Raw genomic sequence first — 57,671 nt, forward strand, 5'->3', positions numbered from 1 at the left:
TATAATGAACCCAAGAAACTAGACGACAAAATCCTCAAAATAAGTTAGAATAAAGCTATGAAAAAGAGAAGAAACTTTACCCCAGAACAGAAAACCAAGATTGTCCTCGAAGTATTGAGAGAGGAACAGACGCTTGTGGAGATTGCCGCTAAGTATGAAGTTCAACCAAATCAGTTAACTCGTTGGAAAACCGAATTTCTTAAGAATGCATCAAGAGCCTTCAGCAAGGATAAAGATGAGTCTGAAAAACTGCAGAAGGAGCATGAAAAAGAAGTTGATGAACTTCATAGACAACTTGGTCAATTGACGTGTGAGGTCAATTGGCTCAAAAAAAAATCTAAACAATTCGGTCTCCCGACAGAATCGCCAAAAAATGATAAGTAAACATCCTAAATTGACGATAACCAGGCAGTGTCAACTGCTTGATATCAATAGAAGCACACTCTACTACATACCTGCTGAAATAGACAGGTCTGAGGAGTATGCCATAAAATGGCTCATAGATGAGATCTATACCAGCCATCCTGAATACGGTTACAGAAGAATGACAGTTATACTCAATAGGGACTATGATGTTAAGATCAACCGTAAGCGCACTCGTAAGTATATGCGTGAGATGAACATCCACGGGCTATGTCCAGGACCAAACCTAAGCAAGAGAGGTCGTGCTAAATATCTGTACCCTTACCTGCTTCGAAAAATGAATATCACAAAGCCTAATCAGGTTTGGAGTATTGATATTACCTATTGCAGAATGCCAAAGGGCTTCATGTACCTTGCTGCTATCATTGATTGGCATTCAAAATATATTGTTGCTTATGAGCTGTCCAACACAATGGACAAGGGACTCATCACAAGAGTTGTAAACAAGGCCATAGCCACTCATGGCAAGCCTGACATTATTAATTCAGATCAAGGATCGCAGTTTACTTGTGATGCCTATATCAGCCTCCTGAAATCCAATGGTATCAAGATTTCAATGGATGGCAAGGGTAGAGCCCTTGACAACATCTGTATCGAGCGTTTCTGGCGAAGTTTGAAATGGGAAAAGCTCTACCTTGAAGAATATTCAAATGGCAGACAACTCAAAAGATTAATAGATGAATACATTCTACATTACAATACCAATAGACCACACCAGACATTTGATTACACAACACCGGCTAAAATTTACCACGGGATTCCATTCCTGAAAATTTCAGCATGATTAGGGCTTTGCCCTAAAACCCATCCTCGCCGGAAGGCAGGTGCCATGACTGGCACTGACAACAGGATATCTGCTTATGCAGTCAAGGGTATACAAGCTCGTACCTCGCCCTTGACAGCGGCTAGATTACTATAAATATCAATGAAAGGAGCACCTAACTTAAATTGATAAAACTTTTGTCTTGACAGTGGGGGGCGTTATATTACTATTACCTGTGTTAACAACTGCAACGGCGCATTATATTGTGAATCTTACAGGTATTGATACTCTGCCTTCTAATCTGTTTCCGGAGGATTTAGCAGTTCCAGTCATAGTCTTGATTATTCCATATTTTATTCTTATACTTGTTGCGGGCGGCGGACAGGAAGAATTTGGATGGCGTGGTTATGCTCAGGAACCATTACAGAATCGATTCGGAATTCTTCGCGGGAGTATTCTGTTGGGAACGGTTTGGGGTACGTGGCATCTGCCGCTCTGGTTCATGCCGGGTGAGGGTCACGCATATTATTCGTTCTTTGCTTTTTTGATATATACTGTGAGTATGTCTGTAATTATTGGATGGTTATATAATTTGAGTGGTAAAAAGTTGATCATTCCATGGATAACTCATGCAATTAGCAATGTATCAGTACCTTTCTTTCCGATGCTTCACATGGCAGACGTTCCACAACCCGGGTATTGGGTTTGGGTTTGGATTCATGTTTTTGTGGCTATAGGTATTACAATCTGGTTTATGAAAAAGAAGCCATGAACTAAATCCAGCAAAATTTTCTTGTAAATTGAAAAGAATTGAAATCAAAATCACTAAAAAATTCCCCCGGCATACTTGGGGGAATCGGCTTGTTGTTTGAAATTTGTTGTTTCCTAAAAATTAGGCGGCGTACTCACCCACAGTACGGTGGCGGGTTTCTTGCCGGGGTTTGAGATATAGTGGTTGTTCCTTGGCTTGAAGTAGAAACTTTCGCCTTTCTTCACCTTGTGTTTGTCCTCTCCGTAATGGAGATAGATGCTTCCGGACAGTACGTATCCGAATTCCTCTCCTTCGTGAGGATAGTCCGGTTTTGTTTCGGAAAAGCCTTCCAGTTCTACAAGTATAGGTTCCATCATGTTTTTCTGTGCATTTGGTATTATCCAGTTTATATTGTAGTGCTCATCGAATTCCTTCACAAATACATCTTCGTTTTTAAAGACGATTTTTTCTTCCACTGTATCGCTGAAGAAATTATTGATGTTGGTACCAAGTGATTCCAACAGATCCATCAGTGTTGCTATAGAAGGGGAAGTAAGGTCCCTTTCCAGCTGGGATATGTAGCCTTTTGTGAGTTCGCAGCGGTCCGCCAGCTCTTCCTGCGTCAATCCTCTTCTTATTCTGAGTGTTTTCAGTTTTTCTCCAATGTTCAAATGATCACCTCAAATTTTGCCCATGTTTACTAATATTAAACTTAACAGGCACAATCATTATACTTTTATAAGGGCTCCATGTCAATTAAATCATTGCATAGCTAAGTGGTATATTGTAAAATTAACCCATAAGCAATATTGCGGAGGCATAAAATGAAGATTGATATAGACAGAAGCAGCGGGGTTCCCTTTTATATACAGATAAAGAACCAGATAACCGGCAACATAAAAAAGGCATCTTGAAGGTGGGGGACAAGCTTCCTACGGAAAGACAGCTTGCAAATGAGCTGAATATAAGCAGGAACACGATTACCAATGCATACAAGCTCCTTGAACATGAGGGCGTTCTTGTTTCATACCAGGGAAGAGGTACATTTGTTGATGAAGCGGCCCACATATGGAAGAGGCACGCTGTTCAGGACAAGGTCCTGAAAATAATCGACCTTGCAATAGACGAGGCCCTTGGATCGGGACTTTCTGCAGAGGAATTCTTAGAACTTGTGCAGACTCGGATTGAGGAAAAGGAAAGCAAGATGAAGAGTGTCAATGCCATATTCATTGAGTGCAACATTGAACAGGCACAGGTTTTTTCTGACCAGCTCAATGAGGTGACGGACATGAATGTGTCGCCTGTCGTATTGTCCGAGCTTGAGAATCCAGATGATGAAATGAATAGGAAGTTGAGAAATACCCAGTTTGCAATTGTTACATACAAGCATCTCAAGGAAACAAAGGAGCTTTTGGGAAACTATAATATGGAAATAATGGGAGCTGCCATTAATCCGAGCATAGAATCGATAGTCAAGATGGCAAAATATCCGCCGGGAACAAAATATGGTCTGATAAGTCAGTCATATGAATTCATGAAGAAGGTGGAGGATGCACTGGAACTGTCCGGAATTGAAAATATTGAGATAATTCAGACTATTAGCACTGAAGAACAAGCTATAAAGGAAGTGGTGGACAAGGTTGATGTCGTAATCATCTCTCCTGGAAGAGGAAAAAAGGTGTCGGAAATTGTTGGGAAAAGCAAAGAGATAATAAACTTTTTATATTTCCTTGACCAAGAGTCCATCAAAATTATAAAATCGAGGCTCATGGAACTGAAATGATGTGGGCCAATTAGAAAAAGGCCTGAAATAAATGAAAGTTTTCAAAGGTTGCAATCAAAATTGCAGCCTTTTTTAGTGCCAATTTTAGGGAAGTGGACTCTTGGGGTGTTGATTGCAAAGGAACAAAGAAGGTTCTACCGTATATGAAGCAATAATGCAAAAGCTTGTAAATGCAGGAATGCAAGTCGATAAATCAATTTGTGAAATGCTATTGACCTTTGCAAAAAGGTATGCTATATTGACCTAAATGGACTAGTCCATGATACCAATCGGCATTGGATGGTGCCAATTAGATGGAAAGGAGAAAAATTATGGGTAAATCTATCGTTTTAGGAGTAATTGGAGCAGATTGTCACGCGGTGGGAAATAAAATACTGGATCATGCATTTTCAAAGGCTGGATTTGATGTTGTTAATATAGGTGTACTAAGTTCACAGGAGGACTTCATAAATGCAGCTATAGAAACTGATGCAAAGGCAATACTCGTTTCTTCATTGTATGGACACGGTGAGATCGACTGCAAGGGTCTAAAGGAAAAGTGTATAGAAGCAGGACTTGAAGATGTAATCCTGTATGTAGGAGGCAATCTTGTTGTCGGAAAGCAGGATTTTGATATTGTTGAGAAAAGATTCAAGGATATGGGATTTGACAGGGTCTATGCACCTGGAACTTCACCGGCGGAGTCCATTGCGAACCTTAAGAAAGACCTGGGCATCGGCATAGACACAATGGCGGTATAAAAGGACAGATTATTATGAAAGCTGTATTGTTGATTGACTTTGGAAGTACTTATACGAAGATGACGGCTGTAGACATTGATAATGATGAAATTATTGCAGTGGCTTCAAGTGAAACAACAGTGGATACAAATATAATGGAAGGCTACTATAAGGCCTTTGAAAAAATCGAGAAACAGACTGAAGATACGGAGATTGAGTATGTTGAAAAGCTTGCCTGCAGCAGTGCCGCAGGAGGTCTGAAGATGATATCCATTGGCCTTGTTCAGAACCTTACTTCAGAGGCTGCCAAGAGAGCTGCCCTTGGAGCGGGGTCAAAGGTGTACAAGACTTACAGTCACGAGCTTAGCTGCAGAGAAATAAAAGACATAGTAGAAGAAAAACCTGACATCATTCTTCTTGCCGGAGGAACTGACGGTGGAAACAAGAGTTGTATCGTTAAAAATGCAGAATTGCTGTCGGGAGAAATTGGTGACATTCCAATTGTATTATCAGGCAATAAGAATGCTGTAGACCATATAGAAAATGTATTTGATGAAAAGGGGATATACTACAAGATCACTGAGAATGTAATGCCCAGACTGAATGTTCTAAATGTAGAACCTGCAAGGGAAGCCATCAGGGATGTCTTCATGGAGAAAATCATTGACGCAAAGGGTCTTGGAGAAGCAGAGAAAGAGATCGACAATATAATGATGCCTACACCGACTGCCGTTTTGAAGGCAGTCAATTTATTAGCTGATGGAACCAATGAAGAGGAAGGTATAGGAGAGATTCTGGTTGTGGATATTGGAGGGGCCACTACTGATGTCCATTCCATATCAAAGGGATATCCGACGAAGTCCGGAGTTGTGTTCAAGGGACTTCAGGAGCCTTATGCAAAGAGAACCGTGGAAGGCGACCTTGGAATGAGGGAAAGTGCCATATCATTATACGAATCTGCAGGATTTGTGAAAATGAAGAAATTCATGGAAGGTGAATGCATAGACATAAAGAAAAGGTGCGAATATCTTTCGAGGAACAGAGGACTGATTCCACAGACCGAAGAGGATATGATTGTTGATGAAACTATTTGCACCACTGCTGTGGGAATGGCTATTGAAAGACATATAGGAGTCATGACGGCAGAATATACGCCAATGGGAGTCGTATATTCACAAGAAGGAAAAGACCTTACGGAAACGGGATATGTGCTCGGTACAGGAGGGGCAATAGTTAAAAGCAGGAATCCGGGAAAGATACTCAGGTCGGGACTTGAAAGTATAGGGGATCAGAAATATCTTAAGCCTGAGAAACCTGAATATTTGCTGGACAGGGACTATATACTGTCTGCAATGGGACTTCTTTCAGAAAGATATCCCAACAAGGCACTTAAGCTGCTGAAGAAACATATAGTTAATATTGGATAGAAACCAATGAGGAGATTATTAGGTATGAATTTGAAAAATAAGAGATTAAGCGATGATTTGTTTTACAAGATTAGAGAAGATGTCCTGACGCACTGGAGTACAGGCAAGGATGTGGACTTCCGGGAAGCTGTAGATTATATGAGCAGGGTGCCGGAAGAGAAGAACTTTTCTATTCAGCTCAAGAAGGCAAAGGACAACGGAATTACCTTGGTTCAGCCGAGAGCGGGAGTTGCACTTGTGGATGAGCACATTGAACTGCTTAACTATCTGCAGGACGAAGGTGGGGCGGATCTTCTGCCTTCAACTATAGACAGCTATACAAGACAGAACAGATACAATGAATGCCAGACGGGAATTGACGAGAGCATAAAGGAAAACAGATCCCTTCTTAATGGATTTCCTGTAGTTAATCATGGTGTGCACAACTGCAGAAAGGTTCTTGAAAATGTGAACAGACCAGTTCAGGCAAGACACGGTACGCCTGATGCAAGACTGTTGTCGGAGATCATTCACGCCGGTGGTTGGACATCAAACGAAGGTGGAGGAATCTCATACAACATTCCTTATGCAAAGAGTGTTTCGCTGGAAAAGACTATTTACGACTGGCAGTATTGCGACAGACTGGCAGGAATATATGAAGAAAATGGAATAAAGATTAACAGAGAGCCCTTTGGACCGCTTACAGGAACTCTGGTTCCTCCGAGCATATCAAATGCCGTAGCCATAATAGAAGGTCTGTTGGCTGCCGAACAGGGAGTAAAGAATCTAACTCTTGGCTACGGGCAGTGCGGCAGTCTTATACAGGATATAGCGGCAATAAAGGCGTTAACCCAGCAAGCTGAATCATATTTTGAGGAATATGGATATGATGTCGAGCTTTCAACTGTATTCCACCAGTGGATGGGAGGATTCCCGGAAGATGAATCAAAGGCATTTTCCGTAATAAGCTGGGGTTCGGTTGCAGCATCATTCGCAGGAGCTACGAAGGTTATCGTAAAGACTCCTCACGAGGCACTTGGTATACCTACAAAGGAAGCTAATGCCCAGGGTATCAAGGCTACAAAGCAGATAATCAACCTCACCAAATACCAAAGTATTCCAATATTCAGTGAACTGGACCAGGAAATCGAAATGATAAAAAGAGAAACCAAGTGCATAATCGACAAGGTATTCGAGGTTGGAATGGGGGATCTGGCACAGGGGGTTGTTAAAGCCTTTGAAACGGGAATAATGGACATACCTTTTGCACCAAGCAAGTTCAACCAAGGGAAGGTGCTTCCTGAAAGAGACAATTTCGGTGCAGTTAGGTATCTTGATTTTGGAAACATACCGGCAGACAAGGACGTTAAAGATTATCACAAAAAGCTTCTTGAGGAAAGAGGGGCTTATGAAAAGAGAAATGTTAGCTTTGACATGGTAATAGATGATATATTTGCAGTAAGCAAGGGAATATTGATAGGGAGACCGGAATAGACGGTAATTACAGGAGGTTAAAAGATGAAGATTATAGATGTGGTTTATACAAAGGGAAGAACGGGATTTTATTTTGACGATCAGAGGGCTATAAAGAATGGTGCGGGAAAGGACGGATTCTTGTACCAGGGAGAAGCTGTAACCGAAGGATTCTCGAGTGTGAGGCAGGCTGGAGAATGTGTATCCGTAATGATAGTACTTGAAGACGGACAGGTTGCCCACGGAGACTGTGCAGCGGTGCAGTATTCCGGAGCGGGCGGAAGGGACAATCTCTTTCTTGCAGATGAATTCATACCCGTGCTTGAGAAACATGTAACTCCAAAACTTGTTGGAAGGGAGCTTGAAAGCTTCAAGGATCTTGCAGAGGAATTTGACACCATGCAGATAGACGGCAGAAACATGCATACAGCCTTGAGGTATGGAGTTACTCAGGCTATACTCGACGGAGTGTCAAAGGCAAAGAGAAAGACAATGGCTCAGGTGATCAAGGAAGAATATGATACAAATGTTGAGTTCAAGAGAATACCGATATTTACACAATCGGGCGACGACAGATATTCAAACACCGATAAGATGATCATCAAGGGAGCCGATGTAATTCCCCACGGTCTAATAAACAATGTTGAAGAAAAGCTTGGCAACGATGGAGAAAAGCTTGTCGAATATGTCGGATGGCTTAGGGACAGGGTTGAAAAATACAATACAGACAAATCCAAGGAGATTGTGTTCCACATAGATGTTTACGGTACAATAGGTTTAGCTTTCGACAACGACCTTGAAAGGATTTCTGAATATTTCAGGGAGCTGGAGGTTGAAGCCAAGCCTCACAAGCTGAGAATAGAAGGTCCTATAGATATCGAAAACAGGGAAAAGCAGGTTGAGATACTTAAAAACTTGAAGGCGATGCTCGCAGACAAGAATATCAATGTTGAAATAGTGGCGGATGAATGGTGCAATACATTTGAAGACATCAAGCTCTTCGTTGATGAAGATGCGGCAGACATGGTTCAAATCAAGACTCCGGATCTTGGTGGAATAAACAATATAATTGAAGCAATCCTTTACTGCAAGAGGAATGACGTAGGAGCCTACTGTGGAGGAACATGCAATGAGACGGACAGGTCTGCGCAGATATGCACCAATATTGCAGTGGCCTGTGGAGCTGACCAGTGCCTTGCAAAGCCGGGCATGGGCGTTGACGAAGGATTTATGATAGTATACAATGAGATGAACAGGATTATTGCATTATCAAAATTAAACAGGTGATAATATGGAAATATTAAAACCGGCAAAAGCCGGTACTCTTGAATCAAGCGATATATATATTACGATATATCCAAATGAAAGTGAAGGAATAAATATCAAGCTTGAAAGCATAGTCATGAAGCAGTTCGGCAGCCAGATAAAAAGGGTCATAACAAAGACCCTGGAAGAAATGGGCGTGGAAAATGCAGATGTAATTGCCGTAGACAAGGGAGCACTTGATTGTACAATACAGGCAAGGGTTGAAGCTGCAGCCATTCGTTCGTCAAAATAGGCTGTTTTAAATCCGTCCACAGGGACAGGATATCATGATGCAGGAGGCAATGGATTGAATAAATTAAGAAGAACTATGTTGTTCATTCCCGGAGACAATCCGGGAATGATTCAAAATGCCGATGTTTTCGGTGCGGACAGCGTCATCATAGACCTGGAGGATGCGGTTGGAGCTACAGAGAAGGATTCTTCACGGCTTCTCGTGAGGAATGCACTTCTGAATTTGGATTTGGGTGCTGTGGAAACAGTAGTGAGAATAAATGGCATGGATACGGTCGAGGGTGCCCAGGATATTGATGCTTTACTTGTTGCAAAGCCTGATGGCATAATGGTGCCAAAGGCAACGGCGGAATATATAAGAGCTGTAGACGAAATGGTAAAGGATACTGAAATCATTCTCTTCCCAATAATAGAAGGAGCCTATAGCCTGGAAACAGTAGCGGACATAATAAAGGCTTCCGACAGAATAAAGGGAGTTCTTTTTGGAGCAGAGGATTTCACTGCAGACATGGGAATCAAGAGGACAAAGGAAGGGAGCGAGATCTTTTACGCAAGGAACAGGATTGCAGCGGTATGCAAGGCTTTCGGAGTGGATGCCATAGATACGCCCTTTACTGACACCAACGATGAGGAAGGTCTTGAAAAGGACACCCTTGTGGGAAAGTCTCTTGGAATGACCGGAAAGGCAGCCATAAATCCACGTCAGATTGAAATAATAAATGGAGTATATTCACCTACGGTGGAAGAAATAAACGAGGCAATGAGAATCATCAATGCTGCTGAGAAGGCTGCAAGGGAAGGAAAGGGAGTCATATCCCTGGACGGCAAAATGATTGATGCACCTATAATATCAAGAGCTGAGAAGGTTGTAGAGATTGCAAAACAGGCAGATCTTATCTAGGGGTGATAATGTGAAGAACAGTATAGGAAGAGAAATTCCTCAATATATAGAAAACTACGGGACGCCGAAACTTTACGATGGTCCCTTCGGAAATATTGCAGAAGCTACAAGAAGACAGCCTGTATTCACATGCGTGAAGCCCGGTGAAAACAAGGTTGTTGAATCCTTAAGGGATGCCATTGTAAAATGCGGGTTGAAGGATGGGATGACAGTATCCTTCCATCATCATTTGAGAAATGGAGACAAGGTGCTTAATCTCGTCATGGAAGAAATTGCCAATCATGGAATAAAAAACCTGAGAGTTGCAGCGAGCTCAATATTTCCTGTTCACAGTCCGCTCGTGAAGCTGATCGAGGATGGAATTGTTTCAGGAATCTGTGCAAACTACATGTCAGGGCCTGTTGCAGATGCAGTGTCTGAAGGAAAGCTCAAGTATCCTGCGATTATGCACACCCATGGTGGAAGAGCAAGAGCCATAGAATCAGGAGACCTCCATATAGATGTAGCTTTCATAGCATCTCCCGCGGCGGACTGCTATGGGAACATCAACGGAGTTGAAGGGCCTTCTGCCTGCGGTACTTTGGGATATGCAGTTCCCGATGCAATGTATGCAGACAAGACTGTGGCAATTACCGACAATATGGTTGAATATCCGGCCTGTCCCATTGACATCAGCCAGGAGTATGTTGATTATATAGTAAAGGTGGATTCCATAGGTGATCCAAAGGGAATAGTATCCGGAACGACGCAGGTTACGAAGAATCCTATTGATCTAAAAATTGCGAAGATGACTGCGGAGATAATTGAAAATTCAGGTCTCTTGAAGGACGGATTTTCCTTCCAGACAGGAGCGGGAGGCACATCCCTGGCAGTTGCAGCCTTTGTGAAGGAAAAAATGAAAAATCAGAACATCAAGGGAAGCTTTGCAGCAGGCGGTATAACCAGATTTTTGGTTGAAATGCTTGAAGAAGGTTTATTCAAATCACTTTTTGATGTCCAGTGTTTCGACATGTATTCAATAGAATCCTACGGCAGGAACATGAAGCACCAGGCAATGTCTGCATCCATGTACGGCAATCCGCACAACAAGGGTGCAGTGGTCAACAACCTTGATGTAATGATACTTGGTGCAACGGAGGTTGACACCGACTTCAATGTAAATGTAACAACAAGCTCAAACGGCAATATAATGGGCGGTTCCGGCGGTCACAGCGACACTGCTGCAGGATCCAAGCTTGCAATTGTGGTTACGAAGCTCATAAAGGGAAGGTTGCCAATAATCGTGGATAGTGTGACTACTGTTACAACTCCGGGAGAAACTGTAGATATAATAGTTACTGAAAGAGGTGTTGCAGTAAATCCAAGAAGAGCGGATCTTCTTGAAAAGCTCTCGGACACCAAGCTGCCAATATACACAATAGGGGAACTTAAGGAGATGGCCGAAAATATTTCAGGAGTTCCCGATAGGCTTGAATTCGAGGATGAAATAGTAGGTGTCGTTGAATATAGGGACGGCACGGTAATAGATGTAATAAGAAAGGTTATCGACTAGAGGGATGTGATGTCATGTATGATGTTTACATTGAAGAATTTGATTTAAGAAACAGACAGGAGATAGAAGAATTTCTATCTCCCTTTGAGATTGAGCTTGAAAAGGATGTGGAGCATACCCTTGTAGCAAAATCTGAAGGGAAAATCGTAGGAACATGTTCGTCGGCAGGGAACATCATAAAAAGCGTAGCGGTGAGATGTACCTGTGGAAATACGGGTGTGGGATCCAAATTGGTGACACATATGATGAACCATCTTTTTGACAGGGGAATATATGATGTTTTTGTATTTACAAAAAAGGCCAATACGGACATATTCAGGGAGCTGGGCTTCACGGAAATAGTATCTTCTGAAAAGGTTGTTCTCATGGAAAACGGAAGAAGAGGAATAGATGACTATGTGAAGGGTATGCTTGAAAAAAGTGGACTTGGAAATGGCAGGAAAGCTTCTATTGTAATGAACTGCAATCCAATAACCAAGGGACATCTCCATCTTATAAAAACAGCTTCAGAAGAAAACGAGGAAGTCGTAGTATTCATAGTCGAGGAAGACAAGTCCCTTTTTTCCTTTGAAACAAGGCTAGACCTTGTTAGAAAATGTACAAGGGGGTTTGGGAATGTACACGTTATACCCGGAGGGAAGTATATCATATCCTCAAATACCTTCCCGTCATATTTCCTGAGGGAGGATGAAAAATCATCCCAGTATATGGAGATAGACCTTAAGATATTTGGAAAGTACATAGGATCTGTCTTCAACATCCAAAAGAGATATGTAGGTACCGAGCCCTACTGCGATATGACGGGCAGCTACAATGAAGGAATGAAGAAAATTCTCCCTGGATACGGTATTGAAGTTGTAGAGGTTGAAAGGCATGAATTGGATGGCAAGGCAGTCAGTGCATCAATGGTCAGGCAAAAAATCAGGGAAGACAAAATTGAAGATGTAAAAGCCATTGTCTGCAAGGATGTGTATGAATACCTTTTTTCAAAGGAAGGGAAAGCAACCATAGACCGGATAAAGGGAAGTGACTCTCTCCACTAGTTGCAACAGCTCTTGACATATCATGTTTTGCGGGTATAATAGTATATATGAATTAAATGCTTTGAAAGAGATTAGTAATTCCGTGGAATGTTGAAGAGAGTCCTCGTCGGTGGGAGAGGATACTGGAAACTGAATGAATGGACTCTGGAGCTTTCATCCTGAATCAAGTAGGGATGGACGTCGGGTGCGTTAAACCTTTGAGTGGGTTTCAACCAATGAGAGTGGTACCGCGGATTATATTCGTCTCTATGTTTATGCATGGAGGCGTTTTTTATAGCCCTAAAGCTATTATTGCATTTTAAAGAAACATACATAAATGAAAACTATTAAATCAATATACATGGAGGAAAACATGACTGAAAGGAAAAGAATTTTTAGCGGAATACAACCGTCAGGATCACTGACTTTAGGCAACTACCTGGGAGCTATAAAAAACTGGGTTGGTTTGCAGGATGAATATGATTCGGTTTACTGCATAGTGGACATGCATGCCATAACAGTGCCAAAAGAGCCAAAGGACTTGAGAAGGAATACACTGGAGGTGCTGGCAAACTATGTGGCATCGGGGCTTGATCCCGAAAAAAGCACGCTTTTCATCCAGTCCCATGTACCTGCTCATGCCGAACTGGCATGGGTGCTGAATTGCTTCTCATACTTCGGAGAGCTTGGAAGGATGACACAGTTCAAGGACAAGTCAAAAAAGAATGTAGGAAACATTACTGCAGGTCTATTTGATTATCCTGTGCTCATGGCTGCGGACATACTTCTCTATCAGGCGGACCTTGTACCGGTGGGAGAGGACCAGAGGCAGCATCTTGAGCTTAGTCGCGACATAGCTCAGAGATTCAACAACAGATTCAGCCCTACCTTCGTAGTGCCGGAACCTTATATATCAAAGGTTGGAGCAAAGATAATGAGTCTTCAGGATCCCACAAGCAAGATGTCCAAATCGGATGACAATGTCAACTCTTACATACTTCTAAGCGATTCTCCTGATGACATCATGAGGAAATTCAAAAGAGCCGTCACTGATTCTTCAGGAATAGTAAGATATTCAGAAGAACAACCTGGAATCATGAACATGCTTGGAATGTACTCAAAGATAACGGGAGAATCCATGGATGCCATTGTAAGCAAGTATGAAGGAAAGGGCTATGCAGACTTCAAGAAGGACACCGCAGAGGTTGTAATCGAAGAGTTGAGGCCAATAAGGGAAGAAGCTGAAAAACTTCTGGGAGACAAGGCGTATCTCCAGTCGGTATACCAGAAGGGTGCCGAGAAGGCGGAAGCGGTAGCGAAGAAAACACTGAGGAAGGTATATAAGAAGGTTGGATTTATTCCGAGATACTAGAGGATTGGCTGACTGACAAAAGAGAATAATGAAAAGTAATTGCCACCTGTTGGATTGTTGATGTCTGGCAGGTGGTTTTGTATTGGGAAGATTCTTGCGTGAAAATAGAAAGATAAATTTATAACGAAATATGCAGGGAAATAGGCGGGAAAGTCGTTTCCCTGTATTTTATTAAGTCAATATGAAATATGCATAATGATTTCAGGGGGCAAACGATTGACTTTTCAACAAATAAACAGGGTCGCATCGAGTCCCAGATGGACATAAAATAATGTATTGTAAAGAAATTATTAAAAAAACAAAATAAAGCTTGCAATATACTTTTTTTATGTTATCATATAGGCGGAGAACTTAATCGGGACAAAAAATGTCTCAAGACTCGGAGGTAGAAATGAGTATTAGAGTTGTAATAAACGGATTCGGTAGAATTGGAAGAATAACATTGAGAAATTATCTGGAAAAGAATGACTCGAATGTGGAAATAGTGGCAATCAACGGAATAAAGGATATAGAGAATGCAGTTTTGAATATAAAGTATGATACAATATATGGAAAACTGTCTAATGAAATCCATACTGACGGAAAATATATAGTTATAGACGGCAGGAAAATACTTGCACTCAATGAAAGAAATGTGGAAAAGCTTCCATGGAAAGAGCTTGGTGTGGATATAGTAATAGAGTCTACCGGGAAATTCACAACTGGTGAAACTGCAAAGTCCCATATTGATGCAGGTGCCAGAAAAGTAATAATTTCAGCTCCGGGAAAAGATATAGATGGAACTTTTGTTGTAGGAGTAAACCACCACGAATATGACAACGAAAACCAGCATATAATTTCAAACGCTTCATGTACAACAAATTGTCTTGCGCCGGTATGCAAGGTTCTTCTTGATGAATTTGGTATAGAGAAAGGACATATGACTACAGTTCATGCATATACCAACAACCAGGTTCTTCTTGATGCGGTAAACAAATCCGACATGAGAAGATCAAGAGGAACTGCGGAGTCAATCATTCCTACGACTACAGGAGCTGCAAAGGCGATCAGCAAGGTTATACCTGAAATGGAAGGACTGCTCACAGGAATGGCAATGAGGGTTCCAGTATCTTCAGTATCAGTAGTGGATCTTGTAGTACAGCTTAAAAAGGATGTAACCCTTGAAGAAGTGAACGCCGCTCTTGAAAAGGCTTCGGCAGAAAATATGAAGGGTATTCTGGGGTACAGCACTGATCCTTTAGTATCCGTGGACTTCAGGAAGGAAGACTGCTCGAGCGTAGTGGATGCACTTTCCACTCAAATAAACGACGGTCTTGTTAAAATCATTTCCTGGTATGATAACGAGTGGGGATATTCAAGAAGGCTTCTTGAGCTTGCTGAGCATGTGGCTGGAAAGATGCAGGACAGGAGAGACAGGTCACGTAAATCCGCTTAAAGACATTAATATAGATATTCGAGAACCCGTTGAAGGGTTCTCGTTTTAGATTTTCTCAACAATGTTGGAATTTGATTTATTGTTACATTGAATTAAGTGTATATGTAGTGTTTTCAAGTATTGACAGCTATGGATATATTTGATAATATAACTTGTATACAAAAAAGCAGCTGTGCTGCGTTATATGTGTCTCGTTAATGTAATTGACACATATATTACGAGGTTTAAGAAAGTATCCTTATAAATGTAATACCAACGTTTCAAGGGATTACACACTTTTTACTTTCTTAGGCTTTAATTAAAGACAATGAAGAAGAGGAGTAGGCATTTAAACCTCAAGAGAGCAGGATTCACTGGCTGGAAGGTCCTGCAGGTAAATGGATGTTGAAGGTAGCTTTGGAGTCGGCAGTCTGAGCTCAGTAGGATTGCCCGGTGGGAGCCGTTAAATTATTCAAGAGCCATATGGAAAAAAGGTGGTACCGCGGGTTTTCTCGTCCTTTGAGAATACCGGCTTTTTTTATTTTTTGCAGGAAAGCAGCTTTCCTGAGCTAAAATGAGGTGATCTAATGTACAATCTTGGAGTCGGAATGCTGATTTCAGGCACCATAATCGTCTTTGGTTCCGATATCTTCTTTAGAAGAGGAAAGATCAAGGACATGAAGTCGCTGCTGAAGATAAAGTCTGCAGGGCTTGCAATAACAGTAATTGGAATGATAATAATGTTTAAAATGTATTAATAAAGGAGAGTTTTATGAACAATTTGCCAAAGAATTACAATCCAAAGGATTTCGAAGAAAGAATTTATGAAACATGGGAAAAGGAAGGTCATTTCCATGCAGAGGTGAACAAGGACAAGAAGCCCTTCACAATAGTGATACCGCCTCCAAACATCACAGGTCAGCTTCACATGGGTCATGCCCTTGACCATACCCTTCAGGACATACTCATAAGATGGAAGAGGATGCAGGGATTTGAAACCCTGTGGCTTCCGGGATCGGACCATGCCAGCATAGCTACTGAAGTGAAAGTGGTTGAAAAAATCAAGAATGAAGAAGGTATGACAAAGGAAGAAGTTGGAAGAGACGGCTTCCTTGAAAGAGCATGGAAGTGGAAGGACGAATTCGGCGGAAGAATCACAGAGCAGATGAGAAAGCTTGGGGATTCATGCGATTGGGAAAGAGAAAGGTTCACCATGGACCAGGGATGTTCCGATGCAGTTACCCAGGTATTCATAGATCTCTACAACAAGGGACTTATCTACAGGGGAAACAGGATAATCAACTGGTGTCCTGATTGTCTTACTTCAATATCGGATGCAGAGGTTGAACATGAGGACAAACCGGGTAACTACTACTATGTGAAATACTTCTTTGTTGACAATGAAGAAGAGTACTTCACAATAGCCACGACAAGACCCGAAACAATCTTCGGTGATACTGCAATAGCGGTACATCCCGATGATGAAAGATACAAGGACCTTATAGGAAAGAAGGTTATTGTTCCATTGACGGGTAGAGAAATTGAAATAATAGGCGACGAATATCCTGACATGGAAAAGGGAACCGGAGCGCTTAAGGTTACTCCTTCCCATGACCCTAATGACTTCGAAATAGGACAAAGACACAACCTTGAGCAGCTTTCGTGCATGAACGAAGACGGTAGCATGAATGAAGTTGCCGGAAAGTACGAAGGCATGGACAGGTACGAGTGCAGAAAGCTTTTCGTCAAGGAGCTTGAGGAGAAGGGATACATAGTTAAGATTGAAGAAACAGACCATGCAGTTGGAACCTGCTACAGATGCAATACCGTTATAGAGCCAAGGATTTCAGAACAGTGGTTTGTAAACATGGAGCCTCTTGCAGGACCTGCAATAAAGGCTGTTAAGGATGGAGAAACAAAATTTGTTCCTGAAAGATTCGACAAGATATACTATCACTGGCTTGAGAATATAAGAGACTGGTGTATTTCAAGGCAGCTCTGGTGGGGACACAGGATACCTGCATACTACTGCAGCGACTGTGGAGAGACAATGGTTCAGAAGGATGCCCCTGAAAAATGCAGCAAGTGCGGAAGTACAAATGTAAAACAGGATGAAGATGTACTGGATACATGGTTCAGTTCAGCCCTGTGGCCTTTCTCGACTCTTGGATGGCCAAATGATACGGAGGAGCTCAAGTATTTCTATCCTACAGATGTTCTCGTTACTGGATACGATATTATCTTCTTCTGGATAGTAAGGATGATGTTCTCGGGTATAGAGCAGATGGAAGAGATTCCGTTCAAGCATGTATTTGTTCACGGTCTTGTAAGGGATGCAGATGGAAGGAAGATGTCCAAGTCCCTTGGAAATGGAGTGGATCCCCTTGAAGTAATCGACCAGTACGGTGCGGATGCACTTAGATTCATGCTTATGACAGGAATAACGGCAGGTAATGATACGAGGTTCAAGGTTGAAAAGCTTGAATCAAGCAGAAACTTTGCAAACAAGCTGTGGAATGCTTCAAGATTTGTTCTTATGAATGTTGAGTCCGACATCATAGATGAAGAGACAGCAATGAAGAACCTGAAGCCTGAAGACAAGTGGATAATGTCAAGGGTTAACTATGTATCCAAGGATATCACTGCAAACCTTGACAATTTTGATCTTGGAATTGCAGTGCACAAGATATATGAATTCATCTGGAACGAATACTGTGACTGGTACATAGAGCTTGTGAAGCCAAGATTGTATGGAGAAGCCGGTGTTGACAAGGATACGGCAATATTCGTGCTGATAAAGGTTATGAAGGACATGCTCAAGCTTCTTCACCCCTTCATGCCTTTCATAACTGAAGAAATCTGGGGATACCTTCCTGGAAATGATGAGAGACTTATTGTTTCTTCATGGCCGGTATACAGTGATGACAATTGCTTCCAGGATGCTGAAGATCAGATGGAGCTTGCCATGAATATTGTTAGAAGTATAAGGAATATAAAGGCAGAAATGGATGTTATACCTTCAAAGAAGGTTACCGCTCATTTCATACCAGGAAACGATAAAATCAGTGGTATGATTGAAGAAGGAAAAGGATACTTCAGCAATCTTGCAAATGTTGAAGAAATAAAGATCATCGGCAGCAAGGAAGAGGCTGGAGACAACGCTGCATCTTCAGTGATAGACGGAGTTGAAATCTACATTCCCCTTGCAGACCTCATAGACTTTGAGAAGGAAGTTGAAAGGCTTGAAAAGGAGAAGTCCAAGCTTGAAGGAGAAATCAAGAGAGCTGAAGGCAAGCTCAACAACAAAGGCTTCACGGACAAGGCTCCCGAGAAGGTCGTTGCAGCCGAAAGGGAAAAGCTTGAGAAGTACAAGGACATGTTCGCCAAGGTAATCGAGAGGATAGAACAGCTTAAGAAATAATATTGAATTCAGCTCCCTACTCACTCGTTACGACAATCTGAAATTGATAATGATGATTATCGAAACTTGAATTCGAGACCTCGCTGAAATTCAATATTATTGGGGAACAACAGGATAAAAAGGAAAGACTACGGAGACTGACCATATATGAAGTTTCCGTAGTCTTTTAAATTGATTTTCTGATTTCATTTGGCAAGAAGCCTTTTGTCCCTGGTCTTCATGAAATCAAGGAAGAGGTAGGCTATGTAGACCTTAGGTACATATTTCAGCAGGTATTTCTTGCTGGTCTTGTCGCTTGCTCCGAGGGATATGAAATATGCAGCAAGATTTTTCTTGTTGATATCGTTGAATTCCATGGATTTGTACATTTCCATTAAAGTTTTTCGGGACTGGACGTACTCGATGCTTTCCATGGTTTTTTTGTATTCTTCCAGGACTCTGCTGTAGAGTTCATCAGCAGAATAAAGCCTGATGTGTTCCATGTCGAAGAGTTCTGCTGTGATTTCAAGGCAGGCCTGCAGAACTGTTTTTGACGTCAGTTTGTGCTCTGAGTATTCATAAAGCCTTTTGATGAGGGGATATCTCATGCTTCTTGAATCTCCGTTTGAATCTTCTCTGATTCTGTCCAGAATTCCAATCAGTTCAATATCCGTTACGGGCTTGAGATATTTTGTATGCTCATATTCTTCAACGGAGGTGTTCAGGAAGTATTTCTTACCGTGAACCTTTCCGAAAGCCTTCATGGCATCCAGGTAACCCATTTCAATGCCGGTCATTATCTTTTCGTGGTTGAACTCCAGTATGCCGCACAGTTCAGAGGAGTTTTTTATGTTGTACAATGAATCTATGCCAAGACTTTTAGCGGTGTGGTTTTTGGACGGCACAGTTCCCGATAGATGGACGATGATGATATCCCTTATTCCGGAATTGGCAAGGAGTGGGGCTGGTATATTGTCGTAAACACCTCCGTCAATAAACTTCTTGCCGTCAATTTCCGCTGTCTTGAATATGGGCAGGTTGGCGCTTGCCATGATATAGTCGTTTATACGGCCTATGGGAATATCCTTTTTCATTACTGTCACAGGCTTTCTGTCTGACAGGGAATAGGTGACAAGGCCGTAGTCAATATCCGATCCCCGTATCCTGTCTTCGTCGAAATATTTGTCCATCATGGCCCTTAAGGGATCGACATTCAATCCGCTGCTCCTTATTGCTTTTATGAACATGGCTATCATGTTGTCGCTTTCAATTTCTATGAAGTTTGAAATGTTTATATTTGACCAAATCTCATATGCTGTTTCGAAGTCCCTTAGAGCAAAGAATGCTCCGTTTATGGCACCTATGGAAGTGCCTGATACAGCTTTGATTTTTACACCAAGCTCATTGAGAGCTTTCCAGACACCGATCTCGTAGCAACCTTTTGTCCCTCCGCCTGCCAGCACCAGTCCGTATTCCTTGTTTATATCAATGATTTCTCTGTTCATAATTGCACCACCTGTAGTTTTTCCGGTTTAATAAAGTTGAAAGTACATATACAATACAATATTAACAAAATTCCATATAATATACAACGTTGCTGAATAATTATTTATGAATTACGGTGGAGGTGTTATAATATAGTAGTTATTATCATTTACAAGGAGGCAACAATGATTAAATTCAACTATCACAGTCACACTACATACTGTGACGGAATAAATACAATGGAAGAAATGGTGGAATCTGCAATAGAAAAGGGACTGAAATACTACGGGATATCATCCCACGCACCGGTGCCTTTTGAGACTGACTGGACAATGCCGAGCGACAAACTTGAAAGCTATCTTGCAGAAGTGGATAGGATAAAGGGGAAATATGGCGATAGAATCAATATATTTAAAGGACTGGAAATAGATTATATACCGGGAATTGGAGCAATGCATATTGACAGGGGAATTATAGAGGGACTTGATTATATAGTAGGTTCAGTCCATTATCTTGCACATTTCGACAACGGCGTCATGTGGACGGTGGACTATAATAGAGATGAACTTGAGCAGGGAATTAAAGAAAGCTTTGGAGGAAACACAAGAGAAGCCGTCGAATTCTACTACAAGTGTGTAGGGGACATGGCGCTTGAATTGAAGCCCGACATACTGGGTCATCTTGACCTTATCAAGAAAAGCAACAGTGGAAATTACTTCTTCGATGAGAAGGAAAAATGGTATGTGGATGCGATAATGGATTGCCTTGGGAAAATCAAGGAAGGAGGATCCATAGTGGAAGTCAATTCCGGCGGTAAGGCCAGAGGGTATACAACCGAATACTACCCGTCCGACTGGATCATTAGTGAAATGATAAAGGTGGATATTCCAATGACGGTGAGTGGAGACTCACATACCGTCGAGGGGGTTGACTATGAATTTGAGGAAATGCTCGAAAAATTGAGGGAACTTGGATGCGAGAAGGTCAAGCTCCTCACAGAGAATGGATGGGAGGATATGGACATCAGGGAGGTACTATGATTCCTAAAATTAAGATAACCGGATTTGTGATTTTTGCTGCTTCCTTTATAATAGGTTTCTTTCAGGATGAAATGAGTCAGAGTGCCTTTGTGGCAGTTGGAATGGTTGCAGGACTTATGATTACAGCTTTTGGATTTTATATGGAAAGCAAAAAGAAGAAAAGAGATGGGTCTGTTGAAAGACGGATATACTACAACGGGAAGTTTTATACCATGGATGATGATAATAATGTCCATTCGGCCATATATGTGGAAAGCGGCATAATAATGGATCTTGGAGACGATGATTCAATAATGAAAAGCCATGGCGAAAAAACAGATATGAAAATTGATCTTAGTGGCAAGGCTGCAGTGCCTGGGTTCAATGATTCCCATATGCATCTCTATTCCCTTGGTAAAAGCCTCGAATTTGTTGAATTGAGAAATGCAAAGTCCGTAGAGGATATGGTGGAAGCAGGTCTTGCATCCCTGAGTGAAAGGGTAAAAGTAGGCAGCAGTTGTTTTTATGGAAGAGGATGGAACCAGGAAAAATTTGCTGACAAAAGATTTCCGTCAAGGCATGATTTGGACAGGATATCCACTGATATTCCAGTTGTTTTCACAAGAGTGTGCGGCCATGTTGCCTGTGTGAATTCAAAGGCTCTTGAATATTTCAACATAGACATGGATACTGTAGTGGAAGGCGGAGAAGTTGAAAAGGATGAAAGAGGGAGTCTTACTGGAATCTTGAAGGAGAATGCCTTGTCCCTTCTTGAAGGCAAGGAGGAAGGTGCATCTGTTGGAGAAATCATGAAGGTAATTGAAAATGCCCAGAAAAAACTTCTGGCTTTCGGTATAACCAGTGTACAGACTGACGACCTTCAACATCCTGGTGGAGGCTGGGTTAATATTGTTAAAGCTTATGTTAATCTTGTGAAAAATAAGAAATTGAAACTAAGGGTAACAGAACAGTGCCTTTTCTTTAAGCTTGAAAATTTCAGACAGTTCATTGAAAGGGGAGTTCATGGAATGGATTTGGAAAACAGATTCAGGATAGGTCCCCTTAAACTTCTGGCAGACGGCTCCCTTGGGGCAAGGACAGCTCTTCTGGAGGAGGAATATTCGGATGACGAAGGGAATTTTGGAATATCGGCCTATACAGAGGAACAGATTTATGAATTCATAGACCTTGCCCATAAAAACGGTATTCCTGTAGCGGTCCATGCAATAGGAGACAAAATGATGGACATTGTTTTGGATGCCATCCATAAATCAAGGGAAATCAATGAAGGGGTTGTTCTCAGGGATGGAATAGTACATTGTCAGATAATGAATGAAAATCTTTTTGACAAGTTCAGGGAATTCAAAATAGGAGCATATATACAGCCTGTCTTTACGGTAAACGACTGGAAGATTGTTGAAAGCAGGGTGGGGCCTGACAGAACTGAATATTCCTATAATTGGAAAACCTTTGTGGAAATGGGTATAAAACCTTCTTTTGGAACCGATTCTCCTGTGGAAAGTCCAAATCCACTTGAAAACATATATGCGGCTGTAACAAGAAAGGACTTTGATGGATTCCCTGAAGGAGGATGGAAACCTGAACAAAGGCTTACGGTGAGTGAAGCGATAAAATGCTATACTGTAAATTCGGCAAGGATGACTGGAGAGGAAGATAAAAAGGGCGTTCTTGAAAGTGGAAAATATGCCGACTTTGCTGTTCTTTCTGATGATATATTTGCAATGGCTCAAGAAAAGATAAAGGATGTATCCGTTGAAATGACTGTAATAAATGGGGAAATCGAATATTCGGCCAATAATACCATATGTTGAAAACTATAAAGTTCGTTTCGTAACGAACTTTATTTTGAAATACGCAAGAAAAACTTCCCTAAAATCATTGACATGTTACAGTTTTTTTTGTATTATGTTACTACATTGAATTAGCTTAAGGAGAAGAGTGAAATGGGCGGAGTAAAAAGAGTATTTGTTGAAAAAAGACCCGGCTTTGATGTCGTAAGCAGTCATCTGATGCAGGAACTTGCAACAAATCTTAAAATTGATAATATTAATAAGGTAAGAATATTGAACAGATATGATGTTTCCGGAATTGAAGACGACGTTTTCAATCAGGCTGTCATATCTGTTTTTTCAGAGAACAATCAGGACCACGTACATCTTGACGGTGTTGAACTTGGAAGCAATGTTTTTGGAGTTGAATATCTTCCGGGACAATATGACCAGAGGGCGGATTCGGCTGCACAATGCATCCAGATTCTTTCTTCAGGAGAGAGGCCTGTAGTGAAATATGCCAAAATAATTGACATTGAAGGCAATATAAGTCAGGAAGACTTGAAAAGAATAAAGGACTATTTGATCAATCCGGTAGATTCAAGGGAAGCAGCGATGGAAATGCCAGTTTCGTTGGAAGACATATACCCTGAACCTCCGGATGTTGCTGTCTGTGAAGGATTCATAGGCTATTCGGAAGATGAAGTGGAAGGATACAGAATTGAAATGGGCTTTGCAATGAGCAGGGAAGACCTCTTGTTTTGCCAGAAGTATTTCAGGGATGAAGAAAAGAGAAATCCTACCGTTACCGAGCTTAAGGTAATAGATACATACTGGTCGGATCACTGCAGACATACAACATTCCTGACTGAATTTGACAATATTGAATTTGAAGATGGAATCATTTCAGCTGATATAAAGAATACATATGACAGATATGTAGATATAAGGAAGGAAGTATACGGCGACAGGATTCAAGAGAAAGAAGAATGCCTCATGGATATAGCGGTTCTTGCCATGAAGCATTTGAGAAAGGCTGGAAAGCTTGAAGATCTTGAAGTCTCAAGTGAAATCAATGCATGCTCCATAGAGGTGGATGCCGACGTAGATGGAAAGACTGAAAAATGGCTTGTAATGTTCAAGAATGAAACCCACAATCACCCCACGGAAATAGAGCCTTTCGGTGGTGCGGCAACCTGTCTTGGGGGAGCCATAAGGGATCCGCTGTCAGGCAGGTCCTATGTATACCAGGCAATGAGGGTGACAGGCAGCGGTGATCCTACAGTTGACTTGTCTGAGACTTTGCCGGGCAAGCTTCCGCAGGTTAAGATTACGACTGAGGCAGCCCACGGATACAGCTCATATGGAAATCAGATAGGCCTTGCAACGGGTAAGGTCGAAGAAATATATCATGACGATTACAGGGCCAAAAGAATGGAAATCGGTGCTGTAATAGCTGCTGCTCCAAAGGAAAATGTGGTCAGGCTTGAGTCGGACCCTGGAGATATAATAATCCTTGTGGGTGGAAGAACCGGAAGAGACGGATGCGGAGGAGCAACAGGTTCGTCAAAGGAACATGACGAAGAATCAATCCTTGTATGCGGTTCGGAAGTTCAAAAGGGAAATGCACCTGAAGAAAGAAAGATACAGAGACTATTCAGAAACGACAAGCTGAGTAAAATGATAAAGAAATGCAACGACTTTGGTGCCGGCGGAGTTTCCGTTGCCATTGGAGAACTTGCAGACAGTCTTGATATAGACCTTGACAAGGTCCTCAAGAAGTATGACGGACTTGACGGTACTGAACTTGCCATATCGGAATCTCAGGAAAGAATGGCTGTCGTTGTTGACGAGAAGAATGTAGACAGGTTCATAGAGCTTGCTTATAAGGAAAATCTTGAAACTGCAATAGTGGCAAAGGTTACTGATACAGGCAGACTTGTAATGAAGTGGAGAGGGGATGCTATTCTTGACATTTCAAGAGACTTCCTTGAAACGAACGGAGTCAAGCAGAAATGCGATATCTATGTATCGGAACCTTCTGAAAAAGCTGAAACAGAAACAAGAAGCATAGATTGCGACAACGACGATTTGAAAAATGCATGGATTGACAATTTGAGGAAGCTGAACAATGCTTCCCAGAAAGGACTTGTTGAAAGATTCGACTCTACTGTTGGAGCAGGAACTGTTCTGATGCCTTTTGGTGGAAAGTACCAGTTGACGCCGACAGAAGGTATGTCTGCCAAACTTCCCGTACTTGGAGGTAATACTGATACTTGTACCTTGATGGCGCATGGATTCGATCCTGACCTTTCAAAGTGGAGTCCATATCATGGAGCCCAGTATGCGGTGATTCACTCCCTTGCCAAGATTGTAGCAATGGGTGGAGATTACAGCAAGGTGAGGCTGACTCTTCAGGAATATTTTGAAAAACTCAACAAGGAAAAGAAGAGATGGGGCAAGCCTTTCACGGCTCTCCTTGGAGCGTTCAAGGCACAGACGGAACTTGACATACCTGCCATAGGAGGAAAGGACAGCATGTCCGGTACCTTCAAGGATATGGATGTTCCGCCAACACTTGTATCATTTGCGGTAACTCATGCAAAGGCAAGCAAGGTCATATCCCCTGAATTCAAGAAGGCCGGATCATATATTGCTGCAGTCAAAATAAAGCAGGATGAAAACGGACTTCCGGTATATGAAGACATAAGGAACAAATATAAAAGGATAGCGGAGCTTGTTGAAAAGGGAAGCATTCTGTCAGCCCATACAATAGGAAAAGGCGGACTGGGAGCTGCAATATCAAAGATGGCTTTTGGAAACAAGATAGGAGCACTTTGCAAATTCAATACTGATTTGAACAGTTTGTTCGAACCGTCATATGGTTCACTTGTCCTTGAAGTTGAATCCCTTGACAATCTTGAAGGTCTTGAACATGTAAGCATAGGAAAGACAATCGAAGAAGAGATAATCAAGATAAATTGTGTGGAAATAGAAATTGACGAGATGATTGAAGCCTGGATGAAGCCTCTTGACAATGTCTTCCCTGCCAAGGAAGATATTGATGGCGGAGTCAAGGAGTTTAAATATACTAAAGGAACAGTGATCACAGGTAAAGGTGGAATAGCAAAGCCTAAGGTATTCATTCCCGTTTTCCCGGGATCAAACTGTGAATATGACACTGCAAAAGCCTTTGAAAGGGCAGGCGGTGAAGCTGAAATATTCGTATTCAAAAACTTCAACAGTATAAGCATTGACGAATCAATAAAGGAAATGGCTGAAAAAATCAAGCAATCCCAAATAATAGCAATTCCCGGAGGATTCAGCGCAGGAGACGAACCTGAAGGATCGGGTAAATTCATAACTTCGGTATTCAGAAATCCAATGCTCAAAGAAGCTGTTATGGACCTTCTAAAGAACAGGGACGGACTTATGTTGGGAATTTGCAATGGATTCCAGGCATTGATAAAGCTTGGTCTTGTGCAGTATGGCGAAATCAGGGATCTTGAAATTGATTCACCTACACTTTCATACAACAAGATCGGCAGACATATATCGACTTTTGTAAATACAAAAATAACATCGAATCTTTCACCGTGGTACAGCAACTGCAAGGTAGGAGATTTACATGCAATTCCTGTATCCCATGGAGAGGGAAGGTTCATAGCCACAGAAGAGTGGATTTCAAAGCTGGAAACAGCAGGTCAGATTGCAACACAGTATGTTGATGTAAACGGACAGCCTACTTATGACGGCTTTGCCAATCCAAACGGGTCTGTTGAAGCAATAGAAGGGATTACAAGCCCTGATGGAAGGGTGCTTGGAAAAATGGGACATTCAGAAAGGATTGGAGACAATCTGCATATAAATATTCCTGGAAACAAGGATCAAAAAATATTTGAAGCAGGAATAGACTATTTTAAATAAGAGAAATTTAGGAGGATTACCATGAAAGTAGCAGTAATAATGGGCAGTGATTCAGATTTGCCGGTAGTGGAAAAAGGCCTTAAGGTTTTTAGGAAATTTGGCGTCGATTTTGATGCAAGGGTAATATCGGCACATAGAACACCTTTTGAAGCACTTGAATTTGCAAAGAATGCAGAAAATGAGTATGATTTGATAATAGGAGCAGCAGGAAAGGCGGCTCATCTTCCTGGAGTACTTGCAGGAGTAAGCACACTTCCGGTTATAGGACTTCCAATAAAGTCTTCAACAATGGACGGACTTGATTCACTTCTTTCCATAGTACAGATGCCGAGCGGAGTTCCCGTTGCGACAGTTGCAATAAACGGAGCTGAAAATGCAGCACTTCTTGCTGTGCAGATGCTGTCGATCAAGTACGACGAGCTGAAGGTCAAGTTCAAGGAGTACAAGGCTGAAATGGCAGAAGCTGTGAAGCAAAAGGATGTAAATATTCAAAGTCAGATATAGTTTTCAGCATGATGGGATAATATAATTAACAAGCTCCCTACTCCAGCTTAGGGAAGTCAATGATTTGCATAATTGCTTGAAACTTGCGATTTTGCTTTAAGGGTTAACTTTCCACGCGTACAACATCCGCTTACACGGATGACGCAACTAAGTTGCTTTGTTTTGTCGGAACGTCAATCTTTTTAATAAGGATGATTGACGAACCTCCAATTCGAGACCTCGCTTGTAAATTATATCATCATCGATAGAAGACTGGATTTACCAATTGCTTAACTATAGTTTGACCATTGTTCAGCTATTGTTGAAGCAAGAAAATGATAAAGTAAGAAATCTAATGAGTGATTATCAGAATAAACATACTAGAATTTGAAAATTTAGGAGGAGAATATAATGAAAAAATTGGAAATGTTATATGAAGGAAAAGCAAAGAAGGTATTCAAGACTGACAACGAGAAACAGTTTATAGTGGATTACAAGGATGACGCTACTGCGTTCAATGGAGTGAAGAAGGGCACAATCGTTGGAAAGGGTGTAGTAAACAACAAGATGTCTGCTGCGATGTTCATGCTTCTTGAAGAGAATGGGGTGCCTACCCATTTTGAAAAGCTTTTAAGCGACAGGGAGTCTCTTGTAAAGGCAGTAGAAATAGTGCCTCTTGAGGTAATAATAAGAAATGTTGTTGCTGGTTCTTTTGCAAAGAGAATGGGTCTTGAAGAGGGCACTGAGCTCAAGGAGACAATCTTCGAATTAAGCTACAAGGATGATGCTCTTGGAGATCCTATGATTAACGAGTATCATGCATATGCTGTTGGAATTGCAGACAGGGAAACTATAGCAACAATCAAGGAATATGCATTCAAGGTAAATGAAGTTCTTTCAAAATATTTTGCAGAGAAAAACATCAGACTTGTTGATTTTAAACTTGAATTCGGAATTTATGATGGAAAGATTATCCTTGCCGACGAGATTTCACCTGACACTTGCAGACTTTGGGAGCTTGGAACAAACAGAAAACTTGACAAGGACAGGTTCAGAAGAGACATGGGCGATGTGGAAGATACTTATCAGGAAGTACTAAAAAGGATTCAGGAGTAAATAATGTTCGAGAAGATGTTTGGAGAAGATAAGCTGCATGAGGAATGCGGTGTAATAGGTGTGTATTCGGATAAGCCGGAAATTGTGTCTCAGCTGGCATATTACGGATTGTTTGCACTTCAGCACAGAGGTCAGGAAAGTGCTGGAATAGCAGTTAAATCAGGTGGAGGAATAGAGTACCATAAGGATATGGGACTGGTTTCCGAAATTTTCAACAATGATGTACTTAACAGTCTGGTTGGAGGAATGGCAACTGCTCATGTCAGATATTCAACAACGGGTGACAGCCTCAAGGCTAATGCACAGCCTCTTGTTGTTAATTTCAGAAAGGGTTCACTTGCCCTTTCGCATAACGGGAATCTTACAAATACCGAGGCCCTGAGGGAAATGCTGGAGGATAATGGGGTAATATTCCAGACTTCAACTGATACAGAGGTTGTAGCAAACCTTTTGGCAAGAAACTACAAGGGCGACATGGTAAAGTCAGCCAAGAATGTAATGGAAATAATCAAGGGTGCATATGCCTTTGTCATCATGACTGAAAAGCAGCTTATAGGAATGAGGGATCCATTCGGACTAAGACCATTGTGTCTTGGAAAGAGGGAAGACGGTTATCTTCTCGCTTCAGAAAGCTGTGCCATCGCGGCAATGGGTGGAGAGTTCATAAGAGACGTGGAGCCCGGTGAAATTGTTGTAATCGATGAAACTGGTGTAACCAGCATCAAAAGCGATCTCTTTGTAAGAAAGAAGTCATGCCTGTTTGAGTTCGTGTATTTTGCAAGGCCGGACAGTACAATAGACGGAATCAATGTATACCAGACAAGATTTAATTCGGGAGTACAACTGGCACAGGAATCGCCAGTAGAAGCTGACCTGGTATTTTCCGTGCCTGATTCCGGGACCCCTGCAGCTATAGGATATGCCCAGACCCTGGGAATTCCTTATGGTCTTGGTCTCATAAAGAACAGATATGCCAAGAGGACCTTCATCGAGCCAAATCAGGCACTGAGGGAAGAAGGGGTCAAGATCAAACTTAGCGTTCTCAAAGAAATTGTTAAGGACAAGCGAGTTGTTGTAATAGATGATTCGATAGTAAGAGGAACTACAAGCAGAAAGCTTGTTAAAATGATAAAGGAAGCAGGAGCTACTGAAGTTCATGTAAGGGTTGCTTCACCTCCGGTCAAGTATTCATGCTTCTTTGGAATTGATACTCCGTTCAGGGAATATCTCATAGGAGCATCGAAGACTGAAGAGGAAATAAAGGACTTTCTTGGTGCAGACACCCTTAACTACCTTTCAATACCGGGACTTTTGAAGGCTACCGGTCAGGAGAATGGATTCTGTCTAGCTTGCCTTGACGGAGATTATCCTATGGCAGTGCCCAACCAGGATATTTAAGAGATATTGGAGGATATAGATATGAAGGATGGATTAACATACAAGGATTCCGGCGTTGATATTCACGCAGGTTATGAATCTGTTAAATTGATGAAGGAACATGTTAAAAAGACTATGACCAAGGGTGTGCTTTCCGATATAGGCGGCTTTGGCGGCATGTTTCAGCTTGACAAGGATGCCTATGAGGAGCCGGTCCTTGTCTCCGGTACAGATGGAGTAGGAACAAAACTCATGATAGCTTTCAAGACCGACAAGCACGATACAATAGGAATTGATGCTGTTGCAATGTGCGTAAACGATATATTATGCCAGGGAGCAAAGCCTCTTTTCTTCCTGGACTACATAGCTACGGGCAAACTTGACCCTGCAAAGGCTGCAGATATTGTCAAGGGTATAGCTGAAGGGTGCATCCAGTCCGGGGCTGCGCTGATTGGTGGAGAGACTGCTGAAATGCCTGGGTTGTACAGCGAAGGCGAGTATGATGTTGCAGGATTCACTGTAGGTGTTGTAGACAAGAAAAAGATAATAACAGGAAAGGACATAAAGGAAGGTGATGTTCTCATAGGTCTTCCTTCAAGCGGTATCCATTCCAACGGATATTCCCTTGTAAGAAAACTTTTCTTTGATGTATTGAAGTGGGATGTCAACAAGGAAGTCAAGGAACTGGGATGTACTTTGGGTGAAGCTTTGATAACTCCTACAAGAATATATGCAGATATAATACTTGACCTTGTTGAAAAATTCAAGATAAATGGAATGAGCAATATAACAGGCGGTGGATTCTACGAGAATATTCCAAGAATGATTCCTGATGGACTGTCGGCCGACATAGACACCAAAGATATTGAGGTTCATCCCATATTCAAGGTTATGCAGAGGGAAGGAAAGATTGACATTGATGAAATGTATTCGACCTTCAACATGGGTATCGGCATTGTCATGGCTGTTGACAAAAAGATTGCCGATGATGTAGTAAAGTATCTGAAGGAGAAGGATGAGAAGCCTGTAGTCCTTGGAAAGATAGTTAAGAGAGAGGGAGACATAAAAATATGTCACCAGTAAGAATAGCTGTGTTGGTTTCGGGTTCGGGTTCGAACCTGCAAACCATCATTGACCATATTGAAGATAAAAAAATAAACGGCGAAATAGCTGTAGTCGTATCAAACAGAAGTTCTGCCTACGGACTTGAAAGAGCCAAAAAACATAATATTGAAGGAATCTTCCTAAGCGCCAAGGGCCTTGACGACGAGGCATACAGCAGGGAAATAGTGAAGGTTCTTAAGGAAAGAAATGTGGAGCTTGTAGTTCTCGCAGGATATCTGAAGATAATAAGCCCATATTTTGTGGAGGAATTCAGAAACAGGATAATAAACATTCACCCGTCACTGATTCCTTCATTTTGCGGAAAAGGCTGCTATGGACTGAAGGTCCACGAAAAGGCAGTGGAATATGGAGTGAAGGTAAGTGGAGCCACTGTTCATTTTGTTAACGAAGAAGCTGACAACGGTCCAATAATTATTCAGAAGACTGTTGAGGTGGACTATGATGATACTGCGGAAACACTGCAGAAAAAAGTGCTTAAGGTGGAACATGAAATTCTGCCGGAAGCTGTAAGATTGTTTTGCGACAATAAACTTTCTGTTATAGGCAGGAAGGTACAAATAGCAAAGATAACTTCATAATTTATGAAGCTATCCAAAGGAATAGAATGGAGGAGAAAATGAGGGCTTTAATAAGCGTATCTGATAAAAGCGGAATTGTAGAATTTTCAAAGAAACTGGTGGATCTTGGAGTTGAAATCGTTTCAACGGGAGGTACGGCCAAAAAGTTGATTGAAAGCGGAGTACCTGTAATAGGCATCTCAGAGGTTACGGGATTTCCTGAATGTCTGGACGGAAGGGTGAAGACTCTTCATCCAAATATCCATGCAGGACTGCTTGCCATAAGAGGCAACGAAGAGCATATGAAGCAGATCAAGGAGCTTGATGTGACTCCTATAGACTTGGTTGTCGTAAACCTTTATCCGTTTAAAGCTACAATAATGAAGGATAATGTAACAAGAGAAGATGCAATTGAAAATATAGATATAGGCGGTCCTACAATGCTAAGGTCTGCAGCCAAGAACTATGGTGATGTTGCAGTTGTTGTTGACCCGGCTGATTACGAGGGTGTTCTTAAGGAGCTTGAGGAAAACAAGGAAGTCAGTGCCGATACGAAGTTCTATCTTTCATCAAAGGTTTTCGAGCATACGGCTGCATATGATACGCTTATTGCAAACTATATGAGAAAAGAAAGAAAGGTGGAAGAACTTCCGGAAACCCTGACCATGACCTTTGAAAAGGTTCAGGACATGAGATATGGAGAAAACCCTCATCAGAAGGCAGCATTCTACAAGGAAGTCAACAAGCAGAAGGGTTATCTTGCAAATGCCGAGCAGCTCCACGGAAAGGAACTTTCATTCAACAATATCAATGATACAAATGGTGCTCTTGAACTTGTCAAGGAATTTGACGAGCCTACAGTTGTTGCATGCAAGCATGCGAACCCTTGCGGTGTTGGAAGTGCCGACAAGCTTATCGATGCATACAAGAAGGCGTATGCAGCAGATCCCGTATCAATATACGGTGGAATAGTGGTTGTAAACAGGGAAATAGATGCAGAAACTGCTGCTGAAATCAACAAGATATTCATTGAGATTGTGGTTGCTCCTTCATATACTGAAGAAGCCATTGAAATACTTAAAAGCAAAAAGAACATAAGAATACTTAAGTTGGAAAATATAAATGAAAAACAGCCTGATGATGCATATGACCTTAAGAAGGTTGGTGGCGGACTTCTTGTACAGACCATAGACAGCAAGCTCTTGTCTGAAGAAGGAATCAAGGTTGTAACTGAAAGGAAACCAAGCGACAAGGAAATGGAAGATTTATTGTTTGCATGGAAGATAGTGAAGTATGCAAAGTCAAACGGAATATCCATAGCCAAGGACAAGCAGTCATTGGGGGTAGGACCTGGACAGGTAAGCAGGATATGGGCTGCAAAACAGGCTGCTGATCATGCAGTTGAACATCTTGGAAAAGAAAGCCTTGAAGGGTCGGCTCTGGCTTCAGATGCATTCTTCCCCTTTGCAGACTCCATAGAAGTGGCAGTTGAATCAGGAATAAAGGCTATAATACAGCCCGGTGGTTCAATAAGGGATGAAGAGGTTATAAAGGCTTGCAACGATGCCGGAATAGCAATGGTATTCACAGGCATGAGACATTTTAAACACTAGGAGTATGAAATGAAGGTATTAGTAATAGGAAGCGGCGGAAGGGAGCATGCAATCTGCTGGAAGGTAAAGCAAAGCCCTCTAGTGGAAAAGCTCTACTGCATGCCTGGTAACGCAGGCATCAGTGAAATAGCGGAGTGCGTAGATATAAAGGTTGAAGACCTTGATGCCATTGTGGAATTTGCCCTTGAAAACAACATAGACTTGGCGATAATCGGACCTGAGGTTCCACTGGTTATGGGACTTTCAGACAAACTCAGTGAAAACGGAATAAAATCTTTTGGTCCAAATAAAATGGCTGCAGAATTTGAAGGGAGCAAGGCTTTTTCCAAGAGATTCATGGAGAAGTACAATATCCCGACGGCAGCATACGGGGTGTATGACAACCCGCAGGATGCTCTAGACGGGCTTGAGAATTTCAGTGAACCGGTAGTTGTGAAGGCAGACGGGCTTGCGGCAGGAAAGGGTGTACTAATCTGTCAGAAGATGGATGAGGCTGTTGAAGCCATCAAGTCCATCATGGAAAGCAGGCAGTTTGGAGAAGCGGGAGATACTGTTGTTGTCGAGGAATTCCTTACGGGAATCGAAGCGTCTCTTTTGTGCTTTGTAGACGGAGAAAGGATAATCCCTATGGAAAGTGCGAGGGATTACAAGAAAGCCTTTGATAATGACGAAGGACTCAATACAGGTGGAATGGGATGTTTTTCTCCAAACCCGATATATACAGACAAGCTTCAGAAATTCCTTGATGAAAATATACTGAACAATATAATCGATGGATTCAAGAAGGATGGCATAGACTACCATGGAGTTCTTTTCATAGGTCTTATGATAGAAAATGATGAAGCCAAGGTCCTTGAATTCAATGTAAGATTTGGAGATCCTGAAACACAGGTTGTCCTTCCTAGGATGAAATCGGACATTGTTGAAGTGATGCTTAAGACAATAGATGGTAATCTTGGGCAGGAAGACTTGATGTGGAATGAACAGGAAAGTGTAACTGTAGTACTTGCTTCAGGGGGATATCCTGAAGGATATGAAAAGGGAAAGACGATCACCGGTCTTGAAACCGTAGATGAAGATATAATAGTATTCCATGCAGGCACCAAGTTTGACGGTGATGACATTGTGACAAACGGCGGAAGGGTGCTGGCAGTAACCTGTGTTGCCGACAGTATAGAAAAGGCAAGGGAAAGAGTTTATGACAACTTACCTAAGATAGAATTTGAAAAGAAGCAATATAGAACGGACATAGCAAAGCTGTAAAATTATTAAGACTGTCGGCAAATGGTTGAAAATCCCGGTTGCTGACAGTCTTTTGTTTTTCTATCTACTCAAAAGACACGTAAGTCCTGTTTATGAGTATTACAGCCTGTTCTCTTGTAGTGTTTGAAAGAGGATCCAGTATTTTGTAGCTTGTTCCGTGAATGATGTCATTCTGGTAGCAGTATTTGACTTTGTTAATTGCCCAGTCGGCAATCAAATGTGTATCGTTAAAGGGGAAATCCTCGGACATTTCAACGGATGTATCAAAATCTGATGCTTTAAGTGTCCTGTAAATCATTACGCAAATTTCCTGCCTTGTTATGCTTTTTGCGGGAGCAAATTCCGTATCGCTGATACCGTTTACTATGCCAAGATTGTAGGCCTTAAGCACGTATGGGTTGTCTGTGTCTACAAATGGGTCCAAATCGATTTTGGCCTCATTGCGTGTAAACTTTTCATACAGGAGTACTGAAAGAGTGCAGAACTCTTCTCTAGTTATATTTTGGTTGTAATTGGACATTATTTCCTCATAAACCAGATGGTTTGTAAGAGCTTCCTGCAGTTCCGGTTCGGCCCATTCGGATTGGGTGCCGTCAAATGCATAATAGGTCCAGTCTTTTTCCTCATCTCCAAAGGCAGGTATGCATGAAGAAATGATGAGGATGAATGAAAGTAGCAGTATTATTCTTTTTTTCATATTAATCCCTCCGCAATAATTTTATAGTCTAAGAAAGTTGATAATGCGTAATCTCTTAAAGCATTGGTATTACGCGGTTAAGGAAACTTTCTGCGACCTCTTAAAAAATGCTTGCGCATTTTACGCAGCGTAGCTGCTTTCTTGTAGATAAATAATGTATACCCTGAAATATGAAATATAATTCAAAATGGTTCAATAAAAAATACGAAATATACAGATTCATTATTAGAGGAGCGAGTTGTCAATATGCAAAAATTGATTCGTTTAAGGTTGTTGTGTTTTCAAAAATCATATGTTACATTTATATAGCAGATAAAAATAATTATAAAATCGCAGAAAAAAGAGGTAAAAATATGGGAGATTATATTTTAAGCTGCTGTTCGACAGCGGATTTGACAAAGGAACATTTTGAAAAAAGAGAAATCAAATACGTATGCTTTCATTTTGAACTGGATGGAACAGAATATTTTGATGACCTGGGAGAATCGGTGTCTGCAGATGAACTTTATACAGCTATGGCAGGAGGCGCTGAAACGAAAACATCTCAAGTTAGTGTGGGTGAATATATTGAACACTTTTCAAAATACTTGAAGGAAGGCAAGGATATCATTCATGTTACATTATCATCAGGAATATCGGGGACTTACACTTCCGCCTGTATAGCACGTGGTGAACTGAAAGAAAGATTTCCGGGAAGGAAAATATATATAGTAGATTCGCTGGGGGCATCTTCGGGATATGGACTAATAATGGATAAAATTGTGGATCTTAGAGATTCAGGAATGACAATTGATGTTTTATACCAATGGATTGAAGAAAATAAATTGAACATGCACCACTGGTTTTTTTCGACGGACCTGAAGTTCTACATCAAGGGCGGACGAATATCGAAAACAGCCGGATTTGTAGGTACGGCACTCAACATATGTCCCCTTTTGAATATGAATAATTCCGGACACCTCGTATCCAATGAAAAAATAAGAACCAAGAAAAAGGTAATAAAAAGAATAGTCGAGAAGATGGAAGAGCATGCAGAGGAAGGCCTTGCCTATTCCGGGAAATGTTATTTGAGTCAGTCCGCCTGTTATGAGGACGCAAAGGCAGTCGCTGAGCTTGTTGAAAAAAGGTTTCCGAAACTCGATGGCAAGGTTGAGATATTCAATATTGGTGCGACTATTGGAGGGCATACCGGACCAGGAACGATTGCATTGTACTTTTGGGGAGACAAACGAATTAATTAATGGAGGAAACATATGAAAATAATATTAAGTTCTGACAGGATATGTGACCTGCCTAAGGATGTCCTCGGTCATTTTAAAATAGAAACCATACCCTATCATATAAATTTGGAAAATACGGATTATTTGGACAGTGTCAATATATTTCCTCAAGACTTGTATGAGGCTTACAGGGAAAAGAAGATTCTTCCAAAGACATCGGCAGTGAATGTAGGGGAATACTTGAAATATTTTGAGAAATGGACAAGCAGAGGCTATTCAGTGATACATTTTTGTCTGGGAAGCTCACTTACAAGTTCTTACAACAATTGTAAAATTGCAGCCGAGGAACTGGGCGATGTCTATGTTGTTGATTCTGGGAATCTTTCCTCTGCAGTAGGATTGCAATTGATGGACTGCAGAAAAATGATAGATGATGGAATGGATATAAAGGATATTTATGAATATTTTGTTGAAAGCAAGACAAAATACCATGGAGGATTTGTGCTTAACAACCTTGAATTTCTAAAAGCAGGCGGCAGATGTTCATCCTTGGCGGCCTATGGAGCCAGTCTGTTGAACATCAAGGTTGAAATCAATGTGAACAACACATGCGGAAGCATGACTTCGGGAGCAAAATACAGGGGGGCCATGGAAAAGGTACTGCCCAAGTTTGTAAATGACAAGATAAGGAAATATCCAGACCTGAAAAGGGATAAAATCTGCATTACGCATTCAGGTCTGGATGCATCAATTATTGATTCGGTAAAAAATACAATTGAAAAGACCATGGAAGTAGAAAAAATATACGTATGTGAAGCAAGTTGTACAATATCCACTCACTGCGGCCCCGATTGCTTTGGATTGTTTTTTGCCACTGAAGACAAATACTGATATCAGCATGAAGTATTGTTTTAATTTTACTTGATTTTTATGCTGGGATGTAATAAAATTCATAGTGGTTCCGTGTGAATGCATGTGAATCTTAAAAAAAAATATTGTGCTTTGAGAAATCATTGCACCACTCGTATAAATTTGATGATATGGATCAAATGTTTCTACCAAACTACCTTAAAATAGTTACAGGCTACGAGTTCTTTATTCTTAAGGCTTAATCATTAAGCTTATAGTTTTACAGAACTCTGCGGATGCAGGGTTATTTTTTTGCAGCGTAGCTGCTTCTTGATGCTTAAGAAAGTTAATATTTGTATAATACCTTGAAACTCTGGTGTTATACGATTGGGGAAACTTTCTGTGCAGACGATACATTTTTGTTTAGGAGATATCATATGGATTTATTGAAGAAGAGAATACTGGAAGATGGAAAGGCAATAGGGGAGAATATTATCAAGGTTGATGAATTTCTTAATCATCAGGTTGATCCTGTTCTGATGGACGAAATTGGAAAGGAGTTTAAAAGACTTTTCAAAGACAGTAACATTACTAAAATATTGACCATCGAAGCTTCCGGCATTGCAATAGGAGCCTTCGTTGCGCTTCATTTTGGCGTGCCCCTTGTATTTGCGAAAAAAACGAAATCATTGAACATTGATGAGGATGTTTATTCTACAAGTGTATATTCTTTCACAAAAAAGACGGATTATGATGTCAAGGTATCAAGAAAGTATCTGTCCGATGAGGACAACATCCTTATTGTGGATGATTTTCTGGCCAACGGACGGGCTGCCTTGGGTCTTGTCGACATTGTATGTCAGGCGGGGGCAAAGGTTAAGGGTATAGGGATTGTTATTGAAAAAGGATTTCAGGAAGGTGGTCGAATCTTGCGTGAAAAGGGTTATAGAGTTGAGTCCCTTGCTGTTATCGATCACATGGGCAACGGGGAGATAGAATTTAAATCATGAAACTGGACTTAAGGAGGAAGAAGTGAAAAGATTTTTAGCGTTGTTATTGGTAGTAGTAATGGTATTTGCATTGGCAGGATGTTCCGGCGAAAAGCCGGCGGAAGAACCGACAGGTGCTGAATCGGCTGAAGATATGATAGTGGGATTCATCTATGTTGGACCTATAGGTGACGGTGGATGGTCCTATGCTCATGATCAGGGAAGACTTTATCTTGAAGAGCAGTTGGGAGTTAAGACTCTTTATAAGGAATCCGTACCGGAGACTCAGGAAGTGGAAGCAGAAATAAGAAACATGATAGATCAGGGAGCAACAGCAATTTTTGCAACAAGCTTCGGATATATGGATTATGTTGAAAAAATGTCCAAGGAATTCCCTGATGTTGCATTTTTCCATTGTTCAGGATATAAAACTACGGAAAATATGGCGAACTACTTCGGTAGAATGTATGAAGCGAGATACCTTTCCGGGATAGCAGCAGGTCTTAAGACTGAAACAAACAAGATTGGTTATGTAGCGGCTTTTGATATTCCTGAGGTTATCAGAGGAATAAATGCATTCACACTTGGTGCACAGTCGGTAAATCCTGATGTAGAAGTAGAGGTTGTTTGGACATATACATGGTATGACCCGGATACGGAGAAGGCTGCAGCAATTGCTCTTCTTGACGGTGGAGCAGATATAATCACACAGCATCAGGACACTACGGGACCTCAGCAGGCTGCAGAGGAAAGAGGAGTGTATTCAATAGGATACAACACGGATATGTCTGCAATGGCACCGGAGGCGTATATCACAGCTCCTGTATGGAACTGGGGACCTTATTATGTGGAGCAGGTTCAGGCTGTAATGGACGGCAGTTTTGAAAGCCATGCATACTGGGGAGAGATGGCAGATGGCATAGTCGAGCTTGCACCTCTTACAGAAAATGCTGCAGAAGGCACGGCTGAAGCGGTAGAAGCTGCAGCGGCAAAAATTATAGACAAGTCATTAAACGTATTTGCAGGACCTATATACAACCAGGCTGGTGAAGTTGCAGTTGAAGAAGGAAGTGCAGTGGACGATGGAGAGATGCTTAACATGAAGTGGTTCGTTCAAGGCGTTAAAGGAGAAATAAGCGAATAGTATTATGGATAATCAAGTTTTTGTAAAAATGGAAAACATATGCAAAAGCTTTGGTTCAGTAAAGGCAAACAATAATATTAATTTCGAAGTTAATAAGGGCGAAATCCATGCGCTTTTAGGCGAGAATGGCGCAGGGAAGAGTACATTGATGAATATGCTGTCAGGTTTTTACAAGCCTGACAGCGGTTCTATTTATATACATGGAAACAAGGTTTCATCAATGAATCCTAAGGAGTCCATTAACTTGGGAATAGGCATGATCCACCAGCACTACAAGCTGGTGGAAGTTATGACTGCCAGGGATAATGTTATACTGGGACAAGGCGGAAGCATGATAATGAACAACAGGGAGCTGTCGGGCCAGATCAGTGAAATTGCTGATAAATACGGGCTGGCAGTGGATCCGGACAAGAAAGTGTACGAAATGTCAATTGGTGAAAAGCAGGCAGTTGAGATATTGAAGGTGCTCTACCAGGGAGCTGATATCTTGATTATGGATGAACCTACTGCCGTACTGACTCCTCAGGAGACAAAAAAACTGTTTGAAATAATGAGGAACATGGCTAAAAGCGGTTGTTCCATAATTATCATCACCCACAAGCTAAATGAGGTAATGGATGTTTCCGACAGGGTTACAATCCTTAGAAAAGGTCAGACAGTGGAAACTGTTATGACAAAGGAATCTTCGCCAAAGGAGCTTACTGACCTTATGGTTGGCAAGTCCGTAAATCTTTCCATAGAAAGACCTGAAGTCGAGAGAGGGGAAAAGGCTCTGGAAATAAAAAACTTAAGAGCTGAAGATATTGACAATGTCAAGGTTCTAAAGGATGTGACCTTCGACATGTATGAAGGAGAAATCCTCGGAGTGGCAGGTGTTGCAGGAAGCGGTCAAAAGGAGCTTTGTGAATCAATTGCCGGACTCTATCCCGTAGCCGGTGGAGAAATATGCTACAGGGGTGAAAACATAGTAGGGAAAACACCTCAGGAAATAATTTTCAAAGGTATCAGCATGAGTTTCATTCCGGAAGACAGACTTGGAATGGGTCTGGTGGCTTCAATGGACATGGTTGACAATTTCATGCTGAAGGAACAGCATAACCAGAAGAAAATCATGCTGGACAGGAAGTCAATAGCACAGAAATGCAGGGAAATGATAAAGGCCCTTGATATTGTTACGCCTGGAATAGGACATCCCGTCAAGCAACTGTCGGGAGGAAACATCCAGAAGGTTCTCATAGGAAGGGAAATAGAAACAAATCCTCATGTGCTCATAACGGCATATGCCGTAAGGGGATTGGACATAGGTGCTTCGCATACAATATATGACCTTGTCAACGAACAGAAAAAAAGGGAGTGGCTATATTGTTCATAGGTGAAGACCTGGATGTACTTTTGAGACTTTGCGACAGAATAATGGTACTTTGTGATGGAGAAATAACCGGAATAGTAAAGGCTTCAGAAGTTACAAAGGAAGATCTTGGTCTTATGATGGCAGGACAGAAAAGAAGCGGGGAGGTTGTATGATGCGAATGATAAAAAGAGCGGATATAACACCTAGACAGTCCGCATTGATTAAACTATATGCAGTATTGTCAGCCTTGATTGCATCTTCATTCTTTATATTCCTTCTTGGACACAATCCTTTGGATGTTTACGTATCAATGGCAAAGGGAGCCTTTGGATCGGCATACAGGATAAAGGATACAATTACTATAACAATACCTTTGGTAGTTACTTCCGTGGGGATTATGATAGCCTTCAAGATGAAATTCTGGAACATAGGTGCAGAAGGCCAGATTCTGGTAGGCGCACTTTTTGCAAGTTATGTTGCTCTCAATTTTGATGCTCTTCCAAAGCCGTTGCTGCTTTTGGTCATGATGATAGCGGGATTTGCAGGCGGCGGTTTGTGGGCAATGATACCGGCGATGTTGAAGGTAAGGTTTGACACAAATGAAACCATTGTTACCCTTATGATGAACTATATCGCTCTTCAGTGGATAACGTATCTGCAATATGGTCCCTGGAAGGATCCAAACTCAATGGGATTTCCCAAGATTGCCAATTTTGCCGATAATGCTGTGATGCCAAAAATATTTGGTGTACATGTAGGTTGGATTTTTGCCATTTTCCTTGTTGTGCTGATGACATTTGTAATGAGGCGCACAAAGCAGGGCTATCAGATTGCTGTAGTAGGTGAGAGCAAGAATACTGCAAGATATTCAGGAATAAATGTAAGCAAGGTAATAGTGCTTTCAATAATCGTCAGTGGAGGAATCTGTGGAATTGCAGGAATGATGCAGGCTTCTGCCGTAAACCAGACACTAAACACCCAGTTGTCTGCAGGATATGGATATACTGCAATTATTACTGCATGGCTTTCAGGCCTCAGTCCGATTCTTATTGTGCCTGTATCGGTGCTTTTTGCAGCCATGACAAAGGGCGGAAGCTTTATTCAGACTGCTTTTCAGATACCACAGTCGGCAGCTGAGATAATACAGAGCCTTATACTGTTCTTTGTCATAGGGAGTGAATTTTTTGTACAATACAAGTTGGTTTTTAATAAAAAAGGAAAGAAGGAGGATGCTGCATGAGCAATGGATTTTTTACAGCGATGATAATAGCGGGAATTCCCCTTCTCTTTGCAACGCTTGGAGAACTTATAACTGAAAAAGCAGGAAACCTGAATCTTGGAGTCGAAGGAATGATGCTCATAGGTGCAGTTGCTGGATTTGGAATGGGCATGTCTACAGCCAGCCCTCTTATGACAATAATAGGAGCTGGAATGGCAGGGGCCCTTGCTGCGCTGGTATATGCTTTTCTTACAGTAACACTAAGAGCAAACCAGGTGGTATCCGGTCTGTCCCTTACAATATTTGGTACAGGGTTTTCGAGTTTTCTTGGAACAAACTATATAGGACAGAGGATGCCAAGAGAAATAATATCTTTCTTTAAGCCGGTTAGTATACCCATACTGTCAAGGATTCCGATTGTCGGACCGGCGTTGTTTGCACAGGACCCATATGTATACCTGGGACTGGTATGTTCAATTGTTACAGGCTTTTACCTGTACAGAACAAGGCCTGGTCTCTATCTCAGGGCAGTAGGAGAGAATCCGTCAGCAGCCGATGCTGCAGGAATCAATGTAAGTCTATATAAATATATTCACATACTCACAGGTGGTGCCTTGTGTGGATTAGGCGGAGCATATCTTTCTGTTGTCAGTGTTCCTACGTGGCAGGACAATATAACAGCGGGAAGAGGATGGATTGCGGTAGCTCTTGTAATATTTGCAAGATGGAATCCATACAGAGCTATTTTCGGAGCTGTACTTTTTGGAGGTCTAAGCATTTTGGGATTCAGGATACAGCATTTGAATATACCGCAGAGTCTATTGAACATGCTGCCTTATCTTGTTACAATAATAGTGCTTGCATTCAGCTCTGCAAAAAAATCCAAACTAAACTCTCCCCCAAAGGGTTTGAGTATTCCATATTTCAGAGAAGAAAGATAGATAAGAATAATTTAGCCTTTGCATTTTCATGTGAAGGTTTTATTTTGTGTGAATATAAAGTATAATGATTATAAGATTTGAAAGTTAATAGCAGTAATAACAAATATTATAAGGACAGGAGAAGACATGCAAAAACTTAATGATTTAAGACTGGCTGTTTTAATAGATGCGGACAATATACCGTCCAAAAAGATTACGGAAATGATGGAAGAGATTGCAATCTACGGAGTGCCTACCTTCAAGAGGATATATGGAGACTGGACTTCCCCGAATTTATCGGGATGGAAAAAGGTTCTGTTGAAGAATGCCATTACGCCAATTCAGCAATACAGTTATACAACGGGGAAGAATTCAAGCGATTCAGCCCTTATTATAGATGCTATGGACATACTTTATTCGAACAAGGTAGACGGTTTTTGCATAGTGTCAAGTGATAGTGATTTTACAAGACTGGCTACAAGGCTCAGGGAAGCTGGTATGAAGGTGATAGGAATCGGTGAGAAAAAAACGCCGGAACCTTTTATTATTGCCTGCGACAAGTTCATATACATTGAAGTGCTGCAAAAAGAAGCACAGACGGATGAACAAGTGGAAGCACCGGCAGAAACGGATGCAGTAGAAAAACCTGCTGTGAAGTCAAGAAAGAAGACAAGCAGAAACAGAATACCGGACAATATAGTGAAGCTGGTGAAGAATACTACCGATATAGTAGCTGATGATGACGGTTGGGCTTTTTTGGGCGATGTAGGAAATATGCTTCTTAAGAAAAGACCCGACTTCGATCCGAGAAACTACGGTTATCAAAAGCTTTCTCATCTGATAAAAAGTATCAGGTCTGTAGAGGTGGACCAGAGGGAAAGCGGAAACAAGTATGTCAAGCACATATTTATCAGAAATAAGGGATAGGCAGTATTCGCATCATGGAGAATATCTTGAGGAAAAGGATAAAAATATTTTTAAAAATAGCATGTATGATTGCAGTTGTTGTGACAGCATTGATTCTTTTTTCATATTACAGTGTTGAATTAAGAACGAGAAGCAGGGTTTACGACAATATTGATGAGTTGCCGCATAACAAGGTGGGCCTTGTTTTGGGGACAACAAAATATATATACGGCAATACCTTGAACCCATACTATGTAAACAGGATAGATGCAGCAGCACGGCTTTTTTTAAAAGGAAAGGTCGATTATCTTCTTGTCAGCGGAGACAATGGCCAGGTTGAATACAATGAGCCAATAAAGATGAAGCAGGACTTGATTGAAAAAGGAATACCTGAGGACAAGGTGTTTTTGGATTATGCCGGTTTCAGAACATTGGATTCAATAGTGAGAAGCAGAGAAATATTCGGTCAGGAAAAGATTACCGTAATATCGCAGGAATTCCACAATGAAAGGGCTGTTTTCATAGCCTTAAGCAAAGATATTGATGCAGTTGGTTACAACGCCATGGATGTAAATTGCAAAGCAGGATTCAAGACAAATGTTAGAGAAATTTTTGCACGGGTGAAAATGATGTTCGACCTTGCCTTAGGGATACAGCCTAAATTTCTAGGAGAGAGAATAACCATAGAATAAATATTTGAAATGGAGATAAAATGAAAATAGGGATATTTGATTCGGGGGTCGGAGGGCTTACTGTGCTAAATACAGCCATGGAGATGATTCCCCATGCAGAATACATATATTATGCTGATCTTGACAATGTACCTTATGGAACACGGGATAAGGACCAGGTAAGAAAGATGACACATGAAGCAATTACGTTTCTTCATGATATGGGGGTGGATGCAGTTGTTATAGCCTGTAACACGGCTACAAGCACTTCTGTTGAGTTTTTGAGGAAGAGCTTTGATTTGCCTTTAATAGGTATGGAGCCGGCTGTAAAACCTGCAATAGAGAATTCTGACGAGGGAAAAGTAATTGTTATGGCAACTGAATTGACTCTCAAGGAGAAAAAATTCAAGAATCTTGTGAGCCGACTTGAAGGAGACGGCATAGTGGTATCATTACCCATGCCGGAGTTAGTTCATATGGCTGAAGACTTCAACTTCAATCATGAAGATGCAGTAAAACTTTTTAGAAACAAGCTTGAGAAGTACAACCTTGAAGAATTTTCTGCCATTGTTCTTGGATGTACGCATTTTGTGTATTTTAAAAATATTTTGGAGAAGATGGTACCGGAAAATATTTCTGTAATCGACGGCAACCTCGGTACAATAAGTCATTTAATCAAGATTCTTAAAGAAAATGACAAGTATGTTGAATCTGTTGGCAGCGTAGAGTACTATGTTTCAGGAAGAAAGGCGGTTCCTGAACAGTTTGAGAAATATTTGGCTTATCTGAAGGAAAACAATATTTGAGGAGGAGTATATGATGAAGACATTAATACTTATGGGAAGCCCCAGACCTATGGGAAATACGGCAAAAATGGCTGAATGGCTGACGGAGTCGGTTAAAGAAAGAGACATGGAAGCAGAGACTGTCTATTTGAATGCTCTAAGCATCAAACCATGTCAGGCATGTGGAGTATGTCATATGCCTGGAATGGGAGAGTGTATAGTGGATGATGATATGAAGGAAATATACGAGAAAATCAAGGAATCTGACTGTATAATTTTTGCCAGTCCTGTATATTTCTTTAATTTGACAGCACAGATTAAAACTGCAATTGATAGATTCTATGCATTTGGACCGGATTACAAGAAATCTTTCCACGGTAAGAAATTTGGGCTTCTTATGTCATATGGAGATGACAACCTTGAAGTATCGGGAGGAAAGAATGCAGTGGCATCATTTAATGACATGGCTGCTTACCTTGGCGTTGAAAACCTTGGCGTGGTACATTGTCAGGGATACGAACCCGGCGAGCTTGAAAGAAACAAGGATATAAAGGCGAAATGTGAGGCAATGGCAATGAAAATCTAAGAGGCTGGTTACAACATGAGTGGCAAGAAAATAATAGTTAAAAAAAACGGACCTCTCGTTGCAAGAAATATTGATAGTTTAATAGACGGCAATGGCAAAAGTCTTGAGACAAGAGAAACCATGGCCCTTTGTCGATGCGGCAGATCAAAGAGAAAACCTTTCTGCGACGGAAGTCACAGTGAAGGCTTCGTGGATGAAAAGGCTGAAAACAGATGCAGGGACAGGATGGATACATACAAGGGTAAACGAATTACAGTGTATGACAACAGGGGTGTATGCAGTCATCACAGATTTTGTGTTGAAGAGCTGCCTTCTGTATTCAAAAGAGGAGAAAGACTGTGGATTCACCCTGATGAAGCAGAGCCGGAAGAAATAATAAAAATATGTGAAATGTGTCCTTCGGGAGCCCTGAGTTATGGTTTTGAAGATAATGAAAGAATAAACAAGGGAGTTACTGAAGATGCCAAGATTACAATAGCAAATGAAGATGCGCATGGGAAAAACGGCCCATATGAAGTAAATGGCGACATAATACTGGTGACTGATAGTGGTGAAATGCCCGAGTCTGAAAAGCATTATACTCTTTGCAGATGTGGAAAATCCAAGAACAAGCCCTTCTGTGACGGTACTCATTTGAAGCATAAATAAGCTATATGTTGTCCTAATCAAAGGACTATAATATTAAATTTTAAGCAATTAAAAATCCGACTGCATTTTAATGCCAGTCGGATTTTTATTGTCATCATAATTCAAAAATAATTGATGGTTTGTTCCTTTATATCTCCGAAGGAAGAACCTTGTTAAGTACAACTCCAATGAAAGCAGCTATTGCAAGGCCTGAAAGTGAAAGCGTTCCGCCTATGTGGATGTTGTCTATCGCGATTCCAGTTACTAGAATCAGGGATGCTATCATAAGGTTTCTTGAATGAGCAAAATCAAGTTTGGCTTCTACCATTGTCCTTACTCCTACACTGGCTATCATACCAAATAATATTATTGAAACTCCGCCCATGACAGGACCGGGAATTGAGCTTATCAGAGCGCCGAATTTTCCTACAAAGCTGAGCAATACGGCAAATATTGCGGCGGTTCTAAGAATTGAAGGGTCATAGATTTTTGTTACTGCAAGAACACCTGTATTTTCACTATATGTTGTGTTTGCAGGTCCTCCTATAAATCCGGCAATCAGGGTTGCTACACCGTCTCCCAGCATTGTCTTGTGAACACCTGGGTTCTTGAAGAAATCCTTGCCTACTACTGCTCCGTTTGTTGTTATATCTCCAAAGTGCTCAATGAAGATTACGAGGGCTATTGGAGATATTGCTGTTATTCCTGAAAGTGTGAATTCAGGCATTGCAGTTAGATGATCCATTGCCGATGAGGATAATCCAATCCATCCAGCCTGCATTACTGGTGCAAAATCAACAAGGTTCAGGGGAACCGATACCAGGTATCCTACTATTACAGCAATCAATATTGGAACGAGTTTAAAAAATCCCTTTGCGAAGATTGAAACAACTATCATTGTTGCTACAACTACTGCTGCTGCAGTTAACGAAGCAATATCGAATGTTCCTGTCTGTGTTGCAGCATCAAAAGAATATCCAGCCATTCCAAGTGCAACGGGCGCAAGTCTTAGACCGATAACCATTATTACAGGACCGGTTACTATTGGAGGGAAGTATGACTTCACTTTTTCCGCTCCTGCCAGCTTGATTATCAACGACATAAGAATATAGATTATTCCAGCGCCTATAACTCCTGCTTTTACAGCGCCGATTCCATCTGAAGACAATGTCATCGCTATGGCTCCAATAAATGCAAAGCTTGATCCCAGGAATACAGGTACCTTACCGCCTGTTATGAAATGAAACATCAGCGTTCCGAGGCCTGCACTCAATAGTGCCAGTGACGGGTTGAGCCCGGTTAAAATGGGAACCAGAACTGTAGCGCCGAACATGGCTAAAAGATGCTGAAGTCCAAGGATTACTTTTTGTGTGCCTTTAATGCTTAATGATGATTGATCTTGATTGATTCTATTTGCAGACATGCAAACCTCCATAAAATTGTTTTTTTATTACAACTTTCCGTTGCATAGTTGGGAGACAAAAAAACTTCTTGCGCGGCAAGAAGTTTGTATAATTTCATATACTCTGTTTATCTCCTTGCTGGTCTCACGGACCAAGTTAAAGGATTAATTATTTCGTCTATATAATACAGACAACGGAGGGATTTGTCAATTGTTAAATGACAAATCGTAATATTTTTTTATTGAATCGCGTATTTCTTTCCAGTTATAAACTCTTTCAATATTTTCAGGGTTTTCATATCTGTTGAAGCCCGTGTCAATGAGTATGACCTTGATATTGTCTTCTGCTAGTTTCTTTGCAGTTTCAAGATTGTCTTCTATGAAGATGTCGCAATTAAGCTCATTTGCCTTATCGTTTTTTTCAAAGGAGCCAAGATGATATACCTGTGAATAGATTTTATGGTTCTTCAGCCATTGTACAGTGATAGGTTCTATATGACTTTCCCTTGCGGTGACATAATATATATTGCTGAATTCTCTAATGCTGTCGATTGCATCTTTTGCAAAGGGACGTATCGTTGCTGTTTCGTGCATCTGGTCTGAAAATTTGTGATAAAAATCATCAAATTTCTTATAATCGAATTCGTTGTCCTTGAAATAATCTTCTACAGTATCATCGCTGTACACATAGTCCGTGCCAAAATAATCATTGGCATATTGGACCCAGTAATCAGGCATAGTTACTGTACTGTCTATATCAATACATATATTTAATTTTTGCATTATTTTTACCTCGCATTAAACGCAGCGAAGCTGCTTTTTGTTTCTACAATGTTATCATAAAAGTGCAAAAAATAAAACTCTGATATTATTAAAATTTCAGAGTTTATTCTTTGCCCGTCTACAGCATATTGCTGTACATGGCATATCCGCTTTTGCCGCTGGTTTTTACCGAGTACATAGCTTCATCCGCTTTCCTGAAAAGCTCCTGCCTGGAACTTCCATCTTCCGGATAGAGGGATATTCCTATGCTGGCATCAACTTTGCAGACTCCCTGGGATATTATATATTTTCTTGTGATTGAATGATATATTTCCTTTATTATCTCTTCGAGAGCATCCAGATTGCCGTAATCAGGAATTATCATTATGAATTCATCTCCAGACAGCCTCCCGGCAAGGGAACCCTGAGGACCGCTGGTACTGAGTCGTTTTGCAAGGGTTGCAATGACCATGTCCCCGGCATCGTGTCCATAGGTATCGTTGACAGGCTTGAAGTCATCAAGGTCTATCATTACAACTGCGAACTGTTCTTTTGTGAACATTTCCTGCATGTTTTCATAAATTCCGTTTCTGTTGTAGATTTTCGAAAGCTGGTCATGGGTTGCTACATGCTTCAATTCCTTTTCGAATTTCTTTCTTGATGTAATATCCCTTACGAAGGAACAGATATACTGGTGTTCCCTGTTGGATATAAGATTGTTCTGTATTTCTATATATTTTATTGATGAATTCCTTGAACTTTTAATAAAGGATTCAAATGAGAAAATTTTGTTTCGGTTAATGTTTGGAAGAAGTATCTGGTTCCACCATCTGTAGTCAATATTGGTATTGAAATCCATTATTTTTTTGCTGTTGTAGTCATGAATCGATATTCCAAAGCTTTTTCTTGCGGCATCGTTGGCATATATTACATATCCTTCGGTGTCAGTAAAGTAGATTTCTTCAAGAGATTTGTTTACAGCAAAGGATGTTTTGTACAGTTCATCTTCTTTCTGCCAAGAGTCTGTTATGTCGAATATGAGGCAGTTGTCATATCTGTTGTTGTCCTTGCTGTCAATGATGTGGAGCAGTTTTACCTTCTTGTTGTCTGATGAAAGCGTATATATCCTTTCTTTGCTGTCAAGGTCATTGTCATTTGGCTTGAAAAGATGGAGGAAGTTGGTTTCTTCCATTATAAGCATACTGTTTTCCATATTGAGTATCTTTAAGGCTTCAAGGGAGAAGTTTTGATACAGTTTGTTTTGCCTGTCAAATTTCATGCTTCCTATATTAGCATGGTTTTCAAGAAGGTTGTATTTATATTCAGAACTGCTGTGGTCACTTAAGTCGGTCAGGACACCCATTATATGATTCATACCTTCAGTATTGGAATGCTTTGCCTTAAGAGTGTGCCACTTCCATTTGTTTTCCTTTTCTTCAAGTCTGAATTTCAGTGTAAAGCCATAACCTTCATTTAAACGGCAGTATTCCATTTCGTTTTTCAAGAGAACACTATCTTCCGGGTGAATCTTGCTTGAATTAATAAAATCCTTTGGTTTTACAAAAGAAGATGAAGTCAGGTTCTGGAACACCTTGTTGTAGGTGAAATAGTCTGCATTAATATCCCAGTTGAAAAAGCCTATGTCTGTTTCCCTTGATATGAAGGTCAAAAGGTTCTCCTCATCATTTGATATGTTGTTTATGGAAGAGATGAGCTTGCTGTCGTGAACCTTTATCTGAGTAAGCTTCTTTTTGTCAGACATGAAATTGGAGATGGTTACAAGGGCCTCCATATATTCTCCGTCCATAGTTGAAACGTGAGTATATTTTGTTTCTCTTTTGTTTTTTGTATCAAATGAAACAAGGTTTGTAGTTATGAACTCATGTATGTTTTTACCTTTTAATTTATTGAAACTACCGGCTTTCAAAACTTCTACAGCCTTGGAGTTGCAGTTGCATATCATGTTGTTTTTGACAATGATGACTGCATCGTCTGTATTGTCAAAAAAATTCATCAAAATATCATCTTTTTCAAAAGCCATCTTTTTGTATGCTCTGATGCCAATCATGTATATTGCAAGTATTATTAAAATTACTCCACTGAATATAATGCTCTTTCCGGTGGTTTCATTCAATCCCAAAAATTTAATCATAAGGTCTACTGCATTCGTGTACTGGTCGGCCCAGATTATTGATACAAGAAGAGCAAGTGCGCATATAAATAATGTTTTCTCAATTGTCAGGATCTTTCTCATTATATACTCCTTAAAAAAATATAAGTTTATTTTATCAAACTCAACGAATACTTAAAAGCAAAATTACGTATTTCATGAAATTTACTATAATATTCAATATATACACCAGTTTATGTTATAATAGTCATTATTTACTGTGATTTTTAATATTTATATTTGGAGGTATTAATGGAGCTTAATTATCTTGATTTTTCGTCAAAGGCTATAGAACAGTTTTCCAAAGGCGGTGCGTTTCTGACTGTAAAGGGGGAAAAACGTGTCAATACCATGACAATAGGGTGGGGATTCATAGGTAAAATGTGGAACAAACCCATGTTCATAGCTGCAGTAAGATATTCCAGATTCACATACAGGCTTTTAAAGGAAACAGATGAATTTACTGTGAGTTTTCCTCTTCATGGACAGCTAACAAAAGAACTCGCATTCTGTGGGAAAAAATCAGGAAAGAATTACGACAAGTTTGAAGAATGCATGATTGAACTTGAGGAAGGGGATGTGTTGGATACTCCAGTGATAAAGGATTGCAACCTTCACTATGAATGCAGGATAGCATACAGACAGACACTGGAGCCAGAACTCATCAAGGAAGATTTTATACTGGAAAAATATGAAGACAATGATTATCACGTTATGATATACGGTGAAATCGTATCGTGTCACAGTTAAGGGTGAAAAATGGCTAAAAAAAAGACTAAATTCATATGCCAGGAATGCGGTTATGAATCCGCAAAATGGATGGGTAAATGCCCGGCATGTGAAACATGGAATACATTTGTGGAAGAAACAATAACAAAATCCAGGAACGACAAGACTGTAGGCATATCCGGCGGAAAGCCTGTAGCTCTTAAGGAAATTGAAATAACCGGAGAGAACAGATATGATTCGGGAATAGAGGAATTCAATCGCGTACTGGGTGGTGGAGTAGTAAGGGGTTCTCTGGTACTTGTGGGAGGAGATCCCGGAATAGGAAAGTCTACTCTTTTAATGCAGACTGCAGGAGTTGTATCTTCAAGCGGAAGAAAGGTGCTTTATGTATCGGGGGAGGAATCTCCAAGCCAGCTTAAGCTTAGGGCTGAAAGGCTTGAAATCTTAAATTCGGATTTCAATATTCTTGCCGAAACCGATATGGCTGTAATCAAGGAATGGGTGGAAAAATTGTCCCCTGACGTTCTCATACTGGATTCCATACAGACGGTCTACAATCCTGAGATAACATCTGCTCCCGGCAGCGTGAGCCAGGTGAAGGATGCAACCACGGCTCTAATGAACATAACAAAGACTTCGAAGCTTGCCACCTTTATAGTTGGACATGTCACCAAACAGGGGTCAATTGCTGGTCCAAGGGTTTTGGAACATATGGTTGACACTGTACTGTATTTTGAAGGTGATAAGATGGGGACCTATCGTATTCTCAGGGCTGTCAAGAACAGATTCGGTTCGACAAACGAAATAGGTGTTTTCGAAATGAGGGACAAGGGTCTTGTGGAAATACTGAATCCTTCCGAAATATTTGTTCAAAAAAGCGACAAGGAGAATTCGGGAACTGTCATAACCTCCTCCATAGAAGGCACAAGACCCATTCTGGTTGAAATCCAGGCTTTGGTGAGCCTTTCATCCCTTGGAATGCCAAGAAGGGTGACTACCGGAGTGGATCACAACAGAACTTCCATGCTCATGGCTGTTATGGAAAAGAAAATGGGTATGCAGCTTCAGAATTGTGATGCATATGTAAATGTAATTGGCGGACTCCAGCTAAGGGAAACATCAGTAGATTTGGCAATACTATGTGCAATAACTTCCAGTTTTAGAGACCGGGCCTGTGATCCTTACACAATAATAATAGGGGAAGTCGGGTTGACGGGAGAAATCAGAGGTGTCAGCCAGATAGAAAAAAGGATAAATGAAGCAAAAAAGCTAGGCTTTAAAAAGGTGCTGATTCCAAAGACAAATCTGGAGAGCATAAAAAGCGCCGGAGGCATCGAAATTATTGGGGTAGGAAGCGTTGATGAGGCTGTAGAATGTTTATTTTAGCTTTTTAAACTTTCTTAAGCTATAAAAATGCCAAAAGTTCAAAAATTTTGTTGACAAACGGTTTCCCTGGTGATAAAATACTCGTTTGACAAAAATGCTGTTGGGTGGTATAATAGTCTTTGGAGGTAATTGAATGTATAATTTAGGAGATAAGATTGTGTACCCTATGCATGGAGCAGGCGTCATAGAATCGATAGAAGAGAAAGAAATACTTGGTGAAATCAAAAAATATTATGTGATAGCCATGCCTTTAGGTGATATGAAATTAATGGTACCTATTGATAACGCAGACGACATAGGGGTTAGAAATGTAATTGATTATACTGATGTCAACAAGGTTTTTACGGTTTTGAAGCAGGATACTGAAATTACGGAATTGAACTGGAACAAGAGATACAGAAAAAACATGGACAAAATGAAGAGTGGCGATATATTTGAAGTTGCTAGAATTGTTAGAAATCTTGCTTTTAGAGACAAGGAAAAGGGCCTGTCTGCCGGTGAAAAGAAAATGTTGAACAACGCCAAGCAGATACTGATAAGCGAATTGATCCTGGCTGAAGGAAGCAGTTCGGATTTCATGAACAGCAAAATTGAAGATATTATTGAAAAGAATTAGGATAACCTCCTAATTCTTACTTTTATATCGATAATTTTTGTATTTTATCCGCTTCAATTCAAAAGAGTTATATGCTTTGAATGGGGTGAGTCAGTAAAGTTTATTATTTTTGTTTTCTTAAGGTAGAGTAAAGAAAAGAGAAATAAAATGATTTTGTAAAAATAAAAACCAATTTTTTATAGTTTTTATTTTAATATTGTGTTAAAGTAATTGTATATTTAAAGAGGGGAGGTGGAAATATGATTAACAAAATTGTTAGAATAGTTTTGACAATTGTTGGAATTTTCTTTGGTGTCAGTATAGCAGCAGTATTGGAAAATCTTGGTCTTTTCAAGAGCCTTGACTTGAATATTATTGTTATTTATGCTTTTTTTGGAATTATATTTGGTTTTATTTTATTTTTAATAGCGCCAAAAATGAAAATTCTGGGAGAAAGAATAGGCAATGTATTCGAAAGTGAATTATTGAAGTTCCAGACTAATGACATACTGATAGGTTCCATAGGATTGATAATTGGATTGATTATAGCATTTTTGATAAGTCAGCCATTGTACAATCTAAACATACCGTTTTTAGGAACTGCACTGTCGGCAATCCTTTATCTGTTTTTTGGTTATCTTGGTGTAACCATTGCAACGAGGAAGGGTGACGAATTGGCATCTACACTCATAGGCAATAGGATAAATACTAATCAAAAGGCAGCAAAACAGGAAAAGACAAGCGATGTATCGCTGCCTAAGATTCTTGATACAAGTGTGATAATTGATGGAAGAATAGCAGATATCTGTAAGACTGGATTTGTTGAAGGTACTTTGATAATTCCTGAATTTGTTCTGCTGGAGCTTCAGCACATAGCCGATTCATCTGACGGACTTAAAAGAAACAGGGGAAGAAGAGGCCTTGATATATTGAACAAACTCCAAAATGAGCATATCATCGATGTTAAAATTGAAAGCAAGGACTTCCCAAATATTTCAGAAGTTGATACCAAGTTGTTAAAGCTTGCCGAGCATATGAATGGAGTTGTACTTACAAACGACTATAATCTGAATAAGGTTGCCGAGTTCCATGGCGTTCAGGTACTGAATATCAATGAGCTGGCAAATGCTGTCAAGCCGGTGGTCCTTCCTGGAGAGGAAATGACAATACAGGTTGTGCGAGACGGAAAGGAATCAGGCCAGGGTCTTGCATATCTGGATGATGGTACAATGATAGTTGTAGATGGGGGCAAGAAGCACATTGGTGAAACTCTTAATGTAGTAGTAACAAGCGTACTGCAAACTGCTGCAGGGAGAATGATATTTGCAAAACTGAACAAGTAGTGATAAACAGAGATGGATTTTGGGAAACCAAAATCCATATTTTTTCAACTGGCTGATAATATGAAGGCCGTGATGTTCTGAGAACTTTAGTTGATTTGGATGTGAATGATAATGAAGAAAATTGCAGTTGTGATAGCAGCAGCCGGAAGTGGAACAAGGATGTCGGCTAAAGTTAAAAAGCAGTATATGCTTCTTGACGGCAAGCCCATTTTGTACCATACAATAAAAAAGTTCGATGGCATTGAGGAGATATGCAATATAACAGTTGTATGCGATTTTAATGGAATGGACTTTTTAAAAAAGGAAATATTGGAAAAGAATTGTTTTGAAAAAAGTGTGAATGTTGTTGAGGGTGGGGCGTCCAGGACTGAATCAGTTATGAAAGGGCTTTTGTCCTTGGATACCGATACTGATTTTGTGCTGATCCATGACGGCGTAAGACCCTTTATCAACAGGTATGTAATAAGGGAAGCAATAAAACAGACTGTAGCGGGTAAGTCGGTAGTGGTCTGTTCTAAAACAGTGGATACTATAAAAGTTGCGGAAAAAGGAAGGATAATCAAAACTCTGGATAGAAGTGTTCTCTGGAATGCCGAGACTCCACAGTGTTTCAAGTATGGACTTATACTTGAAAAAGTGAAGGAAGCAATGGATTTAGATGAACAGTTTACGGATGAAGCTTCAATACTTGAATATTTTGGCATGGATGTTCATATCGTGGAAAACAGCCATCCGAACATCAAGATTACAATGCCCAAGGATCTGGTTTATGGAGAGTATCTCTTAAAGGAGGAAGAGTAGATTATGCGTGTAGGAATAGGATATGATGTACACAGACTTGTGGAAAACAGGAAGCTCATTCTCGGTGGCGTGGAGATTCATCATGAAAAGGGACTCTTGGGGCATTCCGATGCGGATGTTTTAGTGCACTCCATTATGGACGCTCTTTTGGGAGCCCTTGGCAAGGGAGACATAGGAAGGCATTTCCCGGACAGTGATGATGCATACAAGGGCATTTCAAGCTTGGAGCTTCTTGAGAAGGTTATGGATCTGGTAGAGAGAGAATACTATATAGTAAACATCGACAATGTGATCATGGCTGAAAGACCCAAGATAGCGCCTTATATAGGCGAGATGAAAAAAACGCTGTCGAGGATTTTGAAGTTGGAAGAAGAAAGGATAAACATCAAAGGGACAACGACTGAAAAATTAGGATTTGTCGGAAGGGAAGAAGGGATTGCCTCTGAAAGTATTGTTCTACTTGACAACAAATAGCATATCTAGTACACTTTAAAATATCTAAATACAAGCTTTGAAGAGACTAGTAGTTGCTGTAAGACTATAGAGAGGGAATGGCTGGTGAAAATTCCTGTCCCATGCAGCAGTGAACCTGACTCCGAGCATTCAGGCCAATAACCTGAACGGCTAAAACCGTTAAATGATTGAGTGACTGCGAAAGCAGTAATTAGAGTGGTACCGCGGATATCCGTCTCTTTGTGTAGGCAAGGAGGCGGTTTTTTATTTCTAAAAGTAGAACCGGGGATTTTATTCCACATCAGCTTCCTACTCCCTCGGCACGAGAATCTTTGATTAGTAAGGTTGATTCATCAAGCCTCGAAGCCGAGACCTCGCTGATATGAAATAAAATCCCCTAGGTTTCAGTTAAGACAGAAATGTGATTTCGCATCGACTCCCTGCTCACTCGAACAAAAATCTCTTGTTGAAAATATTGATTACAGTACTTCGGATTCACGATCTCGCCGATATGTTATCAGATTTCTTGGAGTTTAATAAATTTGAATAAGAAATAAAAATCCGCATGAGAAAAGTAACTAATTCATGAGAAAAGAAATGAAAGGAAGGATATTATGACTAAGAAAAAGAATGATTTTGTAAAGGAAATAACTCCTATGGAGGAGGACTTTCCAAGATGGTATACGGATGTGATCCTGAAGAATGAATTGGTGGATTATTCGCCGGTAAAGGGATTCATGGTAATAAGACCTTATGGTTATGCACTTTGGGAAAAAATCCAGGAGTATGCGGATGCAAGATTCAAGGAAACAGGACACAAGAATATGTATTTCCCACTTTTGATTCCTGAAAGTCTTTTGAACAAGGAAAAGGAGCATGTTGAAGGATTTGCGCCTGAGGTTGCCTGGGTAACCCATGGAGGATCTGAAAAACTTGGAGAAAGACTTTGTGTAAGACCTACATCGGAGACAATAATATGTCAGATGTACAGCAAGTGGCTCAATTCCTACAGGGAGCTGCCATATTTGTACAACCAGTGGTGTTCAGTGGTAAGATGGGAAAAGTCTACAAGACCTTTCCTGAGAACTTCTGAATTCCTGTGGCAGGAAGGACATACTCTTCATGAAACGGCTGAAGAAGCTCAGGAAGAGACTCTTCAAATGTTGAACATCTACAAGGAACTTGCTGAGGAACTTCTTGCAATGCCTGTAGTCATAGGACAAAAGAGCGAGTCGGAAAAGTTTGCAGGTGCAGCGTCAACTTATACAATGGAAGCATTGATGCATGATGGACAGGCCCTGCAGGCAGGAACATCCCACAATCTCGGACAGCATTTTACCAAGGCATTTGAAATCAAGTTCCAGGGAAGAGACGGAAAGGAACACAATCCATACCATACTTCATGGGGAATATCAACAAGACTGATCGGTGGACTCATCATGGTTCACGGAGACAACAGAGGTCTTGTGCTGCCTCCTAGGATAGCACCTGTACAGGTCGTTATAATACCAATAGCCCAGAAAAAGCCTGGAGTTCTTGAAAAGGCAGATGAGCTATATGAAAAATTAAAGGATAAGGGAATAAGGGTTGAAGTGGATGACAATCCAAAGGAATCACCAGGATGGAAATTCAACCAGTATGAAATGAAGGGATATCCAATCAGAGTAGAAATGGGACCAAGAGATATTGAAAATAACCAGGCGATAATAGTCAGAAGGGATACTCTTGAAAAAGAAGTGATTTCCCTGGAGAATTTCGATTCTAGTACTGCTGAA

49 protein-coding genes, 1 pseudogene, 1 riboswitch and 3 other annotated features (1 of these 54 running past the window's edge) are annotated in these 57,671 nt (G+C 40.8%); of the genes and pseudogenes, 44 read left to right on the plus strand and 6 right to left on the minus strand.

Annotation, left to right across the window (positions count from 1 at the left end):
- Positions 1-57: 57 nt before the first annotated feature.
- Both BUB05_RS07235 and BUB05_RS07240 read left to right on the plus strand, forming a co-directional pair.
- A protein-coding gene (locus BUB05_RS07235) for an IS3 family transposase (protein ID WP_094762778.1) occupies positions 58-1,207 on the plus strand; the annotation gives its coding sequence in 2 pieces (ribosomal slippage) (positions 58-327 and positions 329-1,207; 1,149 coding nt in all).
- 244 nt (positions 1,208-1,451) lie between these two features.
- Entirely contained in the window at positions 1,452-1,958 is a 507-nt protein-coding gene (locus tag BUB05_RS07240; RefSeq protein ID WP_245819787.1) for a CPBP family intramembrane glutamic endopeptidase, read from the plus strand.
- 113 nt (positions 1,959-2,071) lie between these two features.
- On the opposite strand, the gene BUB05_RS07245 is transcribed toward BUB05_RS07240, so the two are convergent.
- Positions 2,072-2,608, minus strand: coding sequence for a helix-turn-helix domain-containing protein (locus tag BUB05_RS07245; RefSeq protein WP_073048935.1), 537 nt, complete (start codon positions 2,606-2,608; stop codon positions 2,072-2,074).
- 245 nt (positions 2,609-2,853) lie between these two features.
- On the opposite strand from BUB05_RS07245, the gene BUB05_RS07250 reads away from it, so the two are divergent.
- From BUB05_RS07250 to BUB05_RS07305, 13 genes are all read left to right on the plus strand, one after another.
- Complete coding sequence (locus BUB05_RS07250; protein WP_245819798.1) at positions 2,854-3,720, plus strand: GntR family transcriptional regulator; 867 nt, start codon at positions 2,854-2,856, stop codon at positions 3,718-3,720.
- A 311-nt stretch (positions 3,721-4,031) separates the two neighbouring features.
- Positions 4,032-4,460, plus strand: coding sequence for a methylaspartate mutase subunit S (gene glmS, locus BUB05_RS07255; RefSeq protein WP_073048936.1), 429 nt, complete (start codon positions 4,032-4,034; stop codon positions 4,458-4,460).
- Positions 4,461-4,474: 14 nt separating this feature from the next.
- Positions 4,475-5,866 (plus strand): methylaspartate mutase accessory protein GlmL, encoded by a 1,392-nt coding sequence (gene glmL, locus BUB05_RS07260; RefSeq protein WP_073048937.1) that lies wholly within the window; start codon positions 4,475-4,477, stop codon positions 5,864-5,866.
- A 24-nt stretch (positions 5,867-5,890) separates the two neighbouring features.
- A complete protein-coding gene (locus BUB05_RS07265) occupies positions 5,891-7,339 on the plus strand; it encodes a methylaspartate mutase subunit E (protein ID WP_073048938.1) in 1,449 nt (482 codons plus the stop codon).
- Between the two features lie 24 nt (positions 7,340-7,363).
- Positions 7,364-8,605, plus strand: a complete 1,242-nt coding sequence (locus BUB05_RS07270; protein ID WP_073048939.1) for a methylaspartate ammonia-lyase — start codon at positions 7,364-7,366, stop codon at positions 8,603-8,605.
- Between the two features lie 4 nt (positions 8,606-8,609).
- A complete protein-coding gene (gene citD / locus BUB05_RS07275) occupies positions 8,610-8,876 on the plus strand; it encodes a citrate lyase acyl carrier protein (protein WP_073048940.1) in 267 nt (88 codons plus the stop codon).
- Between the two features lie 54 nt (positions 8,877-8,930).
- Positions 8,931-9,776 carry an HpcH/HpaI aldolase/citrate lyase family protein gene (locus tag BUB05_RS07280; protein WP_073048941.1) on the plus strand — a complete coding sequence of 282 codons (846 nt, stop codon included), beginning with the start codon at positions 8,931-8,933 and terminating at the stop codon, positions 9,774-9,776.
- A gap of 10 nt (positions 9,777-9,786) precedes the next feature.
- Entirely contained in the window at positions 9,787-11,328 is a 1,542-nt protein-coding gene (citF, locus tag BUB05_RS07285; protein WP_073048942.1) for a citrate lyase subunit alpha, read from the plus strand.
- 14 nt (positions 11,329-11,342) lie between these two features.
- Complete coding sequence (citC, locus tag BUB05_RS07290) at positions 11,343-12,371, plus strand: [citrate (pro-3S)-lyase] ligase (protein WP_073048943.1); 1,029 nt, start codon at positions 11,343-11,345, stop codon at positions 12,369-12,371.
- Between the two features lie 52 nt (positions 12,372-12,423).
- Positions 12,424-12,622, plus strand: a binding site (T-box leader).
- Between the two features lie 89 nt (positions 12,623-12,711).
- A complete protein-coding gene (gene trpS / locus BUB05_RS07295) occupies positions 12,712-13,722 on the plus strand; it encodes a tryptophan--tRNA ligase (protein ID WP_073049095.1) in 1,011 nt (336 codons plus the stop codon).
- 391 nt (positions 13,723-14,113) lie between these two features.
- Complete coding sequence (gene gap / locus BUB05_RS07300) at positions 14,114-15,157, plus strand: type I glyceraldehyde-3-phosphate dehydrogenase (RefSeq protein ID WP_073048944.1); 1,044 nt, start codon at positions 14,114-14,116, stop codon at positions 15,155-15,157.
- 298 nt (positions 15,158-15,455) lie between these two features.
- Positions 15,456-15,659: a binding site (T-box leader), on the plus strand.
- 64 nt (positions 15,660-15,723) lie between these two features.
- Entirely contained in the window at positions 15,724-15,894 is a 171-nt protein-coding gene (locus BUB05_RS18660) for a hypothetical protein (RefSeq protein ID WP_175548527.1), read from the plus strand.
- Positions 15,895-15,908: 14 nt separating this feature from the next.
- Positions 15,909-18,557 (plus strand): valine--tRNA ligase, encoded by a 2,649-nt coding sequence (locus BUB05_RS07305; RefSeq protein ID WP_073048945.1) that lies wholly within the window; start codon positions 15,909-15,911, stop codon positions 18,555-18,557.
- 185 nt (positions 18,558-18,742) lie between these two features.
- Here the strand turns inward: BUB05_RS07305 and BUB05_RS07310 are convergent, their stop codons facing one another.
- On the minus strand, positions 18,743-20,041 hold the full coding sequence (locus tag BUB05_RS07310; RefSeq protein WP_073048946.1) for a patatin-like phospholipase family protein: 1,299 nt from the start codon (positions 20,039-20,041) through the stop codon (positions 18,743-18,745).
- A gap of 165 nt (positions 20,042-20,206) precedes the next feature.
- On the opposite strand from BUB05_RS07310, the gene hisJ reads away from it, so the two are divergent.
- The 10 genes from hisJ (at position 20,207) to purD (ending at position 34,291) form a co-directional block, all read left to right on the plus strand.
- Positions 20,207-21,061, plus strand: coding sequence for a histidinol-phosphatase HisJ (hisJ, locus tag BUB05_RS07315; RefSeq protein ID WP_073048947.1), 855 nt, complete (start codon positions 20,207-20,209; stop codon positions 21,059-21,061).
- Entirely contained in the window at positions 21,058-22,872 is a 1,815-nt protein-coding gene (locus BUB05_RS07320) for an amidohydrolase (protein WP_175548528.1), read from the plus strand. Before hisJ ends, BUB05_RS07320 begins: the two co-directional genes overlap by 4 nt.
- 132 nt (positions 22,873-23,004) lie before the next feature.
- Positions 23,005-26,757 carry a phosphoribosylformylglycinamidine synthase gene (locus BUB05_RS07325; protein ID WP_073048948.1) on the plus strand — a complete coding sequence of 1,251 codons (3,753 nt, stop codon included), beginning with the start codon at positions 23,005-23,007 and terminating at the stop codon, positions 26,755-26,757.
- A gap of 21 nt (positions 26,758-26,778) precedes the next feature.
- On the plus strand, positions 26,779-27,261 hold the full coding sequence (gene purE, locus BUB05_RS07330; RefSeq protein ID WP_073048949.1) for a 5-(carboxyamino)imidazole ribonucleotide mutase: 483 nt from the start codon (positions 26,779-26,781) through the stop codon (positions 27,259-27,261).
- Between the two features lie 390 nt (positions 27,262-27,651).
- Positions 27,652-28,356, plus strand: a complete 705-nt coding sequence (purC, locus tag BUB05_RS07335; RefSeq protein WP_073048950.1) for a phosphoribosylaminoimidazolesuccinocarboxamide synthase — start codon at positions 27,652-27,654, stop codon at positions 28,354-28,356.
- Between the two features lie 3 nt (positions 28,357-28,359).
- Positions 28,360-29,754: an amidophosphoribosyltransferase gene (gene purF / locus BUB05_RS07340; protein ID WP_073048951.1), complete on the plus strand. Its 1,395-nt coding sequence runs from the start codon at positions 28,360-28,362 to the stop codon at positions 29,752-29,754.
- 21 nt (positions 29,755-29,775) lie between these two features.
- On the plus strand, positions 29,776-30,816 hold the full coding sequence (gene purM, locus BUB05_RS07345) for a phosphoribosylformylglycinamidine cyclo-ligase (protein WP_073048952.1): 1,041 nt from the start codon (positions 29,776-29,778) through the stop codon (positions 30,814-30,816).
- Positions 30,804-31,436, plus strand: a complete 633-nt coding sequence (gene purN, locus BUB05_RS07350; protein ID WP_073048953.1) for a phosphoribosylglycinamide formyltransferase — start codon at positions 30,804-30,806, stop codon at positions 31,434-31,436. Before purM ends, purN begins: the two co-directional genes overlap by 13 nt.
- Positions 31,437-31,474: 38 nt before the next feature.
- Positions 31,475-33,028, plus strand: a complete 1,554-nt coding sequence (gene purH, locus BUB05_RS07355; RefSeq protein WP_073048954.1) for a bifunctional phosphoribosylaminoimidazolecarboxamide formyltransferase/IMP cyclohydrolase — start codon at positions 31,475-31,477, stop codon at positions 33,026-33,028.
- A gap of 9 nt (positions 33,029-33,037) precedes the next feature.
- Positions 33,038-34,291, plus strand: coding sequence for a phosphoribosylamine--glycine ligase (gene purD / locus BUB05_RS07360; RefSeq protein ID WP_073048955.1), 1,254 nt, complete (start codon positions 33,038-33,040; stop codon positions 34,289-34,291).
- Positions 34,292-34,355: 64 nt separating this feature from the next.
- Here purD and BUB05_RS07365 read toward each other — a convergent pair whose 3' ends face one another.
- Positions 34,356-34,988: an S-layer homology domain-containing protein gene (locus BUB05_RS07365; RefSeq protein ID WP_073048956.1), complete on the minus strand. Its 633-nt coding sequence runs from the start codon at positions 34,986-34,988 to the stop codon at positions 34,356-34,358.
- Positions 34,989-35,341: 353 nt separating this feature from the next.
- On the opposite strand from BUB05_RS07365, the gene BUB05_RS07370 reads away from it, so the two are divergent.
- From BUB05_RS07370 to BUB05_RS07425, 12 genes and pseudogenes are all read left to right on the plus strand, one after another.
- Positions 35,342-36,229 (plus strand): DegV family protein, encoded by an 888-nt coding sequence (locus tag BUB05_RS07370; RefSeq protein ID WP_073048957.1) that lies wholly within the window; start codon positions 35,342-35,344, stop codon positions 36,227-36,229.
- A 12-nt stretch (positions 36,230-36,241) separates the two neighbouring features.
- Entirely contained in the window at positions 36,242-37,099 is an 858-nt protein-coding gene (locus tag BUB05_RS07375) for a DegV family protein (protein WP_073048958.1), read from the plus strand.
- Between the two features lie 111 nt (positions 37,100-37,210).
- Positions 37,211-37,315: riboswitch (purine riboswitch) on the plus strand.
- Positions 37,316-37,494: 179 nt separating this feature from the next.
- A complete protein-coding gene (locus tag BUB05_RS07380; RefSeq protein WP_073048959.1) occupies positions 37,495-38,067 on the plus strand; it encodes a xanthine phosphoribosyltransferase in 573 nt (190 codons plus the stop codon).
- Between the two features lie 22 nt (positions 38,068-38,089).
- Positions 38,090-39,190, plus strand: a complete 1,101-nt coding sequence (locus BUB05_RS07385; protein ID WP_245819790.1) for a BMP family ABC transporter substrate-binding protein — start codon at positions 38,090-38,092, stop codon at positions 39,188-39,190.
- A gap of 4 nt (positions 39,191-39,194) precedes the next feature.
- A pseudogene (locus BUB05_RS07390) lies at positions 39,195-40,714 on the plus strand (ABC transporter ATP-binding protein).
- Positions 40,711-41,781 (plus strand): ABC transporter permease, encoded by a 1,071-nt coding sequence (locus BUB05_RS07395; RefSeq protein WP_073048960.1) that lies wholly within the window; start codon positions 40,711-40,713, stop codon positions 41,779-41,781. The pseudogene BUB05_RS07390 and the gene BUB05_RS07395 overlap by 4 nt, the downstream one beginning before the upstream one ends.
- Positions 41,778-42,701 carry an ABC transporter permease gene (locus BUB05_RS07400; RefSeq protein ID WP_073048961.1) on the plus strand — a complete coding sequence of 308 codons (924 nt, stop codon included), beginning with the start codon at positions 41,778-41,780 and terminating at the stop codon, positions 42,699-42,701. The genes BUB05_RS07395 and BUB05_RS07400 overlap by 4 nt, the downstream gene beginning before the upstream one ends.
- A 126-nt stretch (positions 42,702-42,827) precedes the next feature.
- Positions 42,828-43,607 (plus strand): NYN domain-containing protein, encoded by a 780-nt coding sequence (locus BUB05_RS07405; protein ID WP_073048962.1) that lies wholly within the window; start codon positions 42,828-42,830, stop codon positions 43,605-43,607.
- A 26-nt stretch (positions 43,608-43,633) separates the two neighbouring features.
- The gene (locus BUB05_RS07410) at positions 43,634-44,278 is read left to right on the plus strand and encodes a SanA/YdcF family protein (RefSeq protein ID WP_245819792.1); all 645 of its coding nucleotides are present in this window, start codon (positions 43,634-43,636) and stop codon (positions 44,276-44,278) included.
- A 20-nt stretch (positions 44,279-44,298) separates the two neighbouring features.
- Positions 44,299-45,063 carry a glutamate racemase gene (murI, locus tag BUB05_RS07415; protein WP_073048964.1) on the plus strand — a complete coding sequence of 255 codons (765 nt, stop codon included), beginning with the start codon at positions 44,299-44,301 and terminating at the stop codon, positions 45,061-45,063.
- 10 nt (positions 45,064-45,073) lie between these two features.
- Positions 45,074-45,628, plus strand: a complete 555-nt coding sequence (locus tag BUB05_RS07420; protein WP_073048965.1) for a flavodoxin family protein — start codon at positions 45,074-45,076, stop codon at positions 45,626-45,628.
- 15 nt (positions 45,629-45,643) lie between these two features.
- The gene (locus BUB05_RS07425; RefSeq protein WP_073048966.1) at positions 45,644-46,276 is read left to right on the plus strand and encodes a CDGSH iron-sulfur domain-containing protein; all 633 of its coding nucleotides are present in this window, start codon (positions 45,644-45,646) and stop codon (positions 46,274-46,276) included.
- Between the two features lie 127 nt (positions 46,277-46,403).
- On the opposite strand, the gene BUB05_RS07430 is transcribed toward BUB05_RS07425, so the two are convergent.
- The 3 genes from BUB05_RS07430 to BUB05_RS07440 form a co-directional block, all read right to left on the minus strand.
- On the minus strand, positions 46,404-47,678 hold the full coding sequence (locus tag BUB05_RS07430; protein ID WP_073048967.1) for a uracil-xanthine permease family protein: 1,275 nt from the start codon (positions 47,676-47,678) through the stop codon (positions 46,404-46,406).
- 186 nt (positions 47,679-47,864) lie between these two features.
- Complete coding sequence (locus BUB05_RS07435; RefSeq protein WP_073048968.1) at positions 47,865-48,440, minus strand: hypothetical protein; 576 nt, start codon at positions 48,438-48,440, stop codon at positions 47,865-47,867.
- A gap of 118 nt (positions 48,441-48,558) precedes the next feature.
- Complete coding sequence (locus BUB05_RS07440) at positions 48,559-50,673, minus strand: sensor domain-containing diguanylate cyclase (protein WP_073048969.1); 2,115 nt, start codon at positions 50,671-50,673, stop codon at positions 48,559-48,561.
- A gap of 168 nt (positions 50,674-50,841) precedes the next feature.
- Between BUB05_RS07440 and BUB05_RS07445 the strand changes: the two genes are divergently transcribed.
- The 7 genes from BUB05_RS07445 to proS all read left to right on the plus strand — a co-directional run.
- On the plus strand, positions 50,842-51,339 hold the full coding sequence (locus tag BUB05_RS07445) for a flavin reductase family protein (RefSeq protein WP_073048970.1): 498 nt from the start codon (positions 50,842-50,844) through the stop codon (positions 51,337-51,339).
- A 9-nt stretch (positions 51,340-51,348) separates the two neighbouring features.
- Positions 51,349-52,704 carry a DNA repair protein RadA gene (gene radA, locus BUB05_RS07450; RefSeq protein WP_073048971.1) on the plus strand — a complete coding sequence of 452 codons (1,356 nt, stop codon included), beginning with the start codon at positions 51,349-51,351 and terminating at the stop codon, positions 52,702-52,704.
- Between the two features lie 133 nt (positions 52,705-52,837).
- Entirely contained in the window at positions 52,838-53,320 is a 483-nt protein-coding gene (locus BUB05_RS07455; protein ID WP_073048972.1) for a CarD family transcriptional regulator, read from the plus strand.
- A 239-nt stretch (positions 53,321-53,559) separates the two neighbouring features.
- The gene (locus BUB05_RS07460; protein WP_073048973.1) at positions 53,560-54,642 is read left to right on the plus strand and encodes a PIN/TRAM domain-containing protein; all 1,083 of its coding nucleotides are present in this window, start codon (positions 53,560-53,562) and stop codon (positions 54,640-54,642) included.
- A gap of 111 nt (positions 54,643-54,753) precedes the next feature.
- Positions 54,754-55,443: a 2-C-methyl-D-erythritol 4-phosphate cytidylyltransferase gene (gene ispD, locus BUB05_RS07465; protein ID WP_073049098.1), complete on the plus strand. Its 690-nt coding sequence runs from the start codon at positions 54,754-54,756 to the stop codon at positions 55,441-55,443.
- The gene (ispF, locus tag BUB05_RS07470; RefSeq protein ID WP_073048974.1) at positions 55,444-55,917 is read left to right on the plus strand and encodes a 2-C-methyl-D-erythritol 2,4-cyclodiphosphate synthase; all 474 of its coding nucleotides are present in this window, start codon (positions 55,444-55,446) and stop codon (positions 55,915-55,917) included. It abuts the gene before it with no gap.
- Positions 55,918-55,945: 28 nt separating this feature from the next.
- Positions 55,946-56,139: a binding site (T-box leader), on the plus strand.
- 371 nt (positions 56,140-56,510) lie between these two features.
- Positions 56,511-57,671: the 5' portion of a proline--tRNA ligase gene (proS, locus tag BUB05_RS07475; RefSeq protein ID WP_073048975.1), read on the plus strand. It continues 285 nt past the right edge of the window; 1,161 of the gene's 1,446 nt are visible here — the first part of the coding sequence; the start codon lies at positions 56,511-56,513; its stop codon lies beyond the right edge, outside the window.

Source organism: Dethiosulfatibacter aminovorans DSM 17477, from assembly GCF_900142005.1.
Taxonomy (GTDB): domain Bacteria; phylum Bacillota; class Clostridia; order Tissierellales; family Dethiosulfatibacteraceae; genus Dethiosulfatibacter; species Dethiosulfatibacter aminovorans.

What these genes read in the sequence shown, in the direction of transcription:
- glmS (WP_073048936.1), top strand. Translation starts at nt 4,032, where the DNA reads ATGGGTAAATCTATCGTTTTAGGAGTAATTGGAGCAGATTGTCACGCG.
- glmL (WP_073048937.1), top strand. Translation starts at nt 4,475, where the DNA reads ATGAAAGCTGTATTGTTGATTGACTTTGGAAGTACTTATACGAAGATG.
- BUB05_RS07265 (WP_073048938.1), top strand. Translation starts at nt 5,891, where the DNA reads ATGAATTTGAAAAATAAGAGATTAAGCGATGATTTGTTTTACAAGATT.
- BUB05_RS07270 (WP_073048939.1), top strand. Translation starts at nt 7,364, where the DNA reads ATGAAGATTATAGATGTGGTTTATACAAAGGGAAGAACGGGATTTTAT.
- citD (WP_073048940.1), top strand. Translation starts at nt 8,610, where the DNA reads ATGGAAATATTAAAACCGGCAAAAGCCGGTACTCTTGAATCAAGCGAT.
- citC (WP_073048943.1), top strand. Translation starts at nt 11,343, where the DNA reads ATGTATGATGTTTACATTGAAGAATTTGATTTAAGAAACAGACAGGAG.
- trpS (WP_073049095.1), top strand. Translation starts at nt 12,712, where the DNA reads ATGGAGGAAAACATGACTGAAAGGAAAAGAATTTTTAGCGGAATACAA.
- gap (WP_073048944.1), top strand. Translation starts at nt 14,114, where the DNA reads ATGAGTATTAGAGTTGTAATAAACGGATTCGGTAGAATTGGAAGAATA.
- BUB05_RS18660 (WP_175548527.1), top strand. Translation starts at nt 15,724, where the DNA reads ATGTACAATCTTGGAGTCGGAATGCTGATTTCAGGCACCATAATCGTC.
- BUB05_RS07305 (WP_073048945.1), top strand. Translation starts at nt 15,909, where the DNA reads ATGAACAATTTGCCAAAGAATTACAATCCAAAGGATTTCGAAGAAAGA.
- BUB05_RS07310 (WP_073048946.1), bottom strand. Translation starts at nt 20,041, where the DNA reads ATGAACAGAGAAATCATTGATATAAACAAGGAATACGGACTGGTGCTG.
- hisJ (WP_073048947.1), top strand. Translation starts at nt 20,207, where the DNA reads ATGATTAAATTCAACTATCACAGTCACACTACATACTGTGACGGAATA.
- BUB05_RS07320 (WP_175548528.1), top strand. Translation starts at nt 21,058, where the DNA reads ATGATTCCTAAAATTAAGATAACCGGATTTGTGATTTTTGCTGCTTCC.
- BUB05_RS07325 (WP_073048948.1), top strand. Translation starts at nt 23,005, where the DNA reads ATGGGCGGAGTAAAAAGAGTATTTGTTGAAAAAAGACCCGGCTTTGAT.
- purE (WP_073048949.1), top strand. Translation starts at nt 26,779, where the DNA reads ATGAAAGTAGCAGTAATAATGGGCAGTGATTCAGATTTGCCGGTAGTG.
- purC (WP_073048950.1), top strand. Translation starts at nt 27,652, where the DNA reads ATGAAAAAATTGGAAATGTTATATGAAGGAAAAGCAAAGAAGGTATTC.
- purF (WP_073048951.1), top strand. Translation starts at nt 28,360, where the DNA reads ATGTTCGAGAAGATGTTTGGAGAAGATAAGCTGCATGAGGAATGCGGT.
- purM (WP_073048952.1), top strand. Translation starts at nt 29,776, where the DNA reads ATGAAGGATGGATTAACATACAAGGATTCCGGCGTTGATATTCACGCA.
- purN (WP_073048953.1), top strand. Translation starts at nt 30,804, where the DNA reads ATGTCACCAGTAAGAATAGCTGTGTTGGTTTCGGGTTCGGGTTCGAAC.
- purH (WP_073048954.1), top strand. Translation starts at nt 31,475, where the DNA reads ATGAGGGCTTTAATAAGCGTATCTGATAAAAGCGGAATTGTAGAATTT.
- purD (WP_073048955.1), top strand. Translation starts at nt 33,038, where the DNA reads ATGAAGGTATTAGTAATAGGAAGCGGCGGAAGGGAGCATGCAATCTGC.
- BUB05_RS07365 (WP_073048956.1), bottom strand. Translation starts at nt 34,988, where the DNA reads ATGAAAAAAAGAATAATACTGCTACTTTCATTCATCCTCATCATTTCT.
- BUB05_RS07370 (WP_073048957.1), top strand. Translation starts at nt 35,342, where the DNA reads ATGGGAGATTATATTTTAAGCTGCTGTTCGACAGCGGATTTGACAAAG.
- BUB05_RS07375 (WP_073048958.1), top strand. Translation starts at nt 36,242, where the DNA reads ATGAAAATAATATTAAGTTCTGACAGGATATGTGACCTGCCTAAGGAT.
- BUB05_RS07380 (WP_073048959.1), top strand. Translation starts at nt 37,495, where the DNA reads ATGGATTTATTGAAGAAGAGAATACTGGAAGATGGAAAGGCAATAGGG.
- BUB05_RS07395 (WP_073048960.1), top strand. Translation starts at nt 40,711, where the DNA reads ATGATGCGAATGATAAAAAGAGCGGATATAACACCTAGACAGTCCGCA.
- BUB05_RS07400 (WP_073048961.1), top strand. Translation starts at nt 41,778, where the DNA reads ATGAGCAATGGATTTTTTACAGCGATGATAATAGCGGGAATTCCCCTT.
- BUB05_RS07405 (WP_073048962.1), top strand. Translation starts at nt 42,828, where the DNA reads ATGCAAAAACTTAATGATTTAAGACTGGCTGTTTTAATAGATGCGGAC.
- murI (WP_073048964.1), top strand. Translation starts at nt 44,299, where the DNA reads ATGAAAATAGGGATATTTGATTCGGGGGTCGGAGGGCTTACTGTGCTA.
- BUB05_RS07420 (WP_073048965.1), top strand. Translation starts at nt 45,074, where the DNA reads ATGATGAAGACATTAATACTTATGGGAAGCCCCAGACCTATGGGAAAT.
- BUB05_RS07425 (WP_073048966.1), top strand. Translation starts at nt 45,644, where the DNA reads ATGAGTGGCAAGAAAATAATAGTTAAAAAAAACGGACCTCTCGTTGCA.
- BUB05_RS07430 (WP_073048967.1), bottom strand. Translation starts at nt 47,678, where the DNA reads ATGTCTGCAAATAGAATCAATCAAGATCAATCATCATTAAGCATTAAA.
- BUB05_RS07435 (WP_073048968.1), bottom strand. Translation starts at nt 48,440, where the DNA reads ATGCAAAAATTAAATATATGTATTGATATAGACAGTACAGTAACTATG.
- BUB05_RS07440 (WP_073048969.1), bottom strand. Translation starts at nt 50,673, where the DNA reads ATGAGAAAGATCCTGACAATTGAGAAAACATTATTTATATGCGCACTT.
- BUB05_RS07445 (WP_073048970.1), top strand. Translation starts at nt 50,842, where the DNA reads ATGGAGCTTAATTATCTTGATTTTTCGTCAAAGGCTATAGAACAGTTT.
- radA (WP_073048971.1), top strand. Translation starts at nt 51,349, where the DNA reads ATGGCTAAAAAAAAGACTAAATTCATATGCCAGGAATGCGGTTATGAA.
- BUB05_RS07455 (WP_073048972.1), top strand. Translation starts at nt 52,838, where the DNA reads ATGTATAATTTAGGAGATAAGATTGTGTACCCTATGCATGGAGCAGGC.
- BUB05_RS07460 (WP_073048973.1), top strand. Translation starts at nt 53,560, where the DNA reads ATGATTAACAAAATTGTTAGAATAGTTTTGACAATTGTTGGAATTTTC.
- ispD (WP_073049098.1), top strand. Translation starts at nt 54,754, where the DNA reads ATGAAGAAAATTGCAGTTGTGATAGCAGCAGCCGGAAGTGGAACAAGG.